General features: G+C 73.2%; 19 protein-coding genes and 2 pseudogenes (1 of these 21 running past the window's edge). 13 read left to right on the plus strand and 8 right to left on the minus strand.

The genetic code is table 11. The features are described 5' to 3' along the window. From ABT001_RS20925 to ABT001_RS20950, 6 genes and pseudogenes are all read left to right on the plus strand, one after another. Nucleotides 1-1,095: pseudogene (locus ABT001_RS20925) on the plus strand (AAWKG family protein); the annotation flags it as partial. A 159-nt stretch (nt 1,096-1,254) separates the two neighbouring features. Next, nucleotides 1,255-1,707, plus strand: coding sequence for a YbaB/EbfC family nucleoid-associated protein (locus ABT001_RS20930; protein WP_351279567.1), 453 nt, complete (start codon nt 1,255-1,257; stop codon nt 1,705-1,707). A 2-nt stretch (nt 1,708-1,709) separates the two neighbouring features. After that, a complete protein-coding gene (locus ABT001_RS20935; RefSeq protein ID WP_351279569.1) occupies nt 1,710-2,081 on the plus strand; it encodes a hypothetical protein in 372 nt (123 codons plus the stop codon). Nucleotides 2,082-2,162: 81 nt separating this feature from the next. Continuing rightward, nucleotides 2,163-40,550 (plus strand): lonely Cys domain-containing protein, encoded by a 38,388-nt coding sequence (locus ABT001_RS20940; protein ID WP_351279571.1) that lies wholly within the window; start codon nt 2,163-2,165, stop codon nt 40,548-40,550. 68 nt (nt 40,551-40,618) lie between these two features. Next, nucleotides 40,619-41,353, plus strand: coding sequence for a type VII secretion system-associated protein (locus tag ABT001_RS20945; RefSeq protein ID WP_351279574.1), 735 nt, complete (start codon nt 40,619-40,621; stop codon nt 41,351-41,353). Then, on the plus strand, nt 41,353-42,009 hold the full coding sequence (locus tag ABT001_RS20950) for a type VII secretion system-associated protein (RefSeq protein ID WP_351279576.1): 657 nt from the start codon (nt 41,353-41,355) through the stop codon (nt 42,007-42,009). The genes ABT001_RS20945 and ABT001_RS20950 overlap by 1 nt, the downstream gene beginning before the upstream one ends. A gap of 363 nt (nt 42,010-42,372) precedes the next feature. Here the strand turns inward: ABT001_RS20950 and ABT001_RS20955 are convergent, their stop codons facing one another. Beyond that, entirely contained in the window at nt 42,373-42,960 is a 588-nt protein-coding gene (locus ABT001_RS20955) for a TetR/AcrR family transcriptional regulator (protein ID WP_351279579.1), read from the minus strand. Nucleotides 42,961-43,030: 70 nt separating this feature from the next. Here ABT001_RS20955 and ABT001_RS20960 point away from each other — a divergent pair, with 70 nt between their 5' ends. Further along, nucleotides 43,031-43,924 (plus strand): NADP-dependent oxidoreductase, encoded by an 894-nt coding sequence (locus ABT001_RS20960; RefSeq protein ID WP_351279582.1) that lies wholly within the window; start codon nt 43,031-43,033, stop codon nt 43,922-43,924. A gap of 65 nt (nt 43,925-43,989) precedes the next feature. Here the strand turns inward: ABT001_RS20960 and ABT001_RS20965 are convergent, their stop codons facing one another. Beyond that, the gene (locus tag ABT001_RS20965) at nt 43,990-45,225 is read right to left on the minus strand and encodes an epoxide hydrolase family protein (protein WP_351279584.1); all 1,236 of its coding nucleotides are present in this window, start codon (nt 45,223-45,225) and stop codon (nt 43,990-43,992) included. Between the two features lie 260 nt (nt 45,226-45,485). Continuing rightward, complete coding sequence (locus ABT001_RS20970; RefSeq protein ID WP_351279586.1) at nt 45,486-46,532, minus strand: medium chain dehydrogenase/reductase family protein; 1,047 nt, start codon at nt 46,530-46,532, stop codon at nt 45,486-45,488. A 164-nt stretch (nt 46,533-46,696) separates the two neighbouring features. Between ABT001_RS20970 and ABT001_RS20975 the strand changes: the two genes are divergently transcribed. The 6 genes and pseudogenes from ABT001_RS20975 (at nt 46,697) to allB (ending at nt 52,419) form a co-directional block, all read left to right on the plus strand. Continuing rightward, nucleotides 46,697-47,338, plus strand: a complete 642-nt coding sequence (locus tag ABT001_RS20975) for a TetR/AcrR family transcriptional regulator (RefSeq protein ID WP_351279587.1) — start codon at nt 46,697-46,699, stop codon at nt 47,336-47,338. 98 nt (nt 47,339-47,436) lie between these two features. Then, nucleotides 47,437-47,634, plus strand: a pseudogene (locus ABT001_RS20980) (hypothetical protein); the annotation flags it as partial. Between the two features lie 113 nt (nt 47,635-47,747). Then, a complete protein-coding gene (locus ABT001_RS20985) occupies nt 47,748-48,365 on the plus strand; it encodes a TOPRIM nucleotidyl transferase/hydrolase domain-containing protein (RefSeq protein ID WP_351279589.1) in 618 nt (205 codons plus the stop codon). A gap of 365 nt (nt 48,366-48,730) precedes the next feature. Then, nucleotides 48,731-50,260, plus strand: coding sequence for an NCS1 family nucleobase:cation symporter-1 (locus ABT001_RS20990; RefSeq protein ID WP_351279591.1), 1,530 nt, complete (start codon nt 48,731-48,733; stop codon nt 50,258-50,260). A gap of 23 nt (nt 50,261-50,283) precedes the next feature. Beyond that, nucleotides 50,284-51,012, plus strand: a complete 729-nt coding sequence (locus tag ABT001_RS20995; RefSeq protein WP_351279593.1) for an aspartate/glutamate racemase family protein — start codon at nt 50,284-50,286, stop codon at nt 51,010-51,012. A gap of 69 nt (nt 51,013-51,081) precedes the next feature. After that, on the plus strand, nt 51,082-52,419 hold the full coding sequence (gene allB / locus ABT001_RS21000; RefSeq protein WP_351279595.1) for an allantoinase AllB: 1,338 nt from the start codon (nt 51,082-51,084) through the stop codon (nt 52,417-52,419). 29 nt (nt 52,420-52,448) lie between these two features. Here the strand turns inward: allB and ABT001_RS21005 are convergent, their stop codons facing one another. The 5 genes from ABT001_RS21005 to ABT001_RS21025 all read right to left on the minus strand — a co-directional run. Continuing rightward, the gene (locus ABT001_RS21005; protein ID WP_351279597.1) at nt 52,449-53,711 is read right to left on the minus strand and encodes a vWA domain-containing protein; all 1,263 of its coding nucleotides are present in this window, start codon (nt 53,709-53,711) and stop codon (nt 52,449-52,451) included. Then, entirely contained in the window at nt 53,708-54,994 is a 1,287-nt protein-coding gene (locus ABT001_RS21010; protein WP_351279599.1) for an AAA family ATPase, read from the minus strand. The genes ABT001_RS21005 and ABT001_RS21010 overlap by 4 nt, the downstream gene beginning before the upstream one ends. 106 nt (nt 54,995-55,100) lie before the next feature. Further along, nucleotides 55,101-56,504: a serine/threonine-protein kinase gene (locus ABT001_RS21015; protein WP_351279601.1), complete on the minus strand. Its 1,404-nt coding sequence runs from the start codon at nt 56,502-56,504 to the stop codon at nt 55,101-55,103. Between the two features lie 174 nt (nt 56,505-56,678). Further along, nucleotides 56,679-57,485, minus strand: coding sequence for an alpha/beta fold hydrolase (locus ABT001_RS21020; protein ID WP_351279603.1), 807 nt, complete (start codon nt 57,483-57,485; stop codon nt 56,679-56,681). Nucleotides 57,486-57,606: 121 nt separating this feature from the next. Next, nucleotides 57,607-57,671, minus strand: the 3' portion of a protein-coding gene (locus tag ABT001_RS21025; RefSeq protein ID WP_351279606.1) for a MerR family transcriptional regulator. 736 nt of this gene lie beyond the right edge of the window; 65 of the gene's 801 nt are visible here — the last part of the coding sequence; the start codon falls outside the window, past its right edge; it ends in the stop codon at nt 57,607-57,609.

A 57,671-nucleotide genomic window follows, 5' to 3' on the forward strand; every position in this document is an offset into this window, starting at 1 on the left:
CCGGCGACGGGGCAGGCCACGTCGACGGCTCCGGACGGTACGACGACGACGGAGAACCTGGGCAACCTCGGCGGTCTGAACGGCGCGAACGGCCTCGGAGACCTGGGGAACATCGGCTCCATCGATGGCCTGGAGACCCCGACGGGCGGCCACACCGGGCTCCTGAACGACGACTTCGCCACGGTGTTCTCGGACGGCAGCAAGGGTGTATTCGACCCGGAGACCGGGATGTTCACCAGCACCACTCCGGACGGCACCACGGTGGAGACCGATCTCACCCACGGCGCGAAGGTGACCAACCCGGACGGCTCCACCACCTTCCTGGACAACGGCCTGCTGAACACCTCCTTCCCGGACGGCACCAAGCAGGTCATCGACCCGGACACCGGCATCGCCACCGTCACGGATCCGCAGGGCAGGACGGAGACGGTGGATCTGAAGGAGCTCAACACACCCGTCGACCTGGACAGTCCGGGCCTGCTCGACGAACTGGGCAGCCTCGACGGTCTCGGCAGCCTCGACGGGGTCGGCGGCGGCAGCGGTGGCGGAGGCACCACCAGCCGGGACGTGCCGTTCTCCGAGCTGGGCCTCGGCGGTGGTCAGGCGAGCACCGCCGCATCCGGCGGCGGCCTCTCGGAGGCGGGCTCCGTCTCCCTGGACGGCACGGGCGGGGTCGCTCCCCTCTCCGACAGTGCTACCGCCGGTGCGGGCGCCCCGCTCGCCCCCTCCGCGGCCGGGGGCGCCCCCGGCGCTCCGGGCACGCCCGGCAGCCCCGGCATGCCGATGGGCGGGGGCATGGGCGGCATGGGCGGGGGCGCCGAGAAGGGCAACGGCGAGCGGGTACGTGCCGTCCTGGTCGACGCGGCCGAGGAGAGCGAGCGCCGCAACCGCCGCAAGCGCAGCCCGTGGAACCGGCAGGAGGACAGCGACACCTTCCTCGCCCCGGCCTCCCGGGTGACGACCACCGGCGGGAATGCCGCCGAGGAGGAGACGGAGCAGGGCGGCAGGCCGGCCACATCCGCCGACTACCTCGAGGAGGACGCGGACGTGTGGGGCACCGAAGAGGGCGGCACCCCGTCCGTGATCGGCCGGTGACCACGAGTCGGGCCCGGAGCCGGCCCACCCCCGGCTTCCGTGGCCGGGGCCTCACCAGGCAAGATCAAGGAAGCAGTTGACGGACCCGGGACCGGGACCGGACACGACGTACGGACGTACGGACGTATGCAGAGACCGACGGAGAGGGAGGGAGCGAGCATGACGGAACCGCTGGAGAAGCGCCTGGAGAAGGCCATGGCCGAACTGCAGGCGGCCCAGGAGGCGGTCGCGCGCACCGAGCGTGAGTTGCGCACGGCGTCGTTCGCGGCGCTCTCCTCCGACCGCGCGGTGCGGGCCACGGCGGGCTCGCAGGGCGAGTTGATCGGGATCGACTTCCTGGAGGAGAAGTACCGCGACATGTCACCGCAGGAGCTGGGCGCCAGCGTCCTGGAGGCGGCGAGTGCGGCACGTCTGAAGATGAACCGGCACGTGATGAAGGCGATAGCGCCCTTCGCCGAGCCCAGCAGCAACGTGCCGGAGCTGAAGGGCTTCGAGATGGACTGGGAGCGCATCTTCGGCCCCGAGGTACTGCACGAGGACGACGGGGACGCTCGCGGTGCTCAGTCCGCCCCCGCCTGGCGGGACGCCATCGGCGACGAGGGAGAGGACTGACGATGGGACAGCGGTACTACGTAGACCCGCATCGCATCGAGGCCCTGGCGAAGCAGCTCGAGGAGATCGGCACCCTGACCAGGAGCATGACCGAGGAATTCCTCGACGAACTCGCGCCCACCGTGAAGTGGCCGGGCACGGAAGGCGAGTTCGCGGAGAAGGCCAGGCCGCAGGAGCAGAAGGAACGGCAGACCACCAAGGACACCATGCTGTCCATCCGCGACGCGCTGGTGGGCATCACCGACGCCACGCTCGGCCAGGTCCGGATGATGAAGGACACCCGCGACCACAACATCGAGAACGTCGAGCAGGGAACCAACCGCATCGACACCGACGGAATCGACGGCGGCTCGGGCGGGCATGGGCGCCGCTGACAGACGCGCCGCAGGCCGCTCCCACATCACGCCGGGAGCGGCCGCTCCGTCCTGCCCGCACGGGCTCCCGGGCGGTCCCCGATGAGCATCCAGGTCTCGCCAGAGGTCAACGCGATGATCTTCATCCTCACCGGGGAGAGGCTCATGGACGCCGACGAGGATCTCGCGTTCGAGAGCCGTCGGCCCTACTCCGGCCTCGGCCGGAAGCTGGACAGACTGTCCTCGCTGATCGACAAGTCGGTCCACGACATCGGCGAGTCCATGCCGGACGACCTCGCCAGGTCGTACGGCAAGGCCATGGGCATGCTCATCGATGACGGCGGCAAGAACTACCTGCGGGACTTCGCCGACCAGCTCGACAAGATCGCCGAAGGCCGGCGCAAGACCTCCATGGACATCATGGAGTCCAAGTGGCAGGTCATCGCCGAGATCATCCGGCTGCTCATCGAGATCGCCATCTATCTGGCCCTGTCCTTCTTCACCGGAGGCGCCTCGGCCAGTCAGATCATGCTGGCCAAGATGCGTAGCCGGTTCTTCATCCTCACCACGCTCAGCCACCTGCTCCAGCGGCTGCATCTCACGCCCTCGTTGACCGAGGCGTTCGCCGAGGCCTTCACGACCTTCGCCGTCCGGCTGGCGATGATGAACTTCGCCCCGGACGGCCGCCGTCCCGACGGCATCGACTGGAGCGACATCGGGAAGGCCGCCGCATTCGGCGCCGCCGCGGGCCTTTTCACCAGCATCTTCGACAGCTTCGCGAGGAACATCGTCCGGAGCTTCGACGACAGCTTCCTCAAGAACGGCCCGGACCTCGACTTCAAGAACAACCCGAACCTGAAGAACAACCCGGACCTCGACCTCAGGAACGGGCCGAACCCGAGCCCGAACCCGAGCCCGAACGCGAACCCCACTCCGAACCCCGACCGGGACAACCCCGACCCCACCCCGTACGGGCCCGGCCCCAACCCCTCGAACCACGTCCCGGTCACCTTCCGGAACAACCCGCTCTCCTTCCGGAACAACACCGAGCTGTGGCGGAACAGCCGGATCCTGCGCTTCAACGCGGACCGTCCCGGCGCTCTGGCCGGGCACTACGGGCTCAAGGGCGTGACCGACTTCCTCGCCGCCGGATCCGGCGAGGCGCTCGCGGAGATCCTGATCAAGGGCGCGTTCGACGGCGACTGGTCCACCAGCTGGTCCACCTTCGTCGGTGCGGGCATCAGCAGCCAGGTCGAGGCCACGCTGAGCGACTCCGCCGTGAACAGCGCCGCCGAACTGCGCCACGTCATCGACAAGCTGCGGAACCAGCCGCCCACCGTGTCCGCCGGCGCCACCGACACCGACACCGACTCGGACGGTTCTCCGCGCTCCGGTGACGGCGCGGACCGTGCCGACGGTCCCTCGCGTCCGGACACCACGGGCGGCGACGGCCTCGCGCCCAAGTCGTCTCCACCGGTCAGCTCACCCGCGCCGGTCACGTCGCCCGCACCGGTCGGTTCGCAGACCGGCGGACAGGGGGACTTCGCCGACCAGCAGGCGCCCCCGCCCTACTTCTCCGAGAGCCCCCCGCCGTATTCCCCGGGCACGCTGCCCGTGACCGCCGCCGAGAACGCGCTGTGGCAGCAGGTCCACCACGGCTCGGCCGACGTCCGCGAGCAGGCGCTGCGTGACCTGGCCGCACTGCGGGGCACCCAGCCGCCCGGCAGCGCCGAGATCGGTGTCCGGGACGGCCTGCACGGCAAGCTGTCGACGCTGCCCGAGGTCCGGGTGGTGCCGGCGGGGGACAGCCCCGCGAACCAGGTCGACACGGACGAGGTCCGCCGTGCCCTCGACGGCTTCGGTACCCCGGTCACGGTCGACGCCCCGATCACGGTGGGCGCGGCCCCCGGCACGGGGAACGGCCCGTCCGTGGTGGATGGTTCGGGCGTGTCCGGCGACAGGTCCGGTATGTCTATGGGGAACGGCCCGACCGCTGTGGAGGGTTCGGGCGTGTCCGGCGACAGGTCCGGTACGTCCATGGGGAACGGCCCGACCGCTGTGGAGGGTTCGGGTACCTCAGGACACAGCCCCACCACGGCCCCGGGTAACCCTGCCGCACGACCCGCCGGGCAAGGCGCCGACCCGGTGGCGGACCACAGCGTGGACGCACGGCCGGCCGACGCAGTCGACGGGCCGGGCACCGAGCCTGCGGCTATCCCGGAGAACGCTGCCGTGGACGTACCGGCCGAAGCGGCTGTGGCGTCCCCTGAGAACAGCGTCCAGGGACCTCCGGGGAACAGCGTCCAGGGGTCACCTGAGAACAGCGTCCAGACGTCTCCGGCCCGTGACATCGCGGAGGCCCGCGATATCGCGGAGGTCTCGGAGAACGATGCCGAGGGGACCCGGGAGACCAACGCGGCGCGGTCTTCGGAGAGCGACGTCCAAGGGGCCCTGGAGGGCGACGTCCAAGGGTCCCCGGAGACCGCCCCGCAGAGGTCCCCGCAGGAGGTGCCCGGACAGAACGCTCCTGCCGCCACGGTGCCGGTCGGCCAGGGCAACGGCGCTCCCCTCTCCACAGGCGGCAGCCCCACCACCTCCGCCACACCCGCAGCGGGCAGTGGGGCCCGAGCGGGTGGCGTCCCGGCCGCCGGAGGTGCCCCGGCTTCCGCCGGTACGTCACCCCAGGGCGCCCGGACCCCGGACGGCGCAGCCCCGGTGGACGGCTCTCCGACCGCGCCGGACGGCTCCCCCCGGAGCAGCCCTGCTCCCGAAGCCCTCGATCCGGCCGGGACCGATGTCACGCCGGACTCCGAAGAGGGCGCCGCGGCCCCGGTCGTCGGCTCCGAAACAGCGGGCGCCACCGACGCTTCCCCTACTGCCTCCACTGCCGGGCCCACCACCGACAGCGTCCCCGCTCCGGTCGTCGACACGGCCGCCGCCCCGCCGAAGGTGAGCACCGTCGGCTCGTTCGCCGACACCGGCGACGTACGTGATGTCAGCGGCACGGCCGACGTGAAGGCCGGCCCCACGCCCGTCGGGAACCCGGAGACCACCTCTCCGCCCCTGACGATCGTGGTGTCGGAGATGCCGCCGCCGGGGGAGGGGTCGCCGGAGGCGGCCGAGTTGCTGGACGGGGCCGGGACCGACCGGGCCGTGGTGCTCGGACCGGCGGTCACGCCCGACGGAGCAGGACGCCCCGTACGTGCGGCGGTCGAGCTCACCAGAGAGGGGCCGGGAGCCCCGGTCCAGGTCCGTCCGCTCACCGCCCCCGCGCCGGCCGCGACGGCTGACGGCACCACCGACACCACGGGCACCTCGTTCCCCGGCGCGGACGTGCTGCTGCCGCTCGCCGACGCCCTCGGCCCGACGGACCTGCCCGCCTCCCTGAACACGGGGACGGCCGACAGCACCACCCCGGTCGTCACCTCCACGGACGGCACCCCGCCGGCCGCGCCCGCCTCGGACAGGGCGACGCCCGTACGGAACGACGGAGCCGTCCCGGAGTCCCCGGCCGGCGTCGCGTCCGGCCCGGCCAAGATCGCCACCTTCTCGAGCCCTTGGAGCGAGACGGCCGTCGATGTGCACCTGCAGTCGGGCGAAGGCGAGACGACCGGTGCCGGGACCGGAGGACAGGACGTCGGACCCGGCGCGGGGCACGGCACCGGGAACGGAACCACGCCCCCGCCCGCTCAGGCGACACCGGAGACCGCTCCCGCGACATCGGAGACCTCTCCCGCGACGGCGCCCGTGGCACTTCCCCCGCCGCCCGCCCGGATCGTCGTACGCCCTGCCGACGGCGGTGCCTCCGACGCGGGCGTAAACGGGTCGAGGCCCCCCGCGGGGGAGCCCGTCGTCGTCACCCTCGACGGCCTCGCAGTGCCCCTCGCCCAGGTGCGGCGCCTGATGCCGGATGCGACGGTGCAGCCGCCGCCGGGCCGTGCCGTCCAGTTGCTGACCATCTCGCAGAGCCCCGCCGAGGACGGCACGGCACAGGAGGCCGGACGTCGGGCACTGGCCGGCCAGGACACCTTCCGAGGCGTACGCACCGTGTCGGCTCCTCCCGCCCTTCCGCAGACGGCCTCCGAGGCGGGCACCGACGCGCCGCAGCCCTCCCGCCGTACCGTGTTCACGGGCCCGCCGGCGCCGCTCCCGGGTGTGGACACCGAACAGGGCGCCGACGGCTTCGTGGCGCACGGCACGCCCCGTACCGTCACGCTGGGCACCGAGGACCCGGCGCGGCCCAGTGTGAAGGTCAGCGGCGTACAGCTCGGCGAGGTGCTCAAGTCCTGGGCGGTCGACGGCGATCAGGACCGGCCTCTGATCCTGTTCTCCTGCGAGACCGGACGCCAGCCGGACATCGCGGGGCTGCCGGTGGCTCAGCACGTCGCGAACCGGACCGGGCGGACGGTGCACGCGCCGACCAGCGAGGTGGGTACGGCCCGTGGCAAGGACGGCGAGGTCCGCGCGGTGCTCACCGAGGGCGCGGACGGGCCGGGCCGGTGGCGGCTGTTCACCCCGGAGCCCAGCGGGGAGGACCTGGACCGGTCGGCGCGTGACGCCGGACTGCACGCGGGCCCCGGCCCGGCCGGCCCGTTCGCCCGCGCCCGGACCCTCCAGCAGATCCGGACCCTGCGCGATGCTCTCGGCCCTGATGCCGAACAGCGCCCGGACAATTGGGAGCTGCTGGCCGCTCTCGCGTACGTCGACGGCCTGCGCTGGATGAGCCCGGACAGCGCGGCCCGGTACGGCGACGGCCGTATGACCCCTGACCTGCTGCGCCGGATGGTCGCCGACTGGCACACCGCCACCGGGACCGGCGGACCTGCGACCGGTTCAGCCGCCGACCCCACTCCCGAGCAGTACCAGGCATTCCTGCGCGCGGCGGCCGGGTTGCGGGCCGGAGCCGGCCCTGACACCACGCTCGACGAACTGCTGCCCCCGCCGCCGCCCGAGCTGTCCCCGGCCACACCGGTCTCGCAGGAGGACGTGCGCGGGCTCTCCTACGCGCGGTCGGCTGACGTCGTCTGGTCGTTGTCGTCGAACACACCCCTGCCGCTGTCCGAGCTGGCTCTCGGGCCCGAGGACACAGCCGAGTTGGCACGTCGCCTGCACGACCCGGCGCCCACGGCCACCGTCCATGAGGAAAAGCCGACACCGCCTCCGCTCAGGAGTGGTGAGGTGAATTCGTACACGGCGCGGCATGAGTACGGGATGCCGGAGAAGAATTTCAAGGGGTTCCGTGATCTGGCGCGGGACAATGATCTTGTCATCGATGTGCGTCCGACGAATCTTCTTGCTCCGAAGTGGCTTGAGGCCGGGGCGTTGGCGAAGCCGCCGGAGATCAAGTCGAAGACGGTGAATCAGGTCGATGTTCTTCTGGGTGCTGATCCGGAGAACATCGGGCTTGTCGGTTATTTCAAGCCGGTGATGCCTGAGCAGGGGGCTGTTCCGGAGGGTGCGTCGGAGAGGGTTCTGTCGCGTTTCAACCAGCGGTCGACGGAGTTCCGTGAGCTGTCCGCGAAGATGGCGGCGCTGGAGGCGGAGAACAGGTTCGTCGTGCGGGACGGTGTGGTCTTCGGGGTGGGTGAGGACGGTGGTCGGCGTCCGATCACCGGTGATCACGATGTGTTCGACGTGTCGACGCCGGACGGTACGCGGGTGGCGCATCCCGCGCATGACGCGCTGGTCGAGGAGATGCGGGCGAAGGACATCGCCGTGGTGCACGGCGCGCACATGTTCTGGAATCCGCCGACCGATTTCGACAAGTCCCTCTTCGACAAGATCGTCCACAAGCACCAGGGTCCCGACGGTGAACCACTGCTCCGGTTCAGTCCCGGGAACGACAATGCCCAACTCACCTGGCTCAAGCCGCTCAAGAGTGGTGAGGTGAATTCGTACACGGCGCGGCATGAGTACGGGATGCCGGAGAAGAATTTCAAGGGGTTCCGTGATCTGGCGCGGGACAATGATCTTGTCATCGATGTGCGTCCGACGAATCTTCTTGCTCCGAAGTGGCTTGAGGCCGGGGCGTTGGCGAAGCCGCCGGAGATCAAGTCGAAGACGGTGAATCAGGTCGATGTTCTTCTGGGTGCTGATCCGGAGAACATCGGGCTTGTCGGTTATTTCAAGCCGGTGATGCCTGAGCAGGGGGCTGTTCCGGAGGGTGCGTCGGAGAGGGTTCTGTCGCGTTTCAACCAGCGGTCGACGGAGTTCCGTGAGCTGTCCGCGAAGATGGCGGCGCTGGAGGCGGAGAACAGGTTCGTCGTGCGGGACGGTGTGGTCTTCGGGGTGGGTGAGGACGGTGGTCGGCGTCCGATCACCGGTGATCACGATGTGTTCGACGTGTCGACGCCGGACGGTACGCGGGTGGCGCATCCCGCGCATGACGCGCTGGTCGAGGAGATGCGGGCGAAGGACATCGCCGTGGTGCACGGCGCGCACATGTTCTGGAATCCGCCGACCGATTTCGACAAGTCCCTCTTCGACAAGATCGTCCACAAGCACCAGGGTCCCGACGGTGAACCACTGCTCCGGTTCAGTCCCGGGAACGACAACGCCCAACTCACCTGGGCCGAACCGGACACGAGGACAACCGTCCCGCCTCCGCTCTTCGGCAAGGGCCCCGTGACGACGACGGACCCCGCGGACCTCGTCCGGGCGGACGGTCTCACCTTCCGCCGGGTGGAGGCTCGCGCCGACGGGAACCGCCTCTTCCGGGCGTTGCTCGACAGTGCGCGGAGCCGGAACGTACCGCCGGCCTGGGCCGCGCGGAACATCGCCGGGCTGCGCGCTCTGGTGCGTGACCGGGTCACCGGTTCCGAGCTGGGGGCCGTGGCCGACACCGCCGTACCGGATCCGGTGTTCACCGTGGTGGACGACCTGCGGATACGTGCCCTGGCAGGCGTCGACGACGCGGATGAGCAGCGCCGGATCACCGAGGAGTGGAACACCGTCGCCCAGGAGGTCGTCACCGACGGCGACCCCGGCCGGTGGCAGCGGATCCTCGCCGACAGCGGCTATCCGCAGCTCGCCGAGGTGGCGCCCACCCCCGCCGACGCGCGCCGGCTCGGCGGGCGGGGCCTGCTCGCCGCCGCCGCGGAACGCCCCGGGCTGTGGTCGTCCCCCTTCTCCGACCTGCTCCCGGACGCGCTGGCGCACACCCTCGACATCGATCTGCGCCTCGTGCGGCCCGACCCGCTGGGGACGGGCGAGCTCCTCGTCACCGAGCTGAATCCGGGCGGCATCGGCGGCCCCCTGCACCTGGCGTACGACGGGACCGACCACTACGACGCCCTGGCGCCCATCCCGGAGCCGGATCCGGATCCGGTCCCGCCCACGCTGACGCCGGTCTCCCAGGAACCGGACGGGTCGGACCCGTTCGGGGAGTGGCTGCGCGGCATGGCGGGGATCGACGATCTCGACCAGGCGGCGGCCCCCGACCGCGGCGACCCGGTTCCGCTGGAGACCCAGCTCGAACGGCACCGTCCGGCCCGCCTGCTGACCGGCGAGGACGCCCGTCCTCCTGGGCCCGCGCCGCGCACGGTCACCTTCGAGGACGGCAGCAGGCTGCCCACCGTCCTGATCAGACCGGGCGCCGATCCGCGCGACACCGCCCCGGACGGGTCGCCGCAGGGCGCTCCCACCGGGCTGCTCGCCGGGCCGGGAGCGCTCACCCTGCGCTCGCCCGCACTGGCGGCCCGGGAGATCCTCGACAAGGTGCCGGCGTCGGTGCGGGCGAGGTTCGACGAGGCGGAGCTGCTGCGTCTGCTGACCGACCAGCCCTCGGCGTTCACCGCCCCGCACGGCGCACGCCTCGTGGGCCGTGAGAAGTCCGGGGTCGGCCTGGAGATGACCGTCGAGGCCATCCCGTACCACCGCTGGGAGCGCTTCTCCGACGTCGGGGGCGCCACGGTCCGGGTGGACACGATGTGGCGCGGGCAGGCCGGTACGAGCGGCGGGCGCAGCGTCGGCTTCGGACGCCGGATCGCCGGCGGTCTCGGCATGGGACCGCCGCTCAACTGGCTGCTGAAGATCGGTACATCGCTGGGCTGGAGCCGCAGGACGGACTACACCCAGGGCACCTCGGCGTACAGCCAGGCCGATTACCGCGCCTTCGAGGGCTCGCACCTGCACCTGGACGACGTGCACTACCGGGTGCGGGTGGAGCGCGTCACGGAGGCGCCGAAGACCACCGGAACGGACACCCGGACGACTGACCCGATTACCCAGCCCGCACAAGGGCCGCGTTGGCAGCGCGTCCAGGTGCACAGCGCGGAGTTCGGCATGCGGGACGGGCTGAGCTGGCGGCTGCCGGACGATCTCACCGTGCCGTTCACGGGGCCGAACAGGGCGCCGCAGACGCTGACCTTCCCGGACGGGGTGGAGCCCCGGCTCACCGACACCACCGGCCTGTATCTGACGACCCCGCCGGAGGACATCGCGCTGGCACTGTCCGGCGCGCGTCCCGGAAGTTCGGCGCACCGCACCATGGTGTCGTACGTCCGCCCGGGGAGGATGCTCGGGCTGTTCGGCCGGCTCACCGGGCCGGTCAGCGGGCCCGAGCTGTCCCGGGGCAGCAGTCAGCGCCCGTTGGGCCATCTGGTCGTGGAGCGGTCGCAGCCGCACCGCGCCGTGCTGGTCACCGAGTCGGTCAAGGCGGAGCTCCGCGAACTCGCCCAGACCACCTACCAGAACCAGCGCGCTCACGTGCGGGACACCCGGTTCGGGTTCCAGATCACGGCCGGGCCGAACTACACCCTTGTCGGGCCGGACACCGATGTGCGCCTCCAGGGCGGTCCGCTGGTCCGCACGGACCTCGCCGTCGGGCAGGGCCACTACCTGGGCACCGACGCGGCCCGCAAGGTCACCGGCCGGATCCGCAACCATCCGGCGGCGCTCTACCAGGTGGAGCGCACCCTGATGGTCCGTAAGGCCGGTGAGCCGTCGTCCGCGGCCCGGCCGATCCGGGTCGTCAGCCTGGACTGGATCTCCACCCAGGACGCCCGTCGGCTCGCGGGCTGGGACAGCCGTACGCCCGGCCGGACGGGACCGAACCCGGACGCCGAGCCGCCGGTGCCGTGGTACCTCACCCGTGAGGATCCGGTGCACCTGGGCGGTCAGGTCCGGGCGGAGGGCTTCCAGCCGCAGGCCCGCACCCGGACGCAGCCGCCGGTCACTCAGCAGCAGACGCCGCCTTCTGCCGCCCAGCAGACGCCGCCTCCTGCCGCCCAGCAGGCGCCGACGACGGCTCAGCAGCAGACGCCGCCCGCGCCCCAGGACGGCACCGCCCCCCAGGACCCGATGCGGGTCTTCACGGACGCGGTCCTGGACACCCTGCACCGCTCGTACCCGTCGATGTTCGTGCCGCCGCTGATGCTGCGGCACCCCCGACTGGGCCGTCTCTGGTACGGCGACGGGCGGTTGCGGACCGCGTTGCACAACGACCGGCAGGTGCGTGAGGCGCTGAACCGGCCCACCTTGACGCAGAGCCTGGACGAGCTGACCACCACCGGGGTCCCGGTCACGCTCACCGAGGACGGCAAGGTGCGCCGCGGCCACCACACGCTGATCCTGCGGGCGCGGATGACCGACCGCCGGTTCGAGACCACGATGAGCGAGCGGTCACTGCGCAGCGGGGTGATCGGCAACGAGGTCTCCGGGCAGGGGGAGCAGGAGTCCAGCACCCATTCCGCCGGTGTCGAGATAGGCATCTCGCCCCGCGACCACGACAAGGTGCCCGGGGCGGGTCTGCCGCGGCAGATCGGCAACGTCTCGGTCGGCGCCCGCTACGCCCGTACCCACCAGAGGGGCACCCGGAGCACGGTCACGGTCACCCACGACCAGCTGGCGTTCCAGAACAACTCCGATCTCTACAGCTACCAGGTGGAACTCGGCGCCACCTTCGAGGGCCACCGCCGCCCGCGTGGCTGGGCCCGGCTGCTGTCGGTCGGTCTGCTCGGTGCGGGCGTCTTCGTCAGCAAGATCGAGGAACGTCCGCTGTTCAGCCGGGGCACCGAGACCGTGGGACGGGTGGAGCTGGCCGTTTCGGCGGCGCACGGCTCCGACCGCTACACCCCCGCCGACCCGCCCGCCGGCGGAACGGCGCCCACCCCCGCGCCGCAGCGCCTCTCCGCAGCCGAGGCGGACCAGCTCCTCGACGGCACCCGCCCGCTGCCCAGGTCGGACACGGACGCCCAGAAGCTGGTCCGGCGGCTGCTGAGAGCCCCGCACGTGGTACTCAGCACCGAGGGCGGCCCGCAGCGTCAGCAGCTGATGCAGGACACCGCCGACCGCGCCTCGGGTACCTCCTGGCACGTCAGCGCGCCCGGCGCACCGGTGCGCACCGCACTGCGCCGGGCGATGGCCAACCTCGGTGTGGCCGGTCAACTGGGCCAGTACCTCGGTCCGTTCGGCTCCCGCATCACCGGGCTCAACGGCGCCGGACCGTTCCGGACGCACTACCTGAAGGGCGCGATCCGCGGCGAGCTGGACAACGTACGGGTGAAGAGCGATCCGAAGCCCGCCAACCTGGAGACCACCGTCGCCAGCGAGCACCGGGTCGTCGGCAGCGAGAACACCGGCTCCCGCACCACGCTCGGTGTCCAGGGCGGCCTCATGCCGTTGCAGCAGATGCCCGGCGAGCAGCCGGTGGTCGGCTCGTACACGACCGCGCTCCAGTACGCCTGGGGCAAGGGCCGCGGCATCTCACAGGCCCTCAGCCGAGGACGCAGCACCACGCTGGCCTTCTCCGGACGGATGTATCTGGTGGTCGCCGACGCCGCCGAGACCGTGGCGGTACGCGACCGCTGGACGGCCGCGATGGGCACGGTCGGCACCCGTTCCGGGGCCCGAGTCAGCTCCGCCGCCGGGCGGCTGTCCGAGCGCCTGGGGCGTGGTCTGGCCCCGCGCCGGGCCGCAGCCGCGCTCCAGCGGATCCGTGACGCGGTCATGTTCCACCTGCCGATGCGGGACGCCATCGAGAACGGGCTCGCCCCCGACGGGCTGGGCACCACCACCCCGAACAACCTCGGCGGCGGCTACCGGGTGCCGGGCTTCCTGCGTAGCCGGCGCTTCCCGACGCATCCCAGCGGCCAGCTCGACGCGAGCAGGGCGGCACAGCAACTGCTGCCGCGCCTGGAGAAGATCGGTGTTCGCTCGCACGACCGGGAGCAGGTCCTGCAGCGGCTCTCCCCGGACTTCCTGCGCGCCCATCTGCACGAGCTGACCACCGGCGGGATGACCCTGCCGGTCCACTACCGCACCTGGTCCAAGCCGCATCACCTGCCGGTCGGGGGCAGCCCCGGGCAGATGCGGTTCAAGCTGACCCCGGTCACGACGACGGTGCAGCGGCTGCGCACGGGGTACGAGATGGAGGACTACCGGAACATCACACGCGACGACGCGGTCAACGTCTCGCAGGACCTCGGCGCCGACCTCACCCTGAGCGGCGGTCAGCGTGCGGCGGACAACGGCATCCTGGTCGCCAACCCCTCGCTCCAGGGCACGGCTGCCAAGCAGCGGGCGAGCAACCGCACCGAGACCGACGGCCGTACCGCCATGCCGAACATCGCCACCACCCAGGCGCACGCGGAGATCGTCACCAGTTACATCCTGACCGTCACCATGACGGACGCGGCCGGTGAGACGCTCGCACCGCGCTCCGTCGCACAGGTCGGCACCCTCAACGAGATGGCACCGGCAGGTCTGCTCACCCCGGTGGGCGACGGTGACGACGGTGCGATCACCGAGCGGGACGTGCCCGAACCCGAGCACGCCGTACGCATGCTGACGGCTGAACAGTCCCAGTTGGAGGCCATCGCCGCCTGGCGTGCCTCGGGTGACGGCACGACCGACTCCGACGTCCTGCCCGTCGACGACCGGCTCGGCTCCGGCATCCTCGCCGTGGACATCAGGGGCGCGGCGGGTGTGCAGGACGCGCTGACCCTCGCCACCGCCCGCGCCGACGGCCTCGGCGACGGCGACCTCGGCAGGCGGCACACCGGCGCGACCCTCACCGCGCAGGTGCGCATGGCGCGCCGCACTCCGCTCACCGGCCTGGGCACGGCTCCCGCGCAGGCACAGCAGGAGGCCACCTCGCAAGGCGGTCTGACCGCCGGATTCCGTGAGGCGCTCGGCGCGGACGGCTCCCAGCTGCCCACCCAGTCCTCCGCGCGTCTGTTCGGCCAGTCCCACACCGCCGACTCCCGCCTCTACGCCAAGATGCACCGTCGCGGCGCCCGGCTGCTCGCCGTGGAGAGCAAGCCCCGCATGGAGGCCATGCAGCGGCGCAGGACCTCCGACGCGATGGAGTCCGGCATCACCGACAACGTCGAGGGAGCGGTGGGCACCGCGCCGCTGGCCGGCAACAGCAACGCGGGTATGACCAACCCCGGAGGCACCGTCCCGGTCGCCGGCGCGAACGACGGCGTCGCGCTCAAGGGCGCCGTGGACACCACACTCGGCGCCCACGTCAAGGTCACCACCGACCGCAGCATGCTGTTCGCGGTGCCGGTGACCTGGCTGGCGGTGGCCGAGACGCACCACCGGGTCGCCGACAGCCGCCCGCTCCGCACGCTCGGCGCGGCCCGGCGCGGACCGCGCGCCGCCGAGGCCGAGACCACCGCGCTGGTCTGGCTGCGTGAGGACATCGCCCGCGACTTCGGCCTCCTGGACGACAACACGTTCCCCGACGAGGTCGGAACGGCCTGGGACGACATGGCCAAGGCCACCGCCGACCTCGCCAAGGCCGAGACGGAGTACTTCGACGCCCGCGCGCGGGCCCGGGAGGCATGGCTCTCCCTGAGCCCCGCGGAGCGGACCGCGCTCGGCGACGACGACCCCCGGCTGGCGACCGCACTGCCGCGGGACCTCGCGCAGGCCCCGGCGGTCGTCGCCTGGCAGGCCGCCCGCGACGAGGCACGGCTGTGGGAGGAACGCGCCGACGCCGCCGCCGCGGACCACCACCGGCTGCACCTCGCCGCGTCGCGGCTCACCGCCCATCACCAGGGTTCGGTCTCGGTCCCGGTGCGCGACGTGCCCCAGGAGTACACCGAGCCGAGCTGGCGCTCCGAGGCGCCGGAACCGTACGCGGTCACCGACGGCAGCGACTCCACCCCGCGCACCCTCACCTCGCCGGACGGCGCCACGGTGCGTGAGGTGCACGACATGCCGCACGACGGTGCCTCGTTCTTCCACGCGCTGCTCGCCGCCGCCGAGGCCCGGGGCCGCTTGTCCCACCTGCTCGGCAACGACCTCGCCGACCGGTTCGCGGGCGCGCCCGGCGACCCGGAGATCACCGCCGAGGCCGTCGGCGCCGCCCGCGACCGCCTCGCCTGGGCCCTGGGCGAGGACGGCAACGAGGATCTGCTCGACGCCCTCGCCCTGGACGTCGCCGACACCTTCACGCAGGACGAACTGGACGCCGCCGGTGTGGTGCTGACCCCGGCCCAGCAGGCCGAGTTCGACGCCCTCGGCCGGCTTCCTCTGACGCTCTGGCCCACGCCCGACCAGCGTGCGGCGCTGGCGACCGCGGCCCTGTTCCGCCCGTTCGCGAGCGAGCCGGCCGGCACCGGACAGCAGGGCGTACCGGCCACGCCCGAGCGCCGCGCCGGCGACAACGGCGGGGCCGACCTGCTGCCCGCCCTCGCCGCGCGGGTCCTCGGCACCCCCCTGACCGTGGTGACCGGTGAGGGCCGCGATCAGCTGTTCCTCCCGCACGGCGCCGATCCGGCCGCGGTCGACCCGGCCGCCGACCCGGTGCTGTTCTCCGCCGACGGCTTCTTCCACGCAGCGCTCCCGCCGGGCACCGCGGCCCCGGTCACCGCCCCGCTGCCCGCCACCGCGGGGACCTCCGCCACCGGCACGACGACCGAGCAGCCGGCGGAGCCGCCCGCGCACCGCAGCCACACCACCGCGCCCTGGCTGCCGCCCACCGACAGCAGCGAGCCGCGCTACCGCCTCGCCCGGGACGGTGTCCTCACCGCGCCCGACGGCGCGACCTACACCCAGGGCACCCCCACCGGCCGCGGCAACGGCTTCTTCGGCGCGCTCACCACAGCCCTGCGGCAGGCAGCGGAACGGCCCGGGCTCGACCGCCGCGAGGCGGGACGGCTGCGCACGCGTGCCGGAGCGTCGCCCGCCCAGCTGATGCGTCTGAACGGCCTCCCCGGTGAGGCCGCCGACCGCGACACCCTCTTCGCACCACCGCCGATGAAGGTGCAGCCCGGCGCTCCCGCGCCGAGCCGTGAGGCCCTCGACAGCCATCTGCGCCGCTACCTCGCCACAGCACCCTGGGGCCCCGGCGCCGACCGGGCGGCCGCCGAGTGGGCGGCCGCCACCACCGGCACCACCGTCACCCTCGTCGAGGAGAACGGCACCGCCCACACCTATCCCGGTCCGTCCGCCGACGGGACGCACCTCCGACTCCGGCGGCGCGGCGGCGACTTCGTACCTCTGTCCCAGCGCACTCCCGCCCCGCCCGCCCTGCCCGCCCCGCCCGCTCCGCAACCGGACCCGGCCGCCGTCCCGCTGCCCCCGTCACCGGACGGCAGCGACCCCGCGGGGCTGCTGGGGCTCCCGGGGCTGCCGGGCGAGGAAGAGGCGTACGAGCTGAGCACGCTGTCCGGTGCCGATGCCGCCAAGGCGCCGGGGACCGCGAGTACCGACGACAGCAGCGACACCGAAGACAGCAGTGAGTCCGACGACAGCAGCGACACGGACAGTGTGGACGGTGCCCCGGAAGCCGATCTCGCACAGTTCCGTTTCGCCGACGACAGCAGCGACACCGACAGCGAGGACGGCGCCCCGGACACCACGACCGAGGCGTGGATCGACCTCCTCTTCGGAGCCGCGGCCAGGCACGACCACTCGCCCGAGACGCTCGCCGACACGGTCTCGTCGCTGCGGGAACTCGCCCTGGGGGAGGCACTTCCGTCGTCCGTGGCCACCGGCGAGCTGGCGGCACTGCACGACCTGACCAGGCGGGTACTGGACCTCGGCCCGCACGTCCAGGTGGACGGACAGCACCTGCTGCTCCTCGGATCCCTGGCCCTGAGCGCCTCCCCTGACGAACTGTCCGACGCCGACGCCCTCGCCGACTACCTGACCCGGCACGACGCCGTCCTGAGCCAGGACACCCAGGTGGAGTCGGAGGCCGGAACGGGGCGGAACTGGACCGGCACCGGGAACCAGGCGCCGCCCCTGAACTCGTACGCGCTGGAGAGCGAGGACGGCAGTCTGGTCACCTGGACCGCCCCCTGGACGGACTCGGACTCGCACGTGGTCCTCGCGCAGGAGGGTGCGGACGCCGTTCACCTGATGACGCCGCGCGGCCGGCTCACGCTGGACGATCCCGGTGAGTTCGCCCGGCTCGTCGCGCGGGACCCGGCACGGCCCCCGGGGGCCGATGTCGTCCTGGCGTTCACCCACGGTGACATCGAGTTCCTGGCACGGCACGTCGCCGACCTGACGGGCTCCAGGGTCTGGTACTCGGAACACGGCCCCCGGCCGACGACGGACTGGCGGTCCGGCACCGACCACATCACGCTGGGACCCGTCCCCGGTGGCGGCGGCACGGCATGGGCCTCCGTCGGGCCGGGCGCGGACGGCACCAGCGAGGCGGACGTCGCGGACATCGTCGATCTGTACGAGAACGGATCCGAGCCCGCTGACGGGATCGAGGCGCGCAGGCAGAAGCCGCTGACCACGAGGGACTACGGGGTCGTGGACCACCGTGGTGACGGCGTGCTCTTCCGCAAGCCCGGCGACCTCCAGGCCACCTGGCACACCCCGCAGGCACTGGCCGGCACGGAGGGCGCCCCCGAACTGGCCATGTCCGTGCAGAGCTACCGCGAGACACTCGCCACCCAGCGGCCCCTCCTGCGGATCGCGTCGGACCGTACGCTCGCGGTCGAGAACGGCGCGTACGGGCAGCAGGTCTTCGCGACGGCGGAGGCCGTCGCCCGCTCGTCGGTCGGGCTGGCGCGTGCGGGCCTCGCGCTGCGTCTGCGGACCGACGAGGAGCTGAGCATCCTGCTGCCCACCCCCGACGGGGGCACGAAGCGGCTGTTCCGCGTGACGCCCGACTTCCTCACCCGGTCCGGGCAGTCGTCGGAGGAGATCTGCCGGGACTTCGCCGACATGCTGGCCGACAACGCCCGCACGTCGCACATGGTCTTCCGCGATCCCCGCACCGGCCTGGTGGTCACCGCGCCGGTCAACGCCTCCGACGGGGCCGAGGTCACCGGCACGCACCACCTCGCCGACGCCCTGGGCCACGTCGCGGACGGCGACGTGGCGCCCGACAGGGTGAATCCCGCGTGGGCGTCCTCGTACGTCCGCCGGGACGACCGGCCCACCGGCGGCGACGGCGGCGGCCCGCTCCCCGGCCACGCCTACGGCAGCGCGCTCGCTCTCGATCAGCCGGACGACCCGCGCCGCGACGCGCTGTCGGACGCCGCGAGACGGATCGGGGTCAACGAGCACGCGTGGGCCGGCGTCGGCGAGGGCTACGTCGTCCAGTCCGTCGCGTCGGCAGGCGACCAGGGCCAGCCGAGCCTGGAACGCAACTACGCCAAGCCGCAGTCAGGCATCAGCCGCTCGCACTTCGGCTACCACTTCTCCACCGTGGTCCTGGCCAGCGAGGACGGCAGTCACCAGATCTCCCTGGAGAACCACGCGCGGTCCTCGCAGCGGAGCGCCCGGCACCGCGGGGAGGCGAGGGCGAATCTGCGGGTGCACAACCTGAAGGCTCTGCGGGAGGCCGGGGCGAGGCTGCGCGGGGAGATCGAGCAACGACAGGAGGCCGGCGCCGACGCCGACGAGCACCTCACCGAGCTGCGGGCCCATCTCGACCTGACGCTGGCCCTGGCACGGGCCAAGCAGGCCCAGGCGGACATGCGCGCGGCGCCCGCCGGCTCTCCGGAGCGCGCTGACGCCGAGCGGACACTGGAGGGCGCCACCCGCACCGCGGCGCAGCGCATCGGCCAGCTCGAAGGGGTCATCGCCGGCAAGAACCAGTGGTACATGCGGATGTACTCACAGCGGCCCGGCGAGTCGGCCCACGACACCAACGCGGAACTGCTGGAGGAGAGGCCCGCCGCCGAGGCCAACCCGCTGACCGCCGTCGTGCTCCGAGGCCAGCAGGCACTGCCGGTGACCGTCTCCTTCGAGAAGGGCGCCCAGCAGACGCCCGACGGCGCGAAGCACCCCTTGCGGTACCTCGCCGGGATCGTGGCCAGGACGGCGATGTGGAACACCGCCAACGGGCTGCCGCTCCCGGACGTCAAGGTCACCGGGACGCGCAGTGGGCTCCTGACCGGCCGGGACCTGGCGAAGGCCCGTGCCGAGGCCGTGGTGGCCTCGTTCCGGCAGGAGCTGGCCGAGGCGCTCGCGGCGTTGCAGGACGGCACACCGCGACCGCACCTCACCGCCGACGCGGTCACGGTCGATCCCGGCTCGGAGCGCGGACGCGGGTCCGCCACCGCCGACCCCGGCGCCGGCGCCGTGCACATCACGGTCGACGACCACCGCGGCGGACTGCGGGAGGTCGCCACCCGAGGCGGCCCCCGTGGCTCCCGGTCCGGGGGCCTGCTGGGCGGCTCGCCCGACGACGGCCTCGACCCCGTGGCGGAGCAGTGGCCGATCGGACGCCAGGTCACCCTCATGCGGCCCCGCTTCGGCGGCGTCGACCCGTCCTCCGTCGTGCCCGCCGCCGACGTACCGACCACTGACGCACCCGCGGCGGACCTGCCCGGTAAGGGCAAGGCACCGGCCGTGGACGACGCGACGGCCACCACGGACCCGCGGCCGGGCCGGTGGTCCACGTACACGCGTCCCGCCGAGTCCCGCTCGGAGCCCTTCCGTTACGAGGTCGCCGACACCGGGCACATCAGGCTCCCGGACGGGACGGAGATCCCGCCCGCCGGGTGGACGCGGTTCGGCCACGACTTCGTCCACGAGGGGACGGGCGCGATCCTGCGGGGCGACAGCGGCTGGATCGGCCGCGTGGCCAACATGGACACCCTGTCGGTCGTCATGGCCGATCTGGACCACGACTCGGCGCCCCACCGGATCGTGGCGGACACCTCGGCCCTGTACCTGGTGCCGGAGGACGTCGACGGCGCGGCCCTGCGCATCCCGCTCCGGGAGACCACCGATTCCACCGCGCCGCCCCGCGCCCGCCTCGACGACAGGCCGCGCATCGTCGTGCGCTCGGCCTTCGACGTGCGGCGCTTCACCCACGGCGGCGAGACCGTCACCGACCTCACCGTGCGGCTCGCACTCCGGCCGGGCGACGGGCAGGCCGACACCGACGCCGCCCTGGCGCGCGTGCTCGAAGGCGTGGAGGAGTTCTACAACCGGCCGGGACACAGGCTGCCCAACGGTGACCGGCTGCACGTCACCGTGGAACCCCCCGGGCCGGGCGAGGACCCCCATCTGACGGTCGATCTCGTCGGCCGGGACCAGCCGATGAACCAGCGGGCGTGGTGGGCCGACGCCGATCCGGTCGAGTTCGCGCACGAGCTGGCGCACCAGCTGTTCCTGCGGGACGAGACGCGCGACGCGAGCAACCCCGGCCGGCTCCACGCACCCGGCAGCCTGCTCGGCCCGTTCGACGAACAGGCCCCCGACGGCCTCGCACAGAGCGGTCTGCGCCCGCGCCACCTCCAGCTGTGGGCGGCGGTGGCCGGAGACATCGAGCCGCACACCTCTCCGGAGGGAGCGACCTGGGCGGACGCGCGGAAGAACACGCCGGCGGAGATCCGGGAGCCGGCCTGGGTCGACCCGGTGTCGCTCCCGACGGCGTCCCCGCAGACGGGTCCGGACGGCGCGGTGCCGCCACCGCTGCCCCCCGGAAGGGACCTGCCCACGCTGGCCGAGGCATCCGACGAATCGGAATCCGAATCGGACTCCGACGACGACGAAAGGCCGTTCTGGGCCGAACCGGCATGGCTGGACACGCTGTTCGGCACCGAGCGCGGCACCGTTCCGCGTGCCCGGCTCCGGGAGACCTCCGAGGCGCTGTACGAGCTCGTCCGCGAGGAGGCGGAGACGCACCCGACGGCGCGGTCGCTGCGCGACGGCCTGAATCGCGCCACCCGGTACGTCCTGCACATGGGGCGCGGGACCCGGCCGGGCCCCGCGGACTTCCTGCAGCTCGGCTCGCTGGCGCTCGACGCCTCCTCGGACGACCTGGCGGGCGTCGGCGACCTCGCCCACTTCTTCGTCGACCAGCAGATCCTGACCGGGCAAGGCGCCCTGGACGAGGGCACGCTGCTGCTCGACGACGAGGGCAACGCCACCGGCCGCGACTACACCGGACCGGGGCAGCCCACCCCGGAGCTCGCGTCCTACGCCGTGCGCGGCAGGGGCAGGGTCATCCCACGGCCCGCTCCCTGGCAGAACCCGTACCTGGTCGCGGCCGACGCGGACGGCCGCGGCGTCGGGATCACCGCGCCGGGGCGGAGCTTCCGGGTCAGCATCGCCGAGGAACTGGCCATGCTCATCTCGTACGACTCCCGGAGGCCCCGTGGCGCGGACATCGTCCTGGCGCTGCCCCTGGAGCACGCCGCGACCGTCGCCACCCTCGTCGCGGGGACGACGGGCCGCCGCGTCTGGTACCCCGAAGCACCGGTCGGCCTGGCCACGCATCCGACGGCCGGGACCCGCCACCTCATGCTCGAGCTGAGCGAGGACAACACCGGCGCGGGCTGGGCCTCGGCCGCGCCGTCCGCCGACGGCGGGCTGCCCGGTGCCCGGGACCTCAGCGGTGAGGCCGACACCGTGAGCGTGGCCGACCCGGACGGCGAGGACGACCCGTCGGACGGCGACGACGTTCCCGCGGACGTCGACCAGGGCGTACGCGAACGACAGATCGAGGCGCGCCGTCCCCGGCCGCTGACGACACGCGACTACGGAGTCATCGACAAGCGCGGCACCGGGATCCTGTTCACCCAGCCGCTCCCGCGGTCCGTGGGGGAGGTCCGGGGCGGCACCGGCCCCGACGCGCTGGTCCTCCCGCGCCAGGACCACGGGACCGTCCCCATGGCCGACCGGCCGCCCCTGCACATCTCCGATGACCGGTCGCTGGCGACGCTCGCGGCCGAGGACGGCACGACCGGCCGCAGCCGGCAGGTGTACGCCACCCGTGCGGCGATCGAGCGTTCGTCGGCGCGGCTGGCCGGGGCGGGGATCCGGCTGAAGGCCGACGAGTCGACCGGCGTCCTGCTGCCGAAGGAGGACGGTTCGTACGGTGAGCCGCTGTTCCGCGTGGAGCCGGAGTTCCTGACGGCTTCCGGCGGTTCGGAACACGCCTTCACACGGGACTTCGCCCAGATGGTGGCCGGCGCGGAGAGCGCGCCCCTGTCCCACATCGCCTTCCGGGGCCCCACCGGCGACGTCGTCTCGACGGCCCCGGTGAACGGGCAGCACGGCCGGGAGGTCACCGGAACCCACCACCTGGCGCAGGCACTGACGGAGGTCGCCGAGGGCACCCGCTCCGCGACCGACGTCACCCCACGCTGGGCCGCCCGCCAGGCGGGCCGGGACAAGCGCTTCACCGGCGGCGTGGTGGGCGCCCCCACACCGGGCGAGCGTTACGGGCGTGCGCTGAGCCACGAGCCGCAGGACAACCCGCTGCGTGCCCCGCTGGCCTCGGCCGCGCGGCGCATCGGCGTCAACGAGTACGCCTGGGCGGAGGTCGGCGAGGGCTACCTGATCCAGTCCGTCAGCACCACGAACGACGGCGGCGCGCAGCTGTTCACGCACAACCACGCCGAACCCGGCGACCGAGTCGGCCCGCACGCCCCCTACCACTTCGCGCAGGTGGTGCTGGCCAGCGAGGACGGCACCCACCAGATCACGCTGGAGAACGAGACCCATTCCGGGAGCGGGATCCCGTCCGAGCTCCTCGACGACGTCATCGACGAGAACCTCGACCGCTACAGCGAGGACGAACTGACGCGGCTGGCCCGCGACGCCGAGAAGCGGGTCACCGAGGCGAGGCGAGGCGGTGCCGACCAGGCGGAGACCGACCGCATGGAGGGCTTCGCGCGCGTGGCGAGGGCCCTGGCCGACCTCCGTCAGGCGGAGCGCATTCCCTGGTACTTCGACGAGGGCCGGCCCGAGCACGCGTTGGCGCTGCGCGAGGTGGCTCAGGCGCGCTCACGTGCCAGGGATCTGATCCGGGACGCCGCGCCGGTGATGGACAACAAGGACCTGTGGTCCTTCCGGGCGTACAGCAAGCGGCCCGGCGAGTCGGCGCACGAGGTCAACGCGGCCCTGCTGTCCGAGTCCTCGCCCGCGGTGGCCAACCCGCTGACGACGGTGGTGCTGCACGGCCACGCGCCGCGTTGGCACCAGCAGACCATCCGCTTCGAGGAGGGGGAGCACGGCTTCCCCTCCGACGCGGACGGCGCGATCGACGGACTGGCCCTGTCGCTCGCCCGCGCGGGGCTCTGGAACCGGGCCCACGGCCTGCCGATGCCGGCGATCACCCTCACCGGGCACGGCAACCGCTCGCAGTCCAGTGGCCAACAGCGGGCGGACGTCGTCGCCAGGAAGCTCGCGGCCAAGCTGGCCCAGGCCCTGGACACCTTCCAGGCCGACCTGAGCGGGCCACGCGTCGGCGTAAGGGACTTCGGCCTCACCAAGGCCGCCAAGCGGGTGCGCAGCGCCACCGACCCGGCCCAGGGGCGCACGGTGACGATCGAGATCGACGATCACCGCCTGGTCCCGCCGGGGACGTCGGAACCCGCCACGCCCGCAGGGGAACCGGCCCGCTCCGAGGGACCCGCCCCCGCCCGGCCCTCCGGACCCGCGCCCGCCGAGCCCCCGCCCCTCCCCGAGCGCGCCCTTTCCCGGCCGCCGGACCGCTCCGCACAGCCGGACCCGGAACGCAGGAACAGCGGGGCACCTCCGTGGGTCCTGGCGCGCGTCCGGTACGCCGAGGAGTCCGAGGCCTTCGACAGGAGGCTGGGCGAGTACCTGGCCGAACACGAGGCGGTCACCGCCGAGTACCGGAAGATGGCGACCGCGGCGTGGACGAAGGCGCGCCAGCAGTATCCGCGCGCGCTGGCGACGTTCGGCGACACCAGCAAGTTCAAGGCGGGCGCCGTCGGAACCTCCCGCGCGGCTCTCCAGGGGGTGCTGAGGAACGGCAACCTGCGGGAGCTGGTGGCTTTCCTGTACGAGGGCATCTCCAACGATCTCGTGCCGGAGATGCTCGGTGGTCGCGAGGAGCAGCATCCGGAGATCGCCGAGGAGCGGCCGAGCCGACGCCCGCAGGAGGTCTATGCCGCGTACATGCGGCGCGCCATGGAGATCCAGGCGTCGGACATGTCCCCTGCCGAGAAGGCGGCGGCGGTCAAGGAACTGCCGCATCCCGTGGCGAATCCGGCACGTCCGGAGGACGCGCGTCCGCCGCTCAGCGAGGCGGAGCGCCGGATCGCGGTCGACGAGGCCGGGTTGACCTGGATGCCGGCGACGACGGTGTACGACCTCGCGATGAGTTCCGACTTCCAGGGGCGTTCCGAGGACTCCGGCGGCCTGGTGGCGACCGGCACCGCCGGGTCCACGTACCGCTTCATGCTGCACGCCGCCCGCATGCGGGACCAGTGGGGCCTCGACCTGGACCTCGGGCTGATCCGGGCCGGGATGCTGGCCATCTCGCTGACGGTGGGCCATCACACCGCCCACGAGGTGATGCGCGGAGCCCAACTGGCACTGAACGACGTGCCCGGCCACGACCCGGCCCTCGACTACACCGACAACTGGGGCCGGTACTGGAACATCTACCCGCTCGACGAGGCCGAACTGCGGGAGAACGTCGCGCGGGACGGGCTCTTCCCCGACGAGCACGCCCAGGCGCTGCTGGACGAGCTGGAGCCGGAGCGCGTCACGGGCACCGTGACCCGCCTGGACGCCGGCAGCACCACGCTCCCGCACCGCCCGATCCACACGCGGCCCGTCGCCACCGAACCGAACCGCCCGGCCCCGCAGATGCCGAACGCGTCCGGCGCTCCCGCCACCGGTCAAAGCACCTCCGTCACGCCACAGGACGTCCTGCCCGACGACGCGGAGCGGCACCGCGAGGCGGTCCTGGACGCGCTGCACGGCCTGGGCGCCATCAACGCCGTCGGCCGGGAACAGGCCGCCGTGGCGCTGGAGCGCCTGGACCGGCTGCGGTCGGCGGACCCGCAGATGCGCGGCGGTTTCCTGGACCTGGACGCCCTGGTCCGCCGGGTGCTGCTGCTCGACCCCACCGACACGGTGAACGCGTCGGCGCGCGGCGCCCTCGTACGGCTGGTGACGGCCCCGTTCGCCGCCGGCGCCGGCACACTTCCCGCCCTGTCCGCCGCCTACCTCGCGCAACGGGGCGCGTTCCACGCCGACTTCAGGATCAATGACGCCCAGGGCCGCCCGCGCGGCTGGAACTGGCTCGGCCGGCCCCTGCCGGCCGACTTCGATCCCGGCACCACCGGCCGGATCTCGCGCACCCCTGACGGTGCGACCGGCCACAGCGGACCCGAGACCGCGCCCTGGCTCCCCGCCCAGGGCGACCCCGACCCGTACCTCGTGATGGTCGGCGGCCGGTCCGACGCGGTCGTGGTCCGTGGGCTCGGAGGTTTCGCGCGCCCCGTGACGCCCGAGGTCTTCCACGAGCTGATGGCCCTCGACCGGAACATGGCGGCCCGTCCGGGGCCCCTTCTGCTCCACGTCGCCCGGCCCACCGCCGCGTCCCTGGACCTGCCGCGCGGGCTCGCCGACCGGCTCGGCCGCGAGGTCTGGGCCACCACCGGCCGGTCGGAGATCGGGCGCCTCCCGGGTGCCCCGGACCGCTCGGTGGTCCTGCTGCTGGACGAGGAGCGGCAGGCGCCCCGTGGCCAGTGGTTCTCCAACATGCCCGCCACAGCGTCCACCCCGCCCGTCGGCGCGGACGAGGGCCAGGTCAGTGCCCTCTCCATCGCCCATCACGGCAACCGGTCCACGGGCTACATCTCGATGGACCTCGCCGATTCGAAGGACGGTGGCTGGCTACGGACGATGACGCACAGCCGGCTGGGGACGGTCACGACCTACACCCACCAGCGCACCGCCTACGACCTCAAGGGCCCCACCGCCCCCGTGCCGTGGACCGCGCTCGGCCTGCCGGCACCGTACTTCCCCAACAACCACGGTCTGCCGGGCTCCGTCACCTGGCACACGCCGGACGGGGAACGGACCGACGACGGACCCCAGTTCGCCCGCAGGCTCGCCCGCCGCCGCAGCCTCGCGACGCTCGCCCCCGAACACCCCGTGGCGATGCTCGTCTGCTACGCGGCGGCGCCCCCCGGCATCGGCGAGACGCCCGGGTTCCACATCGTCGGCGCTCCGCCGTTCGTGCCCGACCCGCTCTCGGCCCTCGCGGTCGGCCAGCACACGGCCAACGAGACGGGCCGCACGGTGTTCGCCACCACGCTGATGAACTCCGCGGTCCAGCCGAAGGACGGTACGCAGGACGCCTACATCGCCCTCCAGACCGACGCGCGTGGCCGCGCCTACCCGTGGGTCATGTTCACGCCCGAACCGGCCGGGGACGCCCTTGACCGGAGGGCCCGCGACGCCGGACTGCACCACGGGCCCGGCCCCGCCCCCGAGGCGGCGCGGGAGCGGACCCTGCGGCTGGTCCGTGCGCTGCGCCAGATCTTCGGCACCACGGTGGACGACAGCCCGGAGTACCCGGTACTGCTGCGCGGCATCGGCGCGCTGGACCGGATGCACCAGGCCGATGCGGGCCTGAACCGCGACGGTGCGCGCGAGTTCACCCTTGACCTGTACGGACAGATCGTGACCCGGTACCTCGCGGGCGGGCTCCCGCAGGGACAGGCCCCGCAGTTCACGCCGGACGGCCACCGGAGCCTGCTGGCGGAGGCGGCGCGGCGCTGGGACGCCGGGGCGCGCGGCCCCCTGACCGACTGGATCGCGCTGCCGCACCTGGCCCACATGCTGGCGGACCTCGCAGCCGCACCGCAACGCGAGGACGTCGCCCGCCGCGTCCTGGGACTCGACGTCTCGGCGCCGGTGGGGGAGACCGAGTGGTCACGGCTGCTGTGGGCGTCGTTCAAGGTCGCCCTGGTGACAGGGCAAACCGATCAGGGCGCGTTCGCCGCAGCGGTGCTGCACCTGCCCGCCCCCGACCCGGCGCGGTTCGGCGAAGCGGTCCTCGTGGCACGGCAGGCGGCGGCCGCGGGCCGCGACCCGTGGCAGCTGAGCGAGCTGGCCGCCTACCACCTGGAGCAGCAGGGCGCGCTGGAGTCCGACCGGCTCCTGGCGGACGACGACGGCGACGCCTGGGGCAGGGCGCTGGACGGTACGTCCCGGCCGCAGGGCACGTTCGACCACAGTGTCGTGACCCTGCTCGGGTACGCGCCCGACGGCTCGCTCGTGCCCGTCGGCACCGAGCCCGCGCCCTGGACGGCCGACCCGCACCGCCCGAGGCCCTTCGTGTACGTCGCCGACGGGGACGCCGGCGGTCTGCGGATGCAGGGACCGGTATCGCCCGCCGAGTTCGGCGAACTGGTCTTCAGGGACCCGGATCTGCTGAACGAGATCGGATACGCCGAGGTCATCGCCGTGGTGCCGCACGGCAGGCCGTCCGGCGGCAGGCCGGTCGAGGGCAGCATCCCGGCCGAGGGCGCCCGCAACTCGGCCCGGAACTGGTGGGCCACCGACGGCGCCACCACGCTCCACCACGACCCCACGACCGATACGTACACCGTCGCGGTGCTGCCGGGCCCGGACGGACAGCCGGCCACGACGGGCGGCTGGGGACGGGTCATGGCCTCCGCGGGCGACAGCGCCGACCCCACGGCCATGGCGTCCAACGCACGGACGGCCCGTACGCCCGTGGACACCGGCGCCGCCGCGGAGCTCGACGCGGCCCGGGACACGCACGCACAGGCGCTGGCCGCGCTCGGAGCGCTGGCCGCCGAAGCCGCGACGACGGAGCGGATCAGCGGCGACGAGACGGTCGTGGCGGACGCCTGGGCCGAGGTCGACGAGGCACGCCGCGCCGTGGAGGACGCCGCGGCACGGCTGTGGACCCTGGGCGTCGCTCCGGACACGCTCGGAGCGGCAAGGGACACCGGCACCGACACGGACGGCGCCGCACCGGCCGTACCGAGGGACGCCGCCGAACGCCGGTGGGTCGCCGACCAGGTGACCGAGGCCGACCTCCCGCAGGCACCGCCGCCCCCCGCCGAGGACGAGACCGTCGGCCTGCGTGAGCTGACCGCGGCGGGCATCACGCCCTCCGTCGGCCAGCGCACCGAGATGATGCTGCGCGGCGACGACCGGCTGCCCGCGGGTGAACTGACGCCGCTGGACCTGGCCCGGGTGCGGATGGTGCGGCCCGACGCCTGGACGGCCGCGACGGACACGGTGGCCGCGCACGTCTCGCGGCGGCTGTGGGCACGGGCGTACGCCCGCTTCGCGGACGCGGCGCCCGAGGGCACGGACGCGGCCGGCGCCGACCGCGCCTGGGACGCCGCCGTCTCCCTGGTGTTGCCGGCGGAACCGCACGACGTCCTCGCCGACTCCCGGTACGCCGGGGACGGCTTCCGCGACGCGGTGCGCCGGGTCGCCGGCCACCTGCTGGACACGGGGACCGGCACCGGGGCCGTACCGGCCTCCGCCGCGGCACTGGCCGACACCCTCCGCTCCGGCCTGGGCCTGGGGCCGCGCTGGACCGCGCCCGCCACGGGTCCGACGCCGGTGCCGGCGGCGCAGTCGGGGACCGACGCCGACATGACCGACCTCGACCTGTCGACGCTGGACGGCATCGATCTCGGCCCGATCGACTCCGGTGACTTCGACCTGTCGGCCTGGAACGACCTCGACACCGGCGACTTCGATTTCGACTTCGATTTCGACTTCGGTACGACCGGAACAGGTCTCGACGACCTGGGCCTGACGGGTCCGGACGCGACCGACGTCGACATGACCGGTGTCGAACCCACCGGCCCGGACATGACCGCGCTGGACACGGGCCGAGGGCAGCCGGTGTTCGCCGCGCCGGTGACCGCCGCGTCCGGCCGACCGCTCGCCCGCCTGCCCCGGCTGAGTCTCGTGACGTACGCCCACGGCGAGACGCGTCCCTCGGCCGGTACGGAGGAGAGCGTCGAACGGCTGGCGTTCCAGGTCGCGGAGACCGGTCTGCGTAACCTGCGCACGCGGGTGCCGCTGCCGAAGATCGACATCGCCGGGTACGGTGCGGACGCCCGCCAGGCCGGCACCGCACAGCAGCGGGAACAGGCCGCCCGGCAGCGGGGTGACCGGCGCGCGCGGACCGCGCGTGACCTGTTCGCCGGGAAGCTCGACGACGCGCTGCGCGCCCTCCAGACGAACCTGCCGGAAGGGCGGACGCCACTGTCCGCGAGGGACTTCAAGATCACGTCGCGTGGCCGGGCGCGTCTGCCCGGCCGGAGCGGCACCGCGGCCATGTCCGACGCGGTGAGCCGCGCGGAGCTGGGCCGGCAGGCCACCATCGTCCTCACCTCGCCGGGACACGCGGCGGCGGTCGAGACGCTGGACGCGCTGCGCCGCGACGACGCCACGCTGCGCGCCGGGGAGTTCGACCTGGACGCGGTCACCCGGCGTATCCGCCGCCTCGGCCCGTCCGCGCTCGTCGACACGAAGATGCACAGGGACCTCTACGCGACGGTCGAGCGGGCACTCGCGGCCGGGCGGGCCGGCGGACTGGCCTCCCTCACGGCGTTCGCACTGGAGGAGGGGGGCGTACTCGCCCCGGACCGCGCCCGGTACGTCACCATCGGAGGCAGCCGAGTGGCGGGCCTGAACTGGGCCGGGTCCGACGTCGCCGAAATGGAAGGCCTCTTCGTCGACGACCTCCAGGAGGACCAGGCGGGCGGGCTCACTCCGAGTGGAATGACGAACTTCGCCCCCTGGGCGTGGGAGGTGACCCCGTACACCGTCCTCGCGGAGGGCGGCCACGACACGGTGACGGCGCTGCTGCCCGACGGAACGACGCGGGATCTCGATGTCGACGAGTTCATCGAACTGGTCGCGGCCGACCCGGCGTTGCAGGGCATGCCGGCCGTGGCCTCGATCGTGCTGGCCGTCCCGTTCGCGGGCGACCGGTATCTGGAACTGCCGCGCAAGCTCGCGGAGCGCACCGGCCGCACGGTGTGGGCGCACAGCGGCCTGGCGCGGCGCAACCCCGATCCGGCGGCGTCGAGCACCGTCGCTGTGGTCCAGCGGGACGGGATGCCCCACGGTTCGTGGGTCCCGGTCCGGCCCGGCCTGGCGCCCGACGCGGACGACAGCGCCCCGGACTGGCACCGCGACGTGGTGTCCCAGCCCATCGTGAGCGCGCAGACCGGGCAGCAGATCGGCCGCAGCCTGCACCATCCCGGTGAGCTCACCGAGTCGTCGCGCGGGGACAACTTCAACCGCCTCGACCAGATGACGCTGTACGTCCACTTCAACCGTGCCACCGGTACGTACTCCGCCAAGCTTCCGCTGGCCGACCCCGGACCGAAGGACAAGGCGTACCACCTGGCGGGCCACGGGCTGCCCGGCAGCCTGATGCTGCCCCTGGCCGAAGGCGGGTCGAGGACGGCCGGCCGGCACGAGGCGGGGGAGTGGCTGCGGCGCCGCAAGAGCCTGTCGAGCCTGCCCGCCGACCACTGGATCGACATGGTGGTCTGCTACTCGTCGGCCCCGCAGGACAGCGCCGTGCAGGACCTCTCGCAGGTCGGTGACTCCTTCCCCGTACCGTTCGCCGCCGATCCGCTCTCGGACGACGCCCTGTCCCTGGGACAGCACCTGGCGAACGTCACCAGGCGCACCGTCCGGCTGTCCCACGCCCTGCAGGGGGTCTTCACCTACCAGGACGACCCCGTGCGGGTGCTGTTCACCGACGCGAGCGGACAGCAGTGGTGGTGGGACACCAGCCGTCCGGAGCCCGACGAGGCCGAGCTGGACCGGCTGGCGGCGACGGCCGGGTTCACGGGTGAACCGTCGCCGGGGAGCCGGGCCGAACTGCTGCGCCTGGTAAGGGCGCTGAAGCTGGTCCTGGGGCACGACGTGGAGGACGACGCCGACTTCGCGACCCTCATCCGCGGAGCCGGTGCGCTCACCAACATGTGGCACTCCGATCCGTACCTCAGCGGGACCGGCCCGTTCTCCCCGGACCTGCTGCGCCGGGTGGTCGCCGCCCACGGGGAGGCCGCTTCCGGTGTGGACCGTCAGGCCACCCGCCGCGTACTGGCCGCGGCCGCACAGGCCTGGCGTGACGGACCCTCCCTGCCGGTCAGCGGGTTCGTCGACCTGCCGGTGCTGCACTCCGCCGCCCGGTGGCTGCAGGACACCGCGGTGGTGGACGAGGCGGCCGTCTCCGCCCTGGGGCTCTCCGGTCCCGACGACGTGGGCGACGCCGAGCGGGCGCGGATGTTCTGGGCGCGCGTCAAGGCCGAGGAGACGCTGGCCGGCCCGGACGCGGACGCCCTCAGCTCGCGGATCCGGCACCTCGACCCCGGCACCGAGGTGAACGGCACACTGCGCGGCGAGGCACTGACGGTGCTGACCCGCGGGTTCGCCGCGGGCCGGAACATGACCGACCCGGACGTGGCCGCCGCGTACGACCTGGAGGCGCGCGGCGCCTTCGGCCGGCCCTCGGTGTCCACGGCCATGCGGTCCGCCACGGGCGGCGGCCGGGACTGGGCGAACCTGTCGGCACCCCAGCCGGGACTGGCCGAATTCCGGACACCGGGCGGACTCACCGACGCCCCGTGGGCCGGACAGGACGTGTACGGCAAGGACAAGCCCGTCCCGCACCTGGTCCTGGCGGACGTGGGCTTCCAGGACGACGGCCGCGTCCAGGTGAGCTTCGACGGTGCCACCTACGAGGTGACTGCGGCGGAGTTCGCCGAACTGCTTGCCGCAGACGTGGAGCTGACCCGGAAGGGGCTGACCGTCCCCGTCCTCCTGATGCTGACCGGACTCGGCGGCCCGGCGCCCGGTGTCGCGGAGGTGATCGCCCAGCGGCTGGGCCGCAGCGTGTGGTGGAGCCCGTTCCCGGCGGACCTGTCCGGCAGGGACGACGCAGGCGTCGCGGTGCCCACGCTCATCGACTCGCTGCTGACCCTGACCAGCCCGACGGTCGCCGACTGGCGGGAGGCCCGGCCCGTCGACCTGGCCGGGACCCAGGAGGGCCCGCGCCCCGTCGAGCCGCCGCTGCCCGCGGCGCCGTCGTCCGGGAAGAGCCCCACGGTGGCGGCGACCTCCTCCACGGTGAAGTCCCGCTCCTCGGCCGGAGACCCCATGCAGGGCGTGGAGATGACCTCCGTGCCGACGCCCACCACACCGGTGTACACGGCCCCGGCCGGCCCGCAGGCGGCCCGGCCGCTGCCCGTCCTGCCGACGCGCGCCCTGGTGGCGTACGGGCCCGGGGAGACGGCCCCGTCGGCGCAGGGAGCGGACACCCTGCGCCGGCTGGCGTCCCAGGTGGCCGCCGCCGGGCTGCGCAACCAGCGGGCCGGCGCGGCGCTGCCGCGCGTCGCCGTCACCGGGTACGGCGCCGACGCGCGCCGGACGGACGGCTCGTCACACGTCAACGAGCAGGCCTCGGCGGGCAGACGGCGCGCGCAGGCCGCCCGCACCCTGTTCGAGCGGCTGCTGGCCCGTGCGCTGGACGACCTCCAGAAGGACGTCCCCGCCGGCGAACCGCGTCTGACCGCCGGGGACTTCTCGGTCGGGGCGAAGAGCCTGACCCGGGTCCCCGGTGACTGGGTGGGCACGGGGGCGCTCGACGGTGTGACCCGGGCCGCACTCGGTCGGCAGGCCACGATCGGCATCTCGCAGTCGCCGGACGCGGCAGCGGTGCAGACGCTGGACACCCTGCGCCGTCGGGAGCCCTCGCTGCGCGACCGCCCGCTGGACGTGGACGCGCTCGCCCGGCGCGTACTGCACCTGGAGTCCGACGCGAGCACCGGACCGGACGATCGCGCGGAACTGTTCGCGCTGGTGGAACGGGCCACGGCGGCGGGCGCGGCGACGAGCCTCGCCGCGCTGGGGGCCTTCCACCTCACCGATCTGGGCGTGCGGGCGCCGGGCCGCGCCCGCCACTTCACCGTCCAGGGCCGCCGCGTACCGGGCCTCAACTGGGAGGACGACGTCGTCGCGGAGCTGGACACCGCCCAGGGCGACGTACTGAAGGCCACCCCGTCCGGCTCGTACGACGTACTCGACACGGCGCGGGTCCCCTGGCCGCAGGGCGTGACCCCGTACGTCGTGGCCGCCGACGGTGCGCACGACCGGGTGGACGCACGGCTGCCGGACGACTCGACGGTCGAGCTGGACGTCGACGAGTTCGTGGAACTGGTCGCGGCCGACGTGGCACGGGAAGGACTCACGCGGGGCACACCGGTCGTGCTGGCGGTCCCCTTCGCCGGGGACGGCTACCTCGACCTGCCGCGCAAGCTCGCGGACCGTACCGGTATGACGGTGTGGGCGCACAGCGGCGAGGCGATGCTCAGCTCGGCCCCCGGCACGGCGAGCACCATCGACACCGTCCGCCGTTCCGGCGTCCCCCAGGGCGACTGGATCGCGAGCGAGCCCGGCCTGGCGCCCGACCCCGACGACGAGGCACCGGACTGGCACCGCGACGTGGTCACCCGGCCCATCGTCAGCTCGCTGAGCGGGAAGCAGATCGGCCGTGCCTCGCACCACCCCGCCGAGTACGCGAAGGACTTCGAGGACGAGGGCCGTCAGCTCGACCGGATGACGACGTTCGTGCACCACTACCCGGCCACGGACGGCATGTCCCAGGAGTACGACCTGCCGCGTCCGGGCCCCGAGGACACCGCCTACCGCCTGGACATGCACGGCGAACCCGGCGTCCTCCAGCTGGCGCTGCGGGACGGCACCGTCCGGCTGGTCGACGAGCGGGAGGCCGGGCCGTGGCTCAAGCGCCGCAAGAGCCTGGCGAACCTGCCCGCGGACCACTGGGTCGACCTCGTGGTCTGCTGGAGCGGAGCGCCCAAGGACAGTGCCGTGCCGGCCCCGAACACCGCGGGCGACGCCTTCCCCGGCCCGTTCGTTCCCGACCCGCTGCGCGACGTGTCCATGGGACAGCACGTGGCGAACTCCACGGGACGCACCGTTCGCCTGGCCTACAGCTCGCAGGGGACGAAGTCGGACAACGGCCGTTACACACGCACGCTGTTCGCCGACGCGCAGGGGCGCCACCGGGCCTGGGACCTGTTCCGGCCCGAGCCCGCGGGCCCCGCACTCGACCGTCTCGCCGAGGCCGCCGGATTCGGCCCGGCCGACGGACCCGTCACCGAGGAGACACGCGAGAGGACGCTGCGCCTGGTGCGGGCACTGCGGCTCACCTTCGGGCACGACGTGGACGACGCGCCCGACCACGACGCCCTGCTGCGCGGCGCGGCTGCCGTCGACCACATGTGGCGCGCGGACTCCGACTTCGACACCGCCGGCCCGTTCACCCTGGACCTCCTGCGCCGGGTGGTGGAGGCGCACCCCGACGCCGCGTCCGGTGTGAACCAGGACGTCACCCGGCGTGTACTGGCCGCCGCCGCCGAGCAGTGGTCGATGTGGCCCGGCGACCAGCTGGTGGGCTTCGTGGACCTCCCCGCCGTGGAGGCGGCCGCCCGGTGGATGGGGGACGCCGACCCCGAGGAGGAGGCGTCCACCGCCCTGGACATCGACGAGGACGCGGTCGGAGAGCCCGAGCGGTCGCGCATCTTCTGGGCCCGGGTCAAGGCCGAGGAGACGCTGGACACCCCGGGCCCGGACCGGGACGCGTTCGTCGCGCAGGTCCTCCATCTGACGCCCGGAGCACGGCCGGGCCTTGACGAACTCGGGGAAGCACTCGACCTGCTCACGCGCGCCTTCGCGGTGGGCCGCCAGGCGTCCGACCCCGACGTGGCGGCGGTGCACGACCTGGACGAGGCCAGGGTGTACGCCACGTCCGGTCTGCGCACGGTGCAGGGCGCCGCCCGCGGGCTCGGCCGCGACTTCACCGGCGGACAGCCGCAGTCGTACGTGGATCTGGCACAGTTCCGCACGTTCGCCGTGGTGGCGGACGCGCCGTGGACACAGGGCGGGCGCACGCGGGTCCCGTACCTGGTGCGGGTCGCCCCCGACGCGTCCGACCCGGAGCTCCTCCGGCTGACCTACGACGGCGAGTCGGCCGCCGTGTCCACCCGCGAGTTTGTGGAACTGCTCGCGCACGACCCCATGCTGACGCGCAGGGAACTGACCACCCCCCTCGTCCTGGCGTTCACCGGACAGCCCGACGACGCGGGCGACGTGGCCGAGCGGCTCGCCCAGCGGCTGGGCCGCACCGTGTGGTGGACCGACTTCCCGGCGGACCTGTCCGGCACCGGCGACTCCGGGCAGCCGGTGCTGACCATGCACTACTCGGCCGTCATGGGGGGTGCGCCGGGGGGCGGTGTCTGGCACGAGGCACGCCCGGTCCAGTACGCCGCGCCCAAGGACGCGCCCCGCCCGCTGCCCGCGCCGGTGCCCCGGTCCACCGGACGGGGTGGCACGGCTGCGGACACCGGGCCGCGGGGCGCCCTCACGCCGCGCACGCTGCCGTCCGACCCCGACTGGGCCTTCGCCCCGGCGACGGAGGCGGCTTCGGCACCGGCCTCGCCCGTGTCCTCGTCGGACTCGTCCGCGTCGTGGTCCACGGACTCGCTTCCGTCCCTGGGCTCCGTCGACGCGGCCTCGGACCCGCTGTTGTCCGGCGACACGCTGATGAGCGACGCCCAGGGCGCTCCGCGCGGCCGCGACTGGACCGGTACCGGCATCAGCGGCGTCGACGCCACGCGGATCCAGCTCCACGAGCAGCGGGGCGGTGAGCTGCGGAGGGTCTCCGAGGAGCCCGCCCCTTGGGGTGAAGGGGCGTACGTGGTGGCGGCCGAGGGCGGCTACGACGAGGCGCTGTTCGCCGACGGCCGTGAGCTGGACCCGCAGGCGGTGGCCGACCTGCTGGCAGCCGATCCCGTGCTCGCTTCGCTGCCGCTCGATGCTCCGGTCGTGCTGGCGAGCCCGTACGCGGGCGCCCAGTACGGCCGGTTGGCACGGGCCGTGGCTGAGCGGCTGGGCCGCAGGGTCTGGGCGCCCAGCGGCGACGGACGCCTCATGGAGCCCGAGACCGGGACCGGGACCGGGACCACGGACGCCGGGCCGGCCGTCCACGTCCTGTCGCTCGTCGACTCCGACCCCGACGACGCGTACGGCGACTGGGTGCCCTTCGACCCGCTCTCGCACGGAACGGCTCCGGCCACGGACCGCGAGTGGGTCACGGTCGACGGCGTCCGGTTCCGGGACAGCGACGTGGACACCCGCCCTCTGGTCGGGGCGGACCAGCGCTTCGAGGGACGGGAATCGATGCCCGACGACGGCCGCAGGCGGCTGCGCGAGCGGCGGCTGAGGCTGTACCGGGGCATGCGGGAACGCGCGCACGTCCTGCGCCTGGGCGACACGTTCCACACGGTCGGTGCCGAGGAGACCGCCCCGGACCCCGAGGCGTCGGTCTACACCTTCCACGCCCACGGCGTACCCGGCGGGCTGAAGCTGGCCGGCAAGGACGGCCGGGTGCTGCTGCTCGGAGCCGAGGACGGCGGACGCTACATCGGCGGGCTGCCCGAGGTGGTCGAGCGGGCGGCCGGGGACGAACTGCACGTCGCGAGCTGCTACGGCGCCGTGGCGGGCGACCCGCTGCGTCCGCAGTCCCTCATCAGGCCCGCGCCGCTCGTCGAGGACCCCCTGGAGGAGGTCGCGCTCGCGCAGCACGCCGCCAACAGCAGCGGGCGCACCACCACCGCCGCCACCGGAAGGACCGGCTACAACGACACCACGCGGCTGCTCGCGGCGACGCCCGACGGCACCTTGGCACGCATGGAGACGTTCCTGCCCGAACCGGTGCACTCGACGGCCGAGTTGAGCGAGACCGCCGGCCTGCGCCCCCTCGCACGTCGCACGGGCCTTCCCGCCTGGGACGACGAGGGGCCGCGAGCCCTGCGCCTGGTACGGGCCCTGCGGCAGGTCTTCGGGAACGAGGTCGAGACCGACCGAGGTGTGCCGGGCGGCCGTCACGAGCGGCTGCTGCGCGGGATCGGCGCGCTGGAGACGCTGCGGGCGAACGACCCGGCGCTGAGCGTGCTCACCCCGCTGCGCATGGAGCTGTGGCAGCTCCTCGCGTCGCCGCCCGACGGGAACGCCCCGGGGCCCGCCGACTTCGAGGCCGTGCTCGACCGCGCCCTGGCCGCACCGGGGGACGTGGCGCTCACCGACGCGTGGGACGCGCCCGCGCTGCGGGGCGCGCTGGACAGGATCGACACCGGCGGCGACGCCGCGGTGCGGGCGGTGCTGCGGATGCCCGCCGGTCCGCTCACGCCACGCGAGTACGCCCGCGCCCTGTGGGCGATGACCGGCGCCTCACAGCTGCTGGACGCCAGGACACCCGCGCGACGGGAGGAGCTGGGGCGTGCGGCGCTCCACCTGCCCGCCGAAGCCCGGTGGGACGCGTCCACGGAGGCCCGGCTGAGGGAGCTGGCCGAACAGGCCTTCGCCGCCGGGCGGAACTCCGGCCACCCGGGTGAACTCGCCGTCTTCCACCTGGAGACGCTGGGGGCGTTCGCCGACGAGGGCCGCATCCGCACGCCCGGCGGGCCCCTCCAGGGCCGCAACTGGGGGCCCGCCACGACCCCCGGCGGGCTGGAGCCCTCCCGTCTGTACGCCGACAGGACCGGCACCGCCGGCACCACCGGCTCGCTGGAGTTCGCCCCGTGGACCCAGCAGGGCGCCGCCGCCCCGTACTTCGTGTACGCGGACACGAACGACGCCGGTGCGGTGGTCCTGCGGCTGCCTGGCGGCACCGTGCAGGTCACCCCGGGGGAGTTCTTCGCACTGCTGGAGTCCGACCCGGAGCTGCCGCTGATCGACCAGCACCGCCCCCTGGCCCTGCTGGTGCCCCGTATCGGAACAGAACAGCTGCCCGCACAGCAGGACTTCTCCCTCACGAACGACCGGACCGTATGGAGCTACGACGGTGCGTTCACGGTGTCGGAGGGCGGCACGACGCGGCCGGGCGTCGTGACGGCCCTCGCCGCGGACGCGGGTCGGCCCGGCGTCTGGCACCGGACCGTCCCGAGGATGCCGTCCGCCGAACCGGCCGCCGCTCCTGGCACGGTGGACACCGCGCGGCCCGCCGAATGGAACGCGACCACCGCGCCCGCCACCGGCACGGCCCCGGCAGGGCAGCAGGCCCTGCCCTATTCCGCGGACGGGCAGTTCGACGGTCGGTACGAGGAGACGCTGGAGGCCTTCCCCGTGGCCGCCGCCACCGACCGGCACACCGTGTGGGGCTACGGCCAGGACGATGCGGAATTCCACGTGTTCGTGGCCGAGATCCCGTCGCTCGGACTGCGCGGCGAGTACAACTCCGAAGGCCCGTCCGCCGGTGGTGTCACGGACATGGCCGGCCGGGTGTACCGCGACGGCCCGGCCTGGGACTGGTATCTGCCCGGCCGTGGACTCGTCGCCTCCTCCCGCCTGTTGACGGACGGGGGCGCCGAGCCCGTACCCGTCGGCTGGGCCGCCACCGGACCGGTGAGCCCGACCCCGCCCGTCGACCCGGCCGTCGTCGCGGCCGACCCGGCCGCGCTGGCGGGCAGCACGCTCCCCGACGCGCTGTGGCGTGACCACGACGGCCCGCTGTTCCGCTTCAGTCCCGACGGGCCCGAGCAGGTCTTCCGCGAGGGGCTCAAGCCGTACGGACCAGAGATGGTGCACCTCATCGACCACGTCTACGGCGGCAGCGCCCTGGTTCCGAACACCGTCTTCGCGAGCGCGACCGCCAACCGTGACTACGTGCGCGACAGCGCCCGCGCCAACCCGATGGGTGCGGACGCGCTGCACCGCCGTTACCGCTGGCGCTACGACATGGAGGTGCCCGGCGGCATCGACGTGAACGCCACTCTGGGGCTGGCCTCGCCCTTCCCCGACCAGGAGGAGGTGCTCTTCCCCGGGGGCATCGACCGCCGGTACATCCGTGGCGTGCAACCGATGATGTACGGCATGCCGGTCGGGCCGTACGTCCCCAACCCGCACTTCGCGCCGCACACCGGAAGTGGCGGGGCGTCCGTCGTGGACGCGGACTTCGCCGGCCCGGTGCTCGAATCGTTCCCGGCCCTGTCCATGGACTCGGATTCGGATTCGGACTCGGACTCGGACTACGATCCGCGACCGCTGTTGTCGAGGGACGACGACTCGGACGACGACCCGGCCCCGCTGCCGCGGAGGCGGGAACCCTCCACGGACCGCGAGGGCACTCCGGTGCCCGGGAGCTCCCGGGCGGCCACCGGACCGGCTGACTCCTCGGAGCCCGACGAGCAGGCCGGGCAACTCGACGCGCCCCCCTGGGCCCTGGCACGGGTCCGTTACGCGCAGGAGGCCCTGTACTTCGAGCGGAGGCTCGCCGCGTACCTGAGCGCCAACCAGCAGATCAACGACGAGTTCGGCAAGGTCGCGCGGGCGTTCTGGGCGATCGCCCTGAACAACCGCACGGACTACCGGCTGTTCGGCAGCAGGAACGGCCTGAACGCCGGAGCCGTCGGCACCTCGTACGAGGAGCTCGCCCGGGTCGTGGAGTCCGGCAACCTGCGTGAGCGGGTGACGTTCCTGTTCAACGGCGTGGCGAAGGACCTCGTCCCGTACCTCATGGGAGGTGTCGAGCCACAGCATCCGGTGATCGGGGTGGAGCGGCGCGACCGGCACCGGACCGAGCAGCTCAAACGGTACGAGCGCGAGCGTGCCGAACTCCTCGCGGCCGGCCTGGACCCCGAGGACGAGGAGGAGGAGATGGCGGAGCTGGATGCGCTTCTGCAGACACCGCTGCTGCCCCACGAGGTCTGGCCCGCGCTGAGCCCGGCCGAACGGCGCCTGGCGGTCCGGGACGGGGTCCTGCTCTGGTCGCCCGCCGGGATGACGCACACCCTGCCGATGACCGCTGACTTCCAGGGGCGTTCCGAGGACTCCGGTGGCCTGGTGCTGACCGGCACCTCGGGCAGCGCCTACCGGATCGTCACGCACGTGGCCCGGCTCACCCGGCTCGCGGGCGTGCCCGTGGACCTCGGCCTCATCAGGTCCGGGCTGGTGAGCATCATGGTCGGTGTGGGCCACCACAGCTTCCACGAGGTGATGACGGGAGCCCAGCACGCCCTGGACGAAGCCGATCGCTCGGCGGCCTCGGTCTACGTCAACAACTGGGGCCGGTACTGGGACGTCCACCCGCTGTCCGAGGAGGAGCTGCGGGCCTTCGTCGCACGCGAGGGGCGGTTCCCCGACGAGCACGCCCGGGCGCTGCTGGCCCAGCTCGAGGCGGCCGGGCAGGCGGAGGAGAACCGGAGGGCCGCCGGAGCCGGGGCGGGGAACGACGGCCGTGCGCGGGAGTGATGAGATGTCCTCGTGTCTTCGTCTGCGAGCCGGGCATCCGCGCGGCGTGACTGTGTGGAGCGACCCCCATGCCGACCTCTGACGGACGGCCGGACGCCGCCCGCGGGCCGATACCCGTTTCCGGCGCGGCGTCCGCCGACGTGCCCCCGCGTCGGTCCGTAGCCGTGGGGAAGGACCGGCCGGACTTCCCGGTGCCGCCCGAGGATGTCGTGGCGGCGGCCCGTACCGCCCCGGAGCACTGGCTGTCGGTGACGGACAGGCACTGGCTCGGCGAGAGGGACGTCGACCCCCCACCCCCGTGGGCCGTACTCGGCCGCTGGCGCACCGACACGCACGGCGAGATCGTCGAGTGGGAGGCCAACCCGGACTACCGCCCCTCGCCGGCCGCGCTCGGCTGGGCCCCACCGGTCAGCGACGCCGACGCGGCCGTGCACCTGGCCGCCACCGGTTACGGTCCGGACGCGGACGTCGCCGAAGCCCTCGCGGAGGCGGGCACCGTGGCCGTGTGCATGGCAGAGGACGGGGAGCCGGCGTGGACGCGGGCACCCGGTGGCGCGCTCGCGGTGCCCGTCTTCCCCGTGTCGCCCCGGGCGCCGGCGGACCGGCTGCCCCCGCACGTGCTGATGACGCTCCCCGAACTCCTCGACCGGCTGCCCGTCGGCCGGGACGTGATGTTCCTCAGTTCCTCCGCCCCGGCCTCCCTGCTCGTCCCGGCGGACGAGCTGCGGGAACGGTGGGCGGAGACCTCCGGCGACGCCGGACCCGACGCAGACTCGGACAACCCCCAGCAAGCGAGGACATGATGAGTGACACCGGCGCCGAAACCCCCGCAGCCCCCGAGCCGCCCGAGGAGTTCGTCCAGGCCGCCAGGCTCGCCCCCGACCACTGGCTCTACCTGGCCGATCCGGCCTGGAAGGGGGAGGGACCGCCGCCCGAGTGGGCCGTGGTGGGCCAGTGGCGCTCCGACTCCGAGGGCGAGATCGTCGAGTGGGAGGACAACGAGGAGTACAGGCCCTCACCCGAGGCGATGGGATGGCCCGAGCCCGCCGATGACGTGGACCGCGCGATCCAGCTCGCAACCACCGGGTACGGCACGGCGGAGGACGTCACCTCGGCCCTGGCCAGGACCGACGTAGCGGTACTGGTCACCGCGGACGGCGAGCCGGTGAGCGCGTCGGCGCCCGACGGCACGGCGGTGGTCCCGGTCTACACCTCCCCCCGCTACCTCCAGGCCGCAGGGCAGCTGGGGTTCGAGCGCCTTCCGGTGCTGGACCTGCTCTCCCGCATCCCCCCGGACCACGCCCTGTGCCTCAACAGCTCGGCCCAGGTCAGCATGGTGCTGGCCACGGACGGGCTCGCGGACGTGCTGCGGGAGGCGACGGAGGGGGCCGCCGATCAGCAGCCGGGGACGCCTGGGAGCGGACTGCCGGCCCTGGCGGCACACACCCCGGAGACATAGCCGCCGCTCCGGGGCGCCGGGGGCCGACTCCACTCGCACGTTGCGGGCCCGCTCCCGCGACTGCCCGGTATCGACAGCACGTTGACAGCGGACAGCGGCACCCATCAGGCGTTCACCGGCCACGACGGCGCAAGGGCTGAGGTGCTCCGGAGCCTCCGGACAAGGCCTTCGCTTTCGCTTCGGCCTGACCCCGCGGAACGCAGGACATGACACGACCACGTGATCCATTCCCAGCACCTTCGCGCAGCCGTCGCCGAGTAACGGCGTGCCCCGCAGACGCAGGAGGCGCAGGGTCTCCGTCATTCCGGCGCTGATCACCGGGGTGTGTCTCCGGGAGCCCCGGGAAACCGGGAGAACGGTTCCTCACGCATGCGGAGCGCGGCTGGTGATCTCCCAGGCCGCCTCGATCATCTCGAAGATCTCGTCCACCGCGGCTTCAGGATCGGCTGCCTCGCGGGCCAGCGAGTGGGCGTCGATCACGAACCTCGCGATCGTCCGGCTCGCCGTCGTGGTCTGCGACAGCCCGGGATCGGCGACGATGGCCGTCGCCAGCGCGTCCGCGTGACGCAGCCTCATCGACTCCTCGTACTTCCGCAGGGCCGGCGACTCGTCGATCATGCGCCGGACCGGGGAAGTGCCGTCCGCGGCGCAATGCCGCACCATGGCGTGGATCTCCTGGCGCAGTGCGGGGATGAGCGGCTCGTGCGGTGCCCGGCCGGTGACCGCCCGCGTGAGTCCCTGCTCGAAGCCTTCGTCCTGCTCGAACACCAGGGCCTCCTTGGAGGCGAAGTGGGAGAAGAGCGTGGTGACGGCCACGTCGGCCTCGGCGGCCACTTCACGGATGCCCACCGCGTCGAATCCGCGTTCCAGGAAGAGCCGCAGGGCGGTGTCGGCGATCTTCTGCCGGGTCGCGGCCTTCTTGCGCTCACGGCGTCCGGTCGGCGCGGTCATGACCACACGCTATCAGGTATAGAACTGCACCCGTTTCGAAAAGCTAACCGTTAGTGTTACGGTCCGCCGTATGAAGAAAGTGAGCTTCGCCGAGTACGGCGGCCCGGACGTTCTACGACTCATTGACGCCGAGGAGCCCCACGCGGGCCCTGGCCGGATACGCATCGCGGTGCGGGCGGCGGGCGTGAATCCCGTCGACTGGAGGGTCCGCGAAGGCCAGATGCTGAAGGCCCATCCGAGGCAGTTGCCCGCCGGCGTCGGGCTGGACGCCGCCGGAGTGGTGGACGAGGTCGGCGCGGGCGTCGAAGGGGTCGAGGTCGGCGACCACGTGTTCGGCGAAGGTTCCAGCACCTACGCCGAGTTCGCCGTGCTCTCGGCCTGGGCCCGTATGCCCGACGGGCTGACGTTCGAAGAGGCCGCCGGATACCCCTCCGTGGTGGAGACCGCGCTGCGCCTCATCCGCGAGGTGGGCGCGCGGCCCGGTCGGACGCTGCTGGTCAGTGGCGCGTCCGGGGGAGTCGGATCGGCGGTGCTGCAGATCGCCCGTGACCGCGGCATCACGGTGATCGGCACCGCAGGGGCCGCGAACCAGGACTATCTGCGGAGCCTGGGCGCCCTCGCCACGACGTACGGCGAGGGCTGGGTCGAGCGGGTGCGGCAGCTCGGCCGCGTCGACGCGGCCCTCGATCTGGCCGGCTCGGGCGTGATCCGCGAGCTCGTCGAGCTGACCGGGGACCCGCAGCAGGTGATCTCCATCGCCGATCTCGGTGCGCCGGATCTCGGTGTCCGGTTCTCCGGCGTGGCGGGGAGCGTGCCGGACGCGCTGGCCGAGGCCGTCGGCCTCATCTCGCGCGGAAAGCTCCACATCCCGGTCGAGAGGTCGTACACCCTCGCCGAGGCAGCGGCCGCACACATCGACAGCCAGGCAGGGCACACGCGCGGGCGCCGGGTCATCGTGCCCTGAGCCGCGCCCCACTGCTCGCCGGGTGTGCGCTGACACCCGGCGAGCAGTCCTCGCCGGCGGATCCCTCAGGGCCTGCGGCCGTGGAAGGTGCGGCGCAGGTCGCCGACCCAGGCGTCGGGGTTCTCCCAGGGAATGAAGTGGCCGCCGTGGTCATGCGCGTTGACGTTCACGTGATTGAACCACCTGGTCTGCGGGCCGGTTTCGAACGCCCGGACACGCTCCTCGGCGGTGTGGACGCCGGGCGGGTTCTCGTACGTGACCAAGCTCAGGCCGACCGGGGCCTGGACGACCGGGGTGCGGTCGTGGGAGGGAGCCCAGGGGTAGCGGTTGGCGTTGGCGTAGTAACGCATCGACGTGGCGATGGAGTTGTTCACCCAGTAGATCGTGGCGTGGGTGAGCAGATCGTCCCGGCTGAAGACGGACTCGACGTCGCCGCCGTTGTCGCTCCAGGCGTTCCAGCGCTCCAGCAGCCAGGCGAGCAGTCCGGCGGGTGAGTCGCTCAGCCCGTGGGCCAGGGTGGCGCCGTCGAGCATGTGCACGGCGAGGTGGGACGCCGAGCGGTGGTCCAGTTCGACGACGCGGGCGCGGACGTCGGCGGGCTGGTCGTCGGTGAGGGGCCGGTTCCGGGCGAAGTCCCAGGCGCGGGGGCCGTTGAAGAAGTCGAGCGGAAGCCCGGAGCCGATGTGGATGCCGTACAGCTCGTCGGCGTACTTGTGGCCGAGCTGGCTGGTGACGATCCCACCGATGTCACAGCCTCCGGCGGCGTACTTCTCGTAACCCAGGGTCTCGGTCATCAGGGTGTGCCAGAGGTCGGAGACCTTCCAGAAGTTGACGTCAGGGAAGCCGGTGAGCGGCCCGGGGAAGCCGAAGCCGGGCAGGGACGGCACGATGACGTCGAACGCGTCGGCGGGGTCGCCACCGAACGCGGCCGGGTCGGCGAGAGGGTCGATCACCTTCGACCAGTGCCAGAACGTCCACGGCCAGCCGTGGGTGAGGATCAACGGGACCGGGCGGGGGCCGCAGCCGGGCTTGCGCATGAAGTGCACCGGCACACCGGCGACGTCCACCTGGTAGTGCTCGTACGCGTTGATGGCGGCCTCGGCCTTCCGCCAGTCGAAACCGTCCCGCCAGTGGGCGATCAGCTCACGGAGATAGCTGTGCGGTACGCCGTAGGACCAGTCCTCGTTCTCCTCGTCCAGCGGCGGACGGGTCGAGGTGAGACGGGCGCGCAGGTCGTCGAGGACCTCGTCGGACACGTAGATCGGGGTGGGCGCCAGGGGTAAGGCGTGCGGGGTGGTCATGGTGCGGTCCCTTCCGGGGAGGAAGCGGTGGGGGCGAACCGGCGAGCGGTCGGACGACGCGCTGTTCGCGACAGCTCTGACGATAGGACGCTTCCTGCATGCCGAACCCCTGCACCTGCCCGGAAGGCCGATGAGATCGGGCCCCGTCGGTGACCGGTGTCCGGCCGGCCGCTGCGGGGCTCCGCGGTGGTCTCCAACCGCATCCCGCCCATGACCTTGGTGGCAGTCCACAGGCGGGCGCCCTCGTCGATGCGCAGACGTCACGCGTCGGGGACGATGACGACCTTGCCGGCGACGGTGCGGGACTCGGCGAGCGTCAGTGCCGAGGCGGTCTTTGACAGCGGGATCTCCGCGGCGATCTGCGGGGTGAGCGCGCCGTCGGCCACCAGCCGCAACACCTGGGCGAGGTCTTCGGTCATCCGTCGCTGCCAGCCTGCCCGGCAACGGCGCTTGCCCGCCCAGAAGTTGTAGAAGTGCGCGCTCCTGCCGTTGGGCAGGGTGTTCCACGCGGCGAGCCGTGCGAAGAGCTTCAGCACGGGGAGCTGTGAGTTGCCCGCTTCGTCCTTGGTGGCCGCGGTGCCGTACGAGACGAGCGTCCCGCCCCGGCGCAGCAGCCGCCACGACCGCTCCACCCCGGCGCCGCCGACGTGGTCGAAGACGGCGTCCACGCCGTCCGGTGCGAGCTCCCGGATCCTGCCGTACATGTCCGGGTCGCGGTAGTCGACCGGGGCGGCGCCCAGTTCGCGGACGGTCGCGTGGTGGCGGGCCGACGCCGTGCCGATCACGGTGATCCCGGCGTGACGCGCCAACTGCACCACCGTGGAGCCGACACCGCCGTTGGCGCCCAGCACCACGATCGTCCCGCCGGAGCGGACCTCGGCGATGCGGTGCAGCATCTGCCAGGCGGTGATGCCGTTGACGACCACGGTCTCAGCGGCGGCGGCGCCTACCTCGTCCGGTACGGGCATCAGATCAGCGGCGTCGACGAGCAGATGGCTGGCCCACGCGCCGGTCTTGGTGACCGCGGCGAACCGGCGTCCGGCGAGCGCGGTGTCCACCCCCGGGCCGACCGCCGTCACCGTGCCGACCACGTCGTACCCGGGCACGAAGGGGAACGGCGGCTGGTCGTAGTACTTCCGGCGTCGCATCTGCTGCTCGGCGAACGACACTCCGGTCGCGTCCATCCGCAGTACGACCTGGCTCTGGGCGGGGGCCTGGAGCTCGCGGGTCCGGAGTTCCAGGCCGTCCGGCTCGACGGTGCCGGGCAGCACGATCTCGGTGGCGAACGTGGTGAGGGTGCTGTTCATGACGTTACCCCTGAAGGCATCGACTGTGTGCTTACGGTCGTAAGGCTATAGATGTTAGGTCAGGGATGCGAGATGCCTGGGCCAATAAACTTCACGGTGTTAGGTGATGGAGGCCGGTGCACGCAAGGGGAACGTGCGTAAGTTTCGCTCTGTAAGCTGATTGCATGGGAGACGACACATCAGCGACACGGGTACGCGTCCGTAACCGCCGGGGCGAGGGTGATCGGCTGCGCGGCGAGATCGTGGCGGCGGCGGTCGAACTGCTCGACGAGACCGGTGACGAGAGTGCTGTCACCCTGCGTTCCGTCGCCCGCCGGGTAGGGATCGCGGCCCCTTCGATCTATCGCCACTTCCCCGACCAGCCCGCCGTCATGCTGGCGGTGGTGCGCAGTGCCTTCGATGAGCTGGACGAGCAATTGCGAGGCGCCGTGGAGGTGGAGGGCGAGGCGCCCCGTGGGCGGCTCGTGGCTCTGTGCCGTAGCTACCTGGAGTTCGCTCAGGCCCATCCCGGGCGCTACCGCACGATGTTCGGGGGGGTGTGGGTGCCCGACCTGAGCGAAGGTTCTGTGACCAAGGACGACATGGTCGGGCTCGGCCGGACGACCCTCAAGCTTCTCTCCGACGCGCTTGAGGACTGTGTCGACGCCGGGTGCGCGGCCAGCACCGATGTGCCCGCCGACACGGTGGCCCTGTGGCTCGGTCTGCACGGACTCGCCCATCAGCGGGCGGTGGCTCCCTCGTTCCCATGGCCGCCGGACATCACCGAACGCGTCATCGCCGCGCTCGCGCACTTCACGGAGGAGTGACGTCCCGATGCCCGGCGCGGAAGGCGTGGGGGCGCAAACCGGCCGAGCAAGCCGCGCTGGAGCGGACGTGGGCCCTGTATCAGCCGGCAGGCTCCCGGCTTCGGTCCGATCCCGTCGAGGCCGAGGCGTTGAAGGTTCGGCTCGACGATCTGCACCGGGCGACGATCCGGCTCGCCGACGAGGTGCTCGTCGTCGGCGACTACATCGGAGACAGCACCGGAGCCGAGATCGCCTACGCCCGGTCGCTGGGCAAGCCCGCGCGGTTCACGCATCCCGGAGTCGACCCCGACGCCTGACCGCCCGCTGTCACCCCACAACCCCAGCAGCAGTCGCGGTGCGTAGGCGTGCACGACGTGGGCGCGGTGGAAATTCGCTGACGTGGGGCAGGGGAGCCGGGCAGACTCACCCCATGGCTGACATGGGCGCGTTCCGGGAAGCGGTCGCCGCGTGGGCGGCCGGTGGACCCGGTGGCCCCGCGCGTGAGCTGGCCGCTACGCTGCCGGTCCGCACGGTCGTCCTGCTCGAAGGGCTGAGCGACGCCGCCGCGGTCGACGCGCTGGCCGCGAGCCGCGGCAGGGACCTGGCGGCCGAGGGGGTCTGTGTCCTGCCGATGGGCGGCGCGATGAGCATCGGCCGCTTCGCCGGCCTGCTCGGCCCGCCCGGGCTGGACCTCCGCCTCACCGGACTGTGCGACGAGGCCGAGTGGGGGTACTACACCCGCGGCCTGGCGAGGGCGGGCGCGACGGAGCAGGGGTTCTTCATCTGCGCGGCAGACCTGGAGGACGAACTCATCCGCGCCCTGGGCCCGACGCGAGTGGCGGAACTCGTCGAGGCGGAGGGGGACCTGCGCCCCCTGAAGACCTTTCTCAACCAGCCGGCGCAGCGGGGGCGCACCTCCGAGCGGCAGCTGCGGCGCTTCCTCGGCACGAAGAAGGGCCGAAAGATCCGGTACGGCCGTGTCCTCGTGGAGGCCCTCGGCCCCGACCGTGTGCCCGAGCCGCTCGACAGGCTGCTGGCCATTCTCTGACCGCCGGGCGGTGTCCCCTGCCGCTCGCAGCGGGGCGAGTGAGTCAAGGAACCGATGGGCGCGGCCAGTTGTCGGGCGGGCCTGGGGCCGTCCGCCTCCCTGGCCGTCGGCAGGGCGGCATGAGCACCTGACCTCGGTGTTGCGCATCCCGTGCCGGTGCTGTGTTCGCGGCGAAGTCGCTCGCCCGTAACCCTTGACGCCGGTCTCTGATGAAAACTACGTTTTGGCTTGCGGAAATCAACTTCCACGTGGTGGAAACCTCTGAAACCTCTCTCGGTCGCCAGGGCCCGTGGTGTGCAGTCTCCCCCAAGGGGGCCGCCGCCAGGCCTCGTTGCGGCCCCTAGCGAATACTCGAGGGTCGATCGATGACTGCAGTGGAGGACCGGCCCCCCGAGCCGGCCACCGGGGACACCCGGGTCGACGACGGGGGTACCCGAGCCGACGGGACCACCGGAGCCACCAGCTCCGTCCTGTACACGTACGACCTCGCCCCGACGAAGAAACAGGGCCGCCGCTGGGGCGCGTACAACGTCTTCACCCTCTGGGCCAACGACGTCCACAGCCTCGGCAACTACGCCTTCGCTCTCGGCCTCTTCGCGCTCGGGCTCAACGTGTGGGGCATCCTGGCGGCCTTCGCGCTGGCATCGTTGCTGCTCTTCCTGCTGCTGACCCTGTCCGGGTTCATGGGGCACAAGACGGGTGTCCCCTTCCCCGTCATGAGCCGCATCGCGTTCGGCATCCGGGGCGCGAAGATACCGGCGGCCGTCCGCGGCATCGTCGCCATCGCCTGGTTCGGTATCCAGACCTACCTCGCCTCCGCCGTCCTGAGCGCCCTCCTCATCGCGATGTTCCCCGGACTGCGCACGCTGGACTCGAACTCCCTGCTCGGTCAGTCGACCCTCGGCTGGATCTCCTTCCTGTCCCTGTGGGCCCTCCAGCTCCTCATCGTGAGCTACGGGATGCAGATGATCCGGAGGTACATGGCCTTCGCGGCCCCCACCACGCTGATCACGATGCTCGCCCTCGCGGTCTGGATGTTCGTCCGCGCGGACGCCTCGATCTCGCTCTCCGTCGACGCTCCACTCACCGGCGGAGCCATGTGGCTGCAGATCCTCCAGGCCGCCGCCCTGTGGGTGGTGATCTACGGGACGTTCGTGCTGAACTTCTGCGACTTCACCCGGTCCGCGAAGAGCCGCGGCTCCATCGTCCGGGGCAACGTCATCGGCATCCCGCTGAACATGCTCTTCTTCGCCGTCATCGTGGTGGCCCTCAGCGGGGCGCAGTTCAAGCTCGACGGGCACGTCATCACCAGCCCCACGGACATCGTCCGGACCATCCCGAACATGTTCCTCCTGGCGACGGCCTCACTCGCCCTCATCGCGCTGACCGTCGCGGTGAACCTGCTCGCCAACTTCGTCGCACCGATCTACGCCCTCATCGACCTCTTCCCACGCCGGCTGAACTTCCGCCGCGCGGGCCTGGTGAGCGCGGTCATCGGGCTGGTGATCCTGCCGTGGAACCTCTACGACAGCCCGGTCGTCGTGAACTACTTCCTCGGCGGGCTCGGCGCCCTCCTCGGGCCGCTCTTCGGCGTGATCATGGCGGACTACTGGCTGCTGCGGAAGTCCAGGATCAATGTGCCCGACCTCTACAGCGAGGAACCGGGCGGCGAGTACCACTACAGCCGGGGCTTCAACCCCCGGGCCGTCGCGGCCTTCGTACCCGGCGCGGCCGTCGCCGTCGTCGTCGCACTCGTGCCCTTCTTCCACGCCGCGGCCGGCTTCTCCTGGTTCGTGGGCGCCTTCCTCGCGGCCGTGCTGTACGCGATCGTCGCGGACCGCACCCGGGAGATCCGGGACGTGGACGGCGAGACCATCGCCGTCGCCGCCGAATGAACCACCGAACCGAAGGCCGTACCGTGCGCATCCTTGTCGTCAACGTCAACACCACCCGGTCGATCACCGACTCCATCGGCAGGCAGGCGGCCGGTGCCGCCTCGCCCGGCACCGAGATCGTCCCGCTGACGCCGGCCTTCGGCGCGGAGTCCGTCGAAGGCAACTACGAGAGCTACCTCGCTGCCATAGCCGTCATGGAGACGGTCCGCGCCTACCCGGAGCCGTTCGACGCCGTGATCCAGGCCGGTTACGGCGAGCACGGCCGGGAAGGACTGCAGGAACTCCTCGACGTCCCGGTCGTCGACATCACCGAGGCGGCCGCGAGCACCGCCCAGTTCCTCGGGCGCAGTTACTCCGTCGTCACCAGCCTCGACCGCACGGTCCCGCTGATCGAGGAGCGGCTGCACACCGCCGGTCTGAGCGCGCGCTGCGCCTCCGTACGGGCCAGCGGACTCGCGGTGCTCGACCTGGAACAGGACGAGGAGGCGGCGGTCGACGCCATCGTCGAACAGGCCGCACAGGCCGTGGAGGTCGACCGCGCGGAGGTGATCTGCCTGGGCTGCGGAGGCATGTCCGGCCTCACCGAGCGCGTCGTCGAACGCACGGGAGTCCCCGTCGTCGACGGAGTCAGCGCCGCGGTGACGATCGCCGAGTCCCTCGTACGGCTCGGGCTGACCACCTCGAAGGTACGCACCTACGCACCGCCGCGGCCCAAGAGGTTCGTGAACTGGCCGCCTCCGCAGGCCGGCTGACGCGTCCGGACGCCGTGGGCCGGTCCTCGGTCCGCACGAAGAACGAGCTCGATAGAGGAGGGGCCATCCGTGCCCGACGTACAGCTGGTGTTGCGTTCGACGCGAGTCATCACCCCCGAGGGGACACGCCCCGCGTCGATCGCCGTCTCCGGCGGCACCATCGCCGCCGTGCTGCCGTACGACGCCGAGGTGCCGGCCGGCGCCCGGCTGGAGGACGTCGGTGACCACGCCGTGCTGCCCGGGCTCGTGGACACCCACGTCCATGTGAACGACCCCGGCCGCACCGAGTGGGAGGGCTTCTGGACCGCCACCCGTGCTGCCGCAGCCGGTGGCATCACCACCCTCCTGGACATGCCGCTGAACTCGCTGCCACCGACCACCACCGTCGAGCACCTGCGCGTCAAGCAGGAGGTCGCCCGCACCAAGGCGCACATCGACGTCGGCTTCTGGGGCGGCGCGCTGCCCGACAACGTCAAGGACCTGCGTCCGCTGTACGACGCCGGCGTCTTCGGCTTCAAGTGCTTCCTGTCACCCTCGGGCGTGGACGAGTTCCCCGAGCTCGACCAGGACCAGCTGGCGAACTCCCTCGCGGAGACCGCCGGTTTCGGCGGCCTGATGATCGTGCACGCGGAGGACCCGCACCACCTGGCCGCGGCCCCTCAGCGCAGCGGCGGGAAGTACGCCGACTTCCTCGCCTCCCGGCCCCGCGACGCCGAGAACACGGCGATCGGGAACCTGATCGCCCAGGCCCGCCGGCTGAACGCCCGCATCCACGTCCTGCACCTGTCCTCCTCGGGCGCGCTCCCGCTGATCGCCGCCGCCAAGGCGGAGGGCATCCGGATCACGGTCGAGTCCTGCCCGCACTTCCTCACCCTGACCGCCGAGGAGGTCCCGGACGGCGCGACCGAGTTCAAGTGCTGCCCGCCGATCCGCGAGGCGGCCAACCAGGACGCCCTGTGGGCGGGGCTCGCCGACGGCACGATCGACTGTGTCGTCTCCGACCACTCGCCCTCCACCGCCGACCTCAAGACCCCCGACTTCGCCTCCGCCTGGGGCGGGATCTCCTCCCTCCAGCTCGGGCTGCCCGCCGTCTGGACCGAGGCGCGCCGCCGTGGGCACGGCCTGGAGGACGTCGTCCGCTGGATGTCCGCCGGACCCGCACACCTCGCGGGCCTGGAGAGGAAGGGCGCGATCGAGGCCGGCCGGGACGCCGACTTCGCGGTCCTCGACCCCGAGGCGACGTTCACCGTCGACCCCGCCGAGCTGGAGCACCGTAACCGGGTCACCGCCTACGCGGGCAGGACCCTGCACGGCGTCGTCACCTCCACCTGGCTGCGCGGGGTACGCATCCTCGACCACGGCACCCTCACCGAGCCCACCGGGCGCCTCCTCGACAGGAACTGCTGAGGGTTCCGGGGGCCCGGCCCGGCCCCGCCTCAGCCGATCGTCACCACCCGCGCCCACGGAGGCGGCCCGTCCGGGACGTGGTCGGGATCGGACTCGTCGTACGAAGAACGGCCGTGGTGCCGGCCGAAGAGGCCCACCACCGTCCGGCACGCCGGGCGCCGCGACGGCCACGGCGTCTGGCCGTCCGTCAGCACCACCACGACGTCGGGGCGGGGCCGGGACTCCAGGGCGCGGGCGAAGCCAGCACGCAGGTCCGTCCCGCCCCCGCCGAGCAGCTCGACACCCTCCGCGCCGCCGCACAGGGGGCGGACCCGGTCGGCCGCCGCGTCGCACGGCAGCACGCCGACGAGGTCGCGGCGCCCGCCCAGGGCGCGGGTGATCGCCGTCACCTCCAGCAGAGCACTGCCCAGTTCGCTGTCGCTGACCGAGCCGGAGGTGTCGATCACCACGACGACGCGCGTCGGCCTGCGCCGCAGGCTCGGCAGGACCGCGCCGGGAACCGCCGCCGAACGGCGGGCCGGTCTGCCGTACACGTAGTCCTCGCCCGTGCCCGGCGCGGACGCCGCCGACCGCACGGCCGAACCCAGCAACTCCCGCCAGGGCTGCGGCGGGTGGAACACCTCCTCGGCCCACCGCCGCCACCCGGCAGGGGCGTTCCCCGGGCGGCCGACGATGCCCCGCGCCACCCGGAACCGGACCGCGTCGCGCTCCTGCGTGCTGAGCCCGTGCGCGCCACCCGGTCCGAGGTCCCAGGGGCGCTGCAGACCGTCCGCGCCGCTGCCGCACTCCAGCCACGCCAGGTGGGCGGTGTACGGCCCGAGCCTGAACTGGCGGAGGTAGTCCTCCATCAGTTCGCCGTCCTTCAGGCCCAGGGTGCCCGGTCGTACACCTCCCTCGGGGCCCACCAGCCCCTCACCGAAGATGTCGTCGTTGATCTCGCAGTCGGCGGCGATGTTCATCCGCAGCCGCTCCGCCGGGCCCGTCAGCCCGTGCCGGTGCGCGTAACGGTCGCTGCGCCCGTGGTGGTCACGCAGCAGGTGCGACACCTCGTGCACCCACACCCCGGCCAGCTCCTCCACCGGCGTACGGTCCACGAAGGCGGGCGACACGTAACACCGCCAGTACGGGTCGACGGCCATCGTCGGCACGCCGGGGGACTCCACGGGACGCAGGGCGAACAACGCCGTCGCCAGGTACGGGCGCACCCGGGCCGCCTGGAGGCGGGCCTTGAAGAGCTTCTCCGTGTCCAGCGGGGTCCCGGGGACGGCACGGGCGATGCGGGGTCCGCTCATCGGCCCGCCCGCGCCCCGCCGAGGGAGCGGACCTTCGCCCGGTCGGCGCGCTGCGACACGGACACCGCCCCGGTGAGCCCCTCGATCGACTCCGGGACCTCCCAGTCGTCGCGGCGCAGGGTGGCGAGTGTCGTCGCCGGAACGACCAGCAGGTCCGGCGCCCCGGTCTCCGCCGCCCTCGCCAGCAGCGCCCAGGCGGCATCCCACCTGCCCCGCTCGGGACGTGCGCGGACCGCGGCGACCACCGCGTCCAGCACGGCCTGCCGCAGGTCGCCGCGCTCAGGGAGCTCCGCACGCCCGGGGTCGGCCAGCAGGTCCTCGGGGTCCGGCAGGTCCATCCGGTCCAGGTAGGCCAGGTACTCGAGCCCGGGGCCGTCCCCCACCGTCCCTCTGACCAGCAGCGACAGGACATCGCGTGAGGCGCCGGCGGCGGTCGCGAAAGCGGTCAGGCACAGCGCCATGTCCCAGCTGCGTGGTGACGGCCACGCCCCGCCCCGCTGGGTCTCACCCGACGGCAGCCGGTGCACGAGGGCGGGCCGTGCTCCCAGCAGCCCGCACACCGCGCGGCGGGCGAACGCCACGGCCTCGGGGAGCCGTTCGGCGTCGAGCACCGGCAGGGTGGCCCGGGGCCAGACCCCGCCGAGGCCGCGCACCACGACGTCGGTGTCGTGGACCCACTGCAGGTGGACGAAACGGTTGGCGAGCGGCGGACCGAGCTCCCAGCCGTCGGCGGCGGAGGACCGGGGGTTGGCGGCGGCCACGATCCGGACGCCGGGCGGCAGGTGCAGGGCTCCGACCCGGCGCTCCAGCACGAGGCGCAGCAGCGCGGCCTGCACGGCGGGCGGTGCGGTGGACAGTTCGTCGAGGAACAGCAGGCCACGGCCCGCCCGCACCAGGCGTACCGCCCAGTCCGGCGGTGCCATCGGGATGCCGTTCGACGCCGGGTCGTCCCCGATGACGGGCAGACCGGAGAAGTCCGACGGTTCGTGCACGCTGGCGATCACCGTGGTCAGCGGCAGGTCCAGGGTGGCGGCGAGCTGGGTGAGCGCGGCCGTCTTCCCGATGCCGGGCTCACCCCACAGCAGCACCGGCAGGTCGGCCGAGACGGCCAGGGTGAGCGCCTCCAGCTGTGGGTCCGTACGGGGTGCGGTGGTCGTGTCGCGCAGCAGGGCCAGCAGTGCGCCGGACACGTCGAGCCGGGAGGCCCGAGCGGAGGGATCCGGCGTCACGGAGGGGGGCTCGGACGGGCTCGCGGGGGAGGACGGTGCGGCGTACGTGGTCATGAGGCATCACCTGTGGGGTCGTCGAAGGCGGTCGCGGCCCGGTGGGCGCGGGCGCGCGGAACGTACGTGTGGGCGGGGGCCGCGAGGCGGGGCGCCGCCCGGGGCGTCAGTGGCAGGCGGCTTTCCTGGGCCGGGAACGGTGGTTGCCCGCGCGGAACCGTGCTCGGTCGTGCGGGGCCTCCTCGGGCCCCGGGCCCGTGAGTCCGGCCCTGAACAGGCCGTGTGTGACGCGCTGTCGCGCGGCGTCGCGCAGCACGTCGCGCAGGTCCCCGTCCCGCAGGAGTGCCCCGGTGCCGAGCATGGCCTCGACCTGGGCCAGCGCGCCCGCGGTGTCCCCGTGGGCCAGCCGGTCACGGACATCGGTGAGGCCGTCCGGCCGGCGATGCGTCACGTCGATGGCCTGGAGACAGGGGAGGGGTGTGCCGGTGAGCGCGGCGAGCAGCCCCTCCCGCCGGATCTCGGCGGGATCGTGGTCCAGCGGCACCAGCACCCCGTCGACCACGCCGATCCGGTGCGGGGTGCCCCGGCAGTCCACGATGCGCGGCCCGGCACGGTCGTCCGGAGCCGCGCCGGGGCCGGTGGCCGGTGGTGTCCCGGTCCCCAGGGCCCGCGCGACCAGCGGGTGCAGCCGGTCGGGCGTGAGCCGGCCGCTGTGCAGCAGTTCCAGGTCGGGGAGCACCCAGGTGGCGGCGTCCGGCAGGACCGGAAGTCCGGTGCGGGCACCGGCTCTTGTGACCTCTGCGGACCACACCTCGGGCACCCCGTCGGCACCCTGCGCGGCGGTCGGTGGGGTGCGTACGTCCAGGAGGAGGCGCCGCCGGGCACCGAGCCTGACCGCGACCCGGCCGCCCGCGGCCCCGCTCTCCGCCCGCAGCAGCAGCGCCGCCTCGACGGCCCACCGGCCGAGCGCGAACCGCGCCGGGTCCGGTACCGAAGAGGCCCAGCTCGGGGCGGGCCGGCCGCGTGGCCCGTCCGCACCGGAACGCCCGCGCAGCTCACCGCTGCGGACCGCGTCCCACAGGTGACGGTGCGTATCCAGCCGGAACCGCCGGTCGGGGGCACGGTAGGCGCCGGGCCCGGCACCGTCCCCGGGCCCGTCCCACAGGGCGAGGCTGATCCGCTGTCCGGCGTCCGCCCACGCGGGCGCCGTGCGCGCGACGAGGTGGACCGGGCGCGCGGAGCCAGGTTCGTCGTACCGGGCGAGCGTGAGGGTCGTACCGGGCCGTAGGAAACCTTCGGGCGCCGTCCTCGGCATGTGCCAGCGCAGCAGGTCGGGCGCCAGCCGGCGCAGGTCCGCCCGGAGGCGGGCGGCCACGTCGGTGCCATGGACACGGGTGACGGTACGGAGGTCGAGGTCGACGTCGAATCCGGCGGCGGCGCACGCCCCGGACCAGTCACCGGCGGTACGCCGGGCCGTCGCGGTCTCGATCATGGAGGGCGGCACGGCGATCTCGCGCACGCGCAGCCAGAAGGAAAGGCGGGAATCCTCGAACGCGGTCTCGGTGAGCATCAGCACTCACCTTGCGCGGTCGGGACCCCCCATCTGTGTACACATCGAGTAGTCATCGGCGGGAGCCTAGCCGGAGCCGGGCGCGAGCTCCACACCTTTTTACGACCCGGGCGGGCGCATCCGTGAGGCCCGCCTGACTCGTCCGCAGGACCGGCCCCGGCTCCCCGGCGCCGCTCAGCCGAGGAACTCGCGGACCAGGGCCCCGGCCGCCTCGCGGTGTTCCTCGAAATAGGCGTGCCGGGCGCCGGGGAGGAGATGACTCCTGGCGTCCGGGATGCGGGCCGTGAGCAGCGGGACGTTCGCGGGCGGCGTGAGCCGGTCCTGATCGCCGTGCAGGATCAGCGTGGGCGCGCCGATCGAGGGGAGCGCGTCCCAGGCATCGTGCCGGTTACTGGCGACCAGGTGGCCGCGCCGGGCGTGCGGCGGCATGTCGGGGTCGCCGAGAGTCCGGTAGGGGCCGGGATGCCCGGCGATCCAGCCGGGGCTGTACATCAGCTCGGTCAGAGTCCGCCGCACGGCGGCCGGGTCGGGAGCGGCCAGGGCCCGGCGTACCGACGTGTCGCGCTCGACGGCCAGGGGCCCGCCCGGCGAGGTGCACCCGAGGACCAGCCGCCGGACGCGGTCCGGGTGGGCGGCGGCGACCCACTGGGCGACACGGCCGCCCATCGAGGTGCCGTACACGTCGGCCCGCTCGATGCCCAGGGAGTCCAGGACACTCACCACGTCCTCGGCGAAGCGCCGGGTGGAGTAACCCTCGTGCGGCGCGTCGCTCGCACCGGTACCCCGGTAGTCCATGGTGATCGTGCGGGCGGTGCCGTGGAAGTCCTCGCGCACGCCGTCCCACCAGTGGTGGTTGTTGGCCTGACCCGCCAGGAGGACGAGCGGGCGGCCTGCCGCGCTCCCACGGCACTGGTACGCCACCGACACCCCGTCGTCGGTGCGCGCGAAGGCGTCGTCAGATCGTTCGGCGGTGTCGGTCACAGGAGTCCTTCCCCGGGGTGTGCGAGGTCGCGGTGTGTGCGGTGTCGGCGTACGCGTCCGTACCGGGCTCGGTGAGCCGCATGTCCTGTCGCGCCCCGCCGGGATCGGGGGGCACGCGGGATCAGTGGTCCGCCCCGTCGGTCCGGCGCTGCTCGGCGCGGTGGGCGAGCGCCTCGACGATGCGCT

Source organism: Streptomyces sp. NPDC002793 (assembly GCF_040295485.1).
Taxonomy (GTDB): Bacteria; Actinomycetota; Actinomycetes; order Streptomycetales; family Streptomycetaceae; genus Streptomyces.

Excerpts from the sequence above, each read along its gene's own strand:
- ABT001_RS20930 (WP_351279567.1), top strand. The coding sequence starts at position 1,255 with ATGACGGAACCGCTGGAGAAGCGCCTGGAGAAGGCCATGGCCGAACTG.
- ABT001_RS20935 (WP_351279569.1), top strand. The coding sequence starts at position 1,710 with ATGGGACAGCGGTACTACGTAGACCCGCATCGCATCGAGGCCCTGGCG.
- ABT001_RS20940 (WP_351279571.1), top strand. The coding sequence starts at position 2,163 with ATGAGCATCCAGGTCTCGCCAGAGGTCAACGCGATGATCTTCATCCTC.
- ABT001_RS20945 (WP_351279574.1), top strand. The coding sequence starts at position 40,619 with ATGCCGACCTCTGACGGACGGCCGGACGCCGCCCGCGGGCCGATACCC.
- ABT001_RS20950 (WP_351279576.1), top strand. The coding sequence starts at position 41,353 with ATGAGTGACACCGGCGCCGAAACCCCCGCAGCCCCCGAGCCGCCCGAG.
- ABT001_RS20955 (WP_351279579.1), bottom strand. The coding sequence starts at position 42,960 with ATGACCGCGCCGACCGGACGCCGTGAGCGCAAGAAGGCCGCGACCCGG.
- ABT001_RS20960 (WP_351279582.1), top strand. The coding sequence starts at position 43,031 with ATGAAGAAAGTGAGCTTCGCCGAGTACGGCGGCCCGGACGTTCTACGA.
- ABT001_RS20965 (WP_351279584.1), bottom strand. The coding sequence starts at position 45,225 with ATGACCACCCCGCACGCCTTACCCCTGGCGCCCACCCCGATCTACGTG.
- ABT001_RS20970 (WP_351279586.1), bottom strand. The coding sequence starts at position 46,532 with ATGAACAGCACCCTCACCACGTTCGCCACCGAGATCGTGCTGCCCGGC.
- ABT001_RS20975 (WP_351279587.1), top strand. The coding sequence starts at position 46,697 with ATGGGAGACGACACATCAGCGACACGGGTACGCGTCCGTAACCGCCGG.
- ABT001_RS20985 (WP_351279589.1), top strand. The coding sequence starts at position 47,748 with ATGGCTGACATGGGCGCGTTCCGGGAAGCGGTCGCCGCGTGGGCGGCC.
- ABT001_RS20990 (WP_351279591.1), top strand. The coding sequence starts at position 48,731 with ATGACTGCAGTGGAGGACCGGCCCCCCGAGCCGGCCACCGGGGACACC.
- ABT001_RS21005 (WP_351279597.1), bottom strand. The coding sequence starts at position 53,711 with ATGAGCGGACCCCGCATCGCCCGTGCCGTCCCCGGGACCCCGCTGGAC.
- ABT001_RS21010 (WP_351279599.1), bottom strand. The coding sequence starts at position 54,994 with ATGACCACGTACGCCGCACCGTCCTCCCCCGCGAGCCCGTCCGAGCCC.
- ABT001_RS21015 (WP_351279601.1), bottom strand. The coding sequence starts at position 56,504 with ATGCTCACCGAGACCGCGTTCGAGGATTCCCGCCTTTCCTTCTGGCTG.